Source organism: Ruegeria sp. AM2 (assembly GCF_056540685.1).
Map to the genome: position 1 here is coordinate 114,290 of NZ_JBQFXE010000005.1, position 56,368 is coordinate 170,657.

The 56,368-nt window shown below is 56.6% G+C and carries 57 protein-coding genes and 2 tRNA genes (2 of these 59 cut by a window edge); 17 read left to right on the forward strand and 42 right to left on the reverse strand.

Annotation, left to right across the window (positions count from 1 at the left end; translation table 11 throughout):
• Both ACR0CR_RS12105 and ACR0CR_RS12110 read left to right on the forward strand, forming a co-directional pair.
• On the forward strand, positions 1–46 hold the final stretch of the coding sequence (locus ACR0CR_RS12105) for an ABC transporter permease (protein ID WP_480599349.1). The gene continues 1,619 nt to the left of window position 1, outside the view; the window shows 46 of its 1,665 coding nt (coding positions 1,620–1,665); the start codon falls outside the window, past its left edge; its stop codon occupies positions 44–46.
• A gap of 78 nt (positions 47–124) precedes the next feature.
• Entirely contained in the window at positions 125–475 is a 351-nt protein-coding gene (locus ACR0CR_RS12110) for a DUF2794 domain-containing protein (RefSeq protein ID WP_170656771.1), read from the forward strand.
• Here the strand turns inward: ACR0CR_RS12110 and ACR0CR_RS12115 are convergent.
• From ACR0CR_RS12115 to ACR0CR_RS12125, 3 genes are all read right to left on the reverse strand, one after another.
• Complete coding sequence (locus tag ACR0CR_RS12115; protein ID WP_480599352.1) at positions 472–1,209, reverse strand: C40 family peptidase; 738 nt, start codon at positions 1,207–1,209, stop codon at positions 472–474. The genes ACR0CR_RS12110 and ACR0CR_RS12115 overlap by 4 nt on opposite strands.
• Positions 1,206–2,588 carry a leucyl aminopeptidase family protein gene (locus ACR0CR_RS12120; protein ID WP_480599355.1) on the reverse strand — a complete coding sequence of 461 codons (1,383 nt, stop codon included), beginning with the start codon at positions 2,586–2,588 and terminating at the stop codon, positions 1,206–1,208. Before ACR0CR_RS12120 ends, ACR0CR_RS12115 begins: the two co-directional genes overlap by 4 nt.
• Positions 2,589–2,651: 63 nt before the next feature.
• Positions 2,652–3,041 carry a hypothetical protein gene (locus ACR0CR_RS12125; protein WP_480599357.1) on the reverse strand — a complete coding sequence of 130 codons (390 nt, stop codon included), beginning with the start codon at positions 3,039–3,041 and terminating at the stop codon, positions 2,652–2,654.
• Positions 3,042–3,184: 143 nt separating this feature from the next.
• Between ACR0CR_RS12125 and ACR0CR_RS12130 the strand changes: the two genes are divergently transcribed.
• Both ACR0CR_RS12130 and ACR0CR_RS12135 read left to right on the forward strand, forming a co-directional pair.
• On the forward strand, positions 3,185–3,835 hold the full coding sequence (locus ACR0CR_RS12130) for a carbonic anhydrase (protein WP_480599360.1): 651 nt from the start codon (positions 3,185–3,187) through the stop codon (positions 3,833–3,835).
• Between the two features lie 96 nt (positions 3,836–3,931).
• Complete coding sequence (locus tag ACR0CR_RS12135; RefSeq protein ID WP_480599362.1) at positions 3,932–4,468, forward strand: SRPBCC family protein; 537 nt, start codon at positions 3,932–3,934, stop codon at positions 4,466–4,468.
• Between the two features lie 22 nt (positions 4,469–4,490).
• On the opposite strand, the gene ACR0CR_RS12140 is transcribed toward ACR0CR_RS12135, so the two are convergent.
• The 4 genes from ACR0CR_RS12140 to ACR0CR_RS12155 form a co-directional block, all read right to left on the reverse strand.
• Positions 4,491–5,411: an endonuclease/exonuclease/phosphatase family protein gene (locus ACR0CR_RS12140; RefSeq protein ID WP_480599365.1), complete on the reverse strand. Its 921-nt coding sequence runs from the start codon at positions 5,409–5,411 to the stop codon at positions 4,491–4,493.
• Positions 5,412–5,567: 156 nt separating this feature from the next.
• Positions 5,568–6,590: an aspartate-semialdehyde dehydrogenase gene (locus ACR0CR_RS12145; RefSeq protein ID WP_480599367.1), complete on the reverse strand. Its 1,023-nt coding sequence runs from the start codon at positions 6,588–6,590 to the stop codon at positions 5,568–5,570.
• A 112-nt stretch (positions 6,591–6,702) separates the two neighbouring features.
• Positions 6,703–7,737 carry a glycosyltransferase family 4 protein gene (locus ACR0CR_RS12150; protein WP_480599369.1) on the reverse strand — a complete coding sequence of 345 codons (1,035 nt, stop codon included), beginning with the start codon at positions 7,735–7,737 and terminating at the stop codon, positions 6,703–6,705.
• 19 nt (positions 7,738–7,756) lie between these two features.
• The gene (locus ACR0CR_RS12155) at positions 7,757–8,929 is read right to left on the reverse strand and encodes an MFS transporter (RefSeq protein WP_480599371.1); all 1,173 of its coding nucleotides are present in this window, start codon (positions 8,927–8,929) and stop codon (positions 7,757–7,759) included.
• A 133-nt stretch (positions 8,930–9,062) separates the two neighbouring features.
• Here ACR0CR_RS12155 and ACR0CR_RS12160 point away from each other — a divergent pair, with 133 nt between their 5' ends.
• Both ACR0CR_RS12160 and hpaR read left to right on the forward strand, forming a co-directional pair.
• The gene (locus tag ACR0CR_RS12160) at positions 9,063–10,205 is read left to right on the forward strand and encodes a DUF3095 domain-containing protein (protein WP_480599374.1); all 1,143 of its coding nucleotides are present in this window, start codon (positions 9,063–9,065) and stop codon (positions 10,203–10,205) included.
• Positions 10,206–10,277: 72 nt separating this feature from the next.
• Positions 10,278–10,721 carry a homoprotocatechuate degradation operon regulator HpaR gene (gene hpaR / locus ACR0CR_RS12165; RefSeq protein WP_480599376.1) on the forward strand — a complete coding sequence of 148 codons (444 nt, stop codon included), beginning with the start codon at positions 10,278–10,280 and terminating at the stop codon, positions 10,719–10,721.
• A 6-nt stretch (positions 10,722–10,727) separates the two neighbouring features.
• Here the strand turns inward: hpaR and ACR0CR_RS12170 are convergent, their stop codons facing one another.
• Positions 10,728–11,942, reverse strand: coding sequence for a winged helix-turn-helix domain-containing protein (locus tag ACR0CR_RS12170; protein ID WP_480599379.1), 1,215 nt, complete (start codon positions 11,940–11,942; stop codon positions 10,728–10,730).
• Between the two features lie 4 nt (positions 11,943–11,946).
• Entirely contained in the window at positions 11,947–12,972 is a 1,026-nt protein-coding gene (locus tag ACR0CR_RS12175) for a LacI family DNA-binding transcriptional regulator (RefSeq protein WP_480599382.1), read from the reverse strand.
• Between the two features lie 115 nt (positions 12,973–13,087).
• Here ACR0CR_RS12175 and ACR0CR_RS12180 point away from each other — a divergent pair.
• From ACR0CR_RS12180 to ACR0CR_RS12190, 3 genes are all read left to right on the forward strand, one after another.
• Positions 13,088–13,164: transfer RNA gene (locus ACR0CR_RS12180), tRNA-Arg, on the forward strand.
• Positions 13,165–14,403: 1,239 nt separating this feature from the next.
• The gene (locus tag ACR0CR_RS12185) at positions 14,404–15,018 is read left to right on the forward strand and encodes a GNAT family N-acetyltransferase (protein WP_480599580.1); all 615 of its coding nucleotides are present in this window, start codon (positions 14,404–14,406) and stop codon (positions 15,016–15,018) included.
• Positions 15,019–15,097: 79 nt separating this feature from the next.
• The gene (locus tag ACR0CR_RS12190; RefSeq protein ID WP_480599385.1) at positions 15,098–16,867 is read left to right on the forward strand and encodes an adenylate/guanylate cyclase domain-containing protein; all 1,770 of its coding nucleotides are present in this window, start codon (positions 15,098–15,100) and stop codon (positions 16,865–16,867) included.
• A 52-nt stretch (positions 16,868–16,919) separates the two neighbouring features.
• Here the strand turns inward: ACR0CR_RS12190 and ACR0CR_RS12195 are convergent, their stop codons facing one another.
• The 4 genes from ACR0CR_RS12195 to ACR0CR_RS12210 all read right to left on the reverse strand — a co-directional run bounded on the left by ACR0CR_RS12195 (position 16,920) and on the right by ACR0CR_RS12210 (position 21,808).
• The gene (locus ACR0CR_RS12195; protein ID WP_480599388.1) at positions 16,920–17,813 is read right to left on the reverse strand and encodes a hypothetical protein; all 894 of its coding nucleotides are present in this window, start codon (positions 17,811–17,813) and stop codon (positions 16,920–16,922) included.
• A 154-nt stretch (positions 17,814–17,967) separates the two neighbouring features.
• Entirely contained in the window at positions 17,968–19,266 is a 1,299-nt protein-coding gene (locus ACR0CR_RS12200) for a gluzincin family metallopeptidase (RefSeq protein WP_480599391.1), read from the reverse strand.
• A gap of 35 nt (positions 19,267–19,301) precedes the next feature.
• Entirely contained in the window at positions 19,302–20,642 is a 1,341-nt protein-coding gene (locus ACR0CR_RS12205) for a TfuA-like protein (RefSeq protein WP_480599394.1), read from the reverse strand.
• Positions 20,639–21,808: a YcaO-like family protein gene (locus ACR0CR_RS12210; protein WP_480599397.1), complete on the reverse strand. Its 1,170-nt coding sequence runs from the start codon at positions 21,806–21,808 to the stop codon at positions 20,639–20,641. The genes ACR0CR_RS12205 and ACR0CR_RS12210 overlap by 4 nt, the downstream gene beginning before the upstream one ends.
• 346 nt (positions 21,809–22,154) lie before the next feature.
• Between ACR0CR_RS12210 and ACR0CR_RS12215 the strand changes: the two genes are divergently transcribed.
• Positions 22,155–22,230: transfer RNA gene (locus ACR0CR_RS12215), tRNA-Thr, on the forward strand.
• A gap of 353 nt (positions 22,231–22,583) precedes the next feature.
• Here the strand turns inward: ACR0CR_RS12215 and ACR0CR_RS12220 are convergent.
• From ACR0CR_RS12220 to ACR0CR_RS12235, 4 genes are all read right to left on the reverse strand, one after another.
• Complete coding sequence (locus ACR0CR_RS12220) at positions 22,584–23,135, reverse strand: hypothetical protein (protein ID WP_480599400.1); 552 nt, start codon at positions 23,133–23,135, stop codon at positions 22,584–22,586.
• On the reverse strand, positions 23,132–23,581 hold the full coding sequence (locus ACR0CR_RS12225; RefSeq protein ID WP_480599403.1) for a hypothetical protein: 450 nt from the start codon (positions 23,579–23,581) through the stop codon (positions 23,132–23,134). Before ACR0CR_RS12225 ends, ACR0CR_RS12220 begins: the two co-directional genes overlap by 4 nt.
• Positions 23,582–24,166: 585 nt before the next feature.
• Positions 24,167–25,075 carry a glycosyltransferase family 2 protein gene (locus tag ACR0CR_RS12230; RefSeq protein ID WP_480599406.1) on the reverse strand — a complete coding sequence of 303 codons (909 nt, stop codon included), beginning with the start codon at positions 25,073–25,075 and terminating at the stop codon, positions 24,167–24,169.
• The gene (locus ACR0CR_RS12235; RefSeq protein ID WP_480599409.1) at positions 25,072–26,205 is read right to left on the reverse strand and encodes a glycosyltransferase domain-containing protein; all 1,134 of its coding nucleotides are present in this window, start codon (positions 26,203–26,205) and stop codon (positions 25,072–25,074) included. Before ACR0CR_RS12235 ends, ACR0CR_RS12230 begins: the two co-directional genes overlap by 4 nt.
• 181 nt (positions 26,206–26,386) lie before the next feature.
• Between ACR0CR_RS12235 and ACR0CR_RS12240 the strand changes: the two genes are divergently transcribed.
• Entirely contained in the window at positions 26,387–27,106 is a 720-nt protein-coding gene (locus tag ACR0CR_RS12240) for a methyltransferase domain-containing protein (protein ID WP_480599412.1), read from the forward strand.
• Positions 27,107–27,153: 47 nt separating this feature from the next.
• Here the strand turns inward: ACR0CR_RS12240 and ACR0CR_RS12245 are convergent, their stop codons facing one another.
• Positions 27,154–28,383: a glycosyltransferase domain-containing protein gene (locus tag ACR0CR_RS12245; protein ID WP_480599415.1), complete on the reverse strand. Its 1,230-nt coding sequence runs from the start codon at positions 28,381–28,383 to the stop codon at positions 27,154–27,156.
• A 309-nt stretch (positions 28,384–28,692) separates the two neighbouring features.
• On the opposite strand from ACR0CR_RS12245, the gene ACR0CR_RS12250 reads away from it, so the two are divergent.
• From ACR0CR_RS12250 to ACR0CR_RS12260, 3 genes are all read left to right on the forward strand, one after another.
• Positions 28,693–29,334, forward strand: coding sequence for a class I SAM-dependent methyltransferase (locus ACR0CR_RS12250; RefSeq protein ID WP_480599418.1), 642 nt, complete (start codon positions 28,693–28,695; stop codon positions 29,332–29,334).
• Positions 29,335–29,465: 131 nt separating this feature from the next.
• Positions 29,466–31,334 carry an asparagine synthase (glutamine-hydrolyzing) gene (asnB, locus tag ACR0CR_RS12255; protein ID WP_480599420.1) on the forward strand — a complete coding sequence of 623 codons (1,869 nt, stop codon included), beginning with the start codon at positions 29,466–29,468 and terminating at the stop codon, positions 31,332–31,334.
• A 188-nt stretch (positions 31,335–31,522) separates the two neighbouring features.
• Positions 31,523–32,137 carry an FkbM family methyltransferase gene (locus tag ACR0CR_RS12260; protein WP_480599422.1) on the forward strand — a complete coding sequence of 205 codons (615 nt, stop codon included), beginning with the start codon at positions 31,523–31,525 and terminating at the stop codon, positions 32,135–32,137.
• A gap of 26 nt (positions 32,138–32,163) precedes the next feature.
• On the opposite strand, the gene ACR0CR_RS12265 is transcribed toward ACR0CR_RS12260, so the two are convergent.
• The 21 genes from ACR0CR_RS12265 to ACR0CR_RS12365 form a co-directional block, all read right to left on the reverse strand.
• Positions 32,164–32,535 carry a DCC1-like thiol-disulfide oxidoreductase family protein gene (locus tag ACR0CR_RS12265; protein ID WP_480599425.1) on the reverse strand — a complete coding sequence of 124 codons (372 nt, stop codon included), beginning with the start codon at positions 32,533–32,535 and terminating at the stop codon, positions 32,164–32,166.
• 17 nt (positions 32,536–32,552) lie between these two features.
• The gene (locus tag ACR0CR_RS12270; protein WP_480599428.1) at positions 32,553–34,175 is read right to left on the reverse strand and encodes a hypothetical protein; all 1,623 of its coding nucleotides are present in this window, start codon (positions 34,173–34,175) and stop codon (positions 32,553–32,555) included.
• Between the two features lie 179 nt (positions 34,176–34,354).
• Positions 34,355–35,044, reverse strand: a complete 690-nt coding sequence (locus ACR0CR_RS12275; protein ID WP_480599431.1) for a class I SAM-dependent methyltransferase — start codon at positions 35,042–35,044, stop codon at positions 34,355–34,357.
• A gap of 10 nt (positions 35,045–35,054) precedes the next feature.
• The gene (locus ACR0CR_RS12280; protein WP_480599433.1) at positions 35,055–36,179 is read right to left on the reverse strand and encodes a glycosyltransferase family 2 protein; all 1,125 of its coding nucleotides are present in this window, start codon (positions 36,177–36,179) and stop codon (positions 35,055–35,057) included.
• A 216-nt stretch (positions 36,180–36,395) separates the two neighbouring features.
• Complete coding sequence (locus ACR0CR_RS12285) at positions 36,396–37,196, reverse strand: c-type cytochrome (protein ID WP_480599435.1); 801 nt, start codon at positions 37,194–37,196, stop codon at positions 36,396–36,398.
• The gene (locus ACR0CR_RS12290; protein WP_480599438.1) at positions 37,193–38,140 is read right to left on the reverse strand and encodes a hypothetical protein; all 948 of its coding nucleotides are present in this window, start codon (positions 38,138–38,140) and stop codon (positions 37,193–37,195) included. Before ACR0CR_RS12290 ends, ACR0CR_RS12285 begins: the two co-directional genes overlap by 4 nt.
• Positions 38,141–38,361: 221 nt before the next feature.
• Complete coding sequence (locus tag ACR0CR_RS12295) at positions 38,362–39,381, reverse strand: hypothetical protein (protein ID WP_480599441.1); 1,020 nt, start codon at positions 39,379–39,381, stop codon at positions 38,362–38,364.
• Between the two features lie 161 nt (positions 39,382–39,542).
• Positions 39,543–39,800 (reverse strand): hypothetical protein, encoded by a 258-nt coding sequence (locus ACR0CR_RS12300; protein ID WP_480599445.1) that lies wholly within the window; start codon positions 39,798–39,800, stop codon positions 39,543–39,545.
• 12 nt (positions 39,801–39,812) lie between these two features.
• Positions 39,813–40,514, reverse strand: a complete 702-nt coding sequence (locus ACR0CR_RS12305; protein WP_480599448.1) for a NapC/NirT family cytochrome c — start codon at positions 40,512–40,514, stop codon at positions 39,813–39,815.
• A gap of 26 nt (positions 40,515–40,540) precedes the next feature.
• The gene (locus ACR0CR_RS12310) at positions 40,541–40,975 is read right to left on the reverse strand and encodes a nitrate reductase cytochrome c-type subunit (RefSeq protein ID WP_480599451.1); all 435 of its coding nucleotides are present in this window, start codon (positions 40,973–40,975) and stop codon (positions 40,541–40,543) included.
• A gap of 22 nt (positions 40,976–40,997) precedes the next feature.
• Positions 40,998–41,906, reverse strand: coding sequence for a quinol dehydrogenase ferredoxin subunit NapH (gene napH / locus ACR0CR_RS12315; protein ID WP_480599454.1), 909 nt, complete (start codon positions 41,904–41,906; stop codon positions 40,998–41,000).
• Positions 41,903–42,721, reverse strand: coding sequence for a ferredoxin-type protein NapG (napG, locus tag ACR0CR_RS12320; protein WP_480599457.1), 819 nt, complete (start codon positions 42,719–42,721; stop codon positions 41,903–41,905). Before napG ends, napH begins: the two co-directional genes overlap by 4 nt.
• A 28-nt stretch (positions 42,722–42,749) precedes the next feature.
• The gene (gene napA, locus ACR0CR_RS12325; RefSeq protein WP_480599459.1) at positions 42,750–45,242 is read right to left on the reverse strand and encodes a nitrate reductase catalytic subunit NapA; all 2,493 of its coding nucleotides are present in this window, start codon (positions 45,240–45,242) and stop codon (positions 42,750–42,752) included.
• Entirely contained in the window at positions 45,239–45,532 is a 294-nt protein-coding gene (locus ACR0CR_RS12330) for a chaperone NapD (RefSeq protein WP_480599462.1), read from the reverse strand. Before ACR0CR_RS12330 ends, napA begins: the two co-directional genes overlap by 4 nt.
• A complete protein-coding gene (gene napF / locus ACR0CR_RS12335) occupies positions 45,529–46,041 on the reverse strand; it encodes a ferredoxin-type protein NapF (RefSeq protein ID WP_480599464.1) in 513 nt (170 codons plus the stop codon). Before napF ends, ACR0CR_RS12330 begins: the two co-directional genes overlap by 4 nt.
• 232 nt (positions 46,042–46,273) lie before the next feature.
• Positions 46,274–48,202: a 1-deoxy-D-xylulose-5-phosphate synthase gene (gene dxs / locus ACR0CR_RS12340; protein WP_480599467.1), complete on the reverse strand. Its 1,929-nt coding sequence runs from the start codon at positions 48,200–48,202 to the stop codon at positions 46,274–46,276.
• Positions 48,203–48,218: 16 nt separating this feature from the next.
• On the reverse strand, positions 48,219–49,085 hold the full coding sequence (locus ACR0CR_RS12345) for a polyprenyl synthetase family protein (protein WP_480599470.1): 867 nt from the start codon (positions 49,083–49,085) through the stop codon (positions 48,219–48,221).
• A complete protein-coding gene (locus tag ACR0CR_RS12350; RefSeq protein ID WP_170656678.1) occupies positions 49,086–49,328 on the reverse strand; it encodes an exodeoxyribonuclease VII small subunit in 243 nt (80 codons plus the stop codon).
• Positions 49,325–50,251 carry a histone deacetylase family protein gene (locus ACR0CR_RS12355; protein ID WP_480599473.1) on the reverse strand — a complete coding sequence of 309 codons (927 nt, stop codon included), beginning with the start codon at positions 50,249–50,251 and terminating at the stop codon, positions 49,325–49,327. Before ACR0CR_RS12355 ends, ACR0CR_RS12350 begins: the two co-directional genes overlap by 4 nt.
• A 68-nt stretch (positions 50,252–50,319) precedes the next feature.
• A complete protein-coding gene (locus ACR0CR_RS12360) occupies positions 50,320–51,021 on the reverse strand; it encodes a response regulator (protein ID WP_480599476.1) in 702 nt (233 codons plus the stop codon).
• On the reverse strand, positions 51,018–51,530 hold the full coding sequence (locus tag ACR0CR_RS12365; protein ID WP_480599479.1) for a MarR family winged helix-turn-helix transcriptional regulator: 513 nt from the start codon (positions 51,528–51,530) through the stop codon (positions 51,018–51,020). The genes ACR0CR_RS12360 and ACR0CR_RS12365 overlap by 4 nt, the downstream gene beginning before the upstream one ends.
• Before the next feature lie 161 nt (positions 51,531–51,691).
• Between ACR0CR_RS12365 and ACR0CR_RS12370 the strand changes: the two genes are divergently transcribed.
• From ACR0CR_RS12370 to ACR0CR_RS12380, 3 genes are all read left to right on the forward strand, one after another.
• Positions 51,692–52,558, forward strand: a complete 867-nt coding sequence (locus tag ACR0CR_RS12370; RefSeq protein ID WP_480599481.1) for a branched-chain amino acid aminotransferase — start codon at positions 51,692–51,694, stop codon at positions 52,556–52,558.
• A gap of 126 nt (positions 52,559–52,684) precedes the next feature.
• A complete protein-coding gene (locus ACR0CR_RS12375; protein ID WP_480599582.1) occupies positions 52,685–53,635 on the forward strand; it encodes an AraC family transcriptional regulator in 951 nt (316 codons plus the stop codon).
• Between the two features lie 109 nt (positions 53,636–53,744).
• Positions 53,745–54,110, forward strand: a complete 366-nt coding sequence (locus ACR0CR_RS12380) for an SPW repeat domain-containing protein (protein WP_480599484.1) — start codon at positions 53,745–53,747, stop codon at positions 54,108–54,110.
• An 83-nt stretch (positions 54,111–54,193) separates the two neighbouring features.
• Here the strand turns inward: ACR0CR_RS12380 and cobO are convergent, their stop codons facing one another.
• The 3 genes in view from cobO to ACR0CR_RS12395 are tightly spaced (at most 59 nt apart) and all read right to left on the reverse strand, a layout consistent with a single transcriptional unit that may run on beyond the window.
• Positions 54,194–54,793 carry a cob(I)yrinic acid a,c-diamide adenosyltransferase gene (cobO, locus tag ACR0CR_RS12385; RefSeq protein ID WP_480599487.1) on the reverse strand — a complete coding sequence of 200 codons (600 nt, stop codon included), beginning with the start codon at positions 54,791–54,793 and terminating at the stop codon, positions 54,194–54,196.
• Between the two features lie 59 nt (positions 54,794–54,852).
• The gene (locus ACR0CR_RS12390) at positions 54,853–55,788 is read right to left on the reverse strand and encodes a DMT family transporter (RefSeq protein WP_480599490.1); all 936 of its coding nucleotides are present in this window, start codon (positions 55,786–55,788) and stop codon (positions 54,853–54,855) included.
• 32 nt (positions 55,789–55,820) lie between these two features.
• Positions 55,821–56,368: the 3' portion of an HD domain-containing protein gene (locus ACR0CR_RS12395; protein ID WP_480599493.1), read on the reverse strand. 127 nt of this gene lie beyond the right edge of the window; only the last 548 of its 675 coding nucleotides appear in the window; the start codon falls outside the window, past its right edge; its stop codon occupies positions 55,821–55,823.

Genomic DNA, 56,368 nt, shown 5'->3' on the forward strand with positions numbered 1-56,368 from the left:
GTTGTTGCCGGTGATCCTGATCTGTCGTCAGGTTCGCAGCCGTTAAAGCCACGGACAATCCAAAAATGTCACATCTTGCGGCAGCGGGCTTGATTCAAATGCGATTTCCGGCAAGGCTTGAGGTATGAACATGCAGCCTCCCAGCCGGTTTTCTGCAAACTCGGCCCAGATGCCCGTCGCGTTTAACCGGCACGAGATGTCCCATATCCTGTCCGTTTATGGCCGAATGGTCGCCGCTGGAGAGTGGCGGGACTACGGAATTTCCAACCTGCGGGACGTGGCGATTTTCTCAATCTTTCGCAGGACGGCTGAGCACCCGATCTATCGCGTTGAGAAACACCCGCGGCTGCGACAGCGGCAGGGGATGTATTCGGTTGTCGGTATGGACGGGCGCATCCTGAAGCGTGGTCAGGATTTGCGGACGGTTCTGCGCGTGCTGGAACGCAAGCTGATCCGGTCAGTCGACCTTGATTAGAGCCTTTTGTGCGCTATCACCGGGCCATCGCCCTGCGCTTTGATGCGTGCAATAGCATGATCCATCGGCTCATAAGCGACGGCCATGTGATGCGCATTGGCATGCAATAGCAGGTTCTCATCCGCTACCCAGGCCACATGGCCTTTCCAGAAAAGCAGGTCTCCGCGCTGGGCGACCTTACCCTGCGGAAGGGTGTGGCCCAACTGTTGCTCTTGATCGCCGCTGTCGCCGGGACAGGGCATTCCGCACGCCAGCATTGCCGCCTGCACAAGTCCGGAACAATCCAAACCCCATCGGCTGTTTCCACCCCAAAGGTAAGGCGTTCCGAGGAATCCGTCGGCCACTGACACGGGGTCACTCAGAAATTCGCAGGCAGGCCGCGTGTGGGCCTTGGGGATGAACCCCAACTCCGTTTCCACAAATCGATCTGCTTCGGACAGAACGGCAATCCGGCTGCCGAAACTGACGGAGACGCGTTCGGCGCTTTTGAAATCAGGCCGGGTATAGGCATGTGTTGCCGGGGCGGCTATCCAATGCGTCGGCGATATCGCGGGCCCAAGCTGGTCCCGCGTGACCCAACCGACATAGCCATCCTTGTCCGACGTGACCTTCTGCCACCCGTCCGTCGTATCCGAAACGGTGACCTCATCCCCATACAGCAATTGCCGGTCCCGCGTCCCATCGGGGCTGCGCAGCAGATCGACGACCGGGTGTATGATGCGCGCCTGTTTCAAAGGTCCAAGATCCTTGGCAGGGCATCCAGCACCGCACGAGGCCCCTGACCCAGCCCGCCCTTGCTGCGGCCCGGCCGCTTTGTAGGCTGCCAGGAATAGATGTCGAAATGCATGTAGCGACTGTCTTTCACAAACCGACGAAGGAACAGGGCGGCGGTGATCGAGCCCGCGAACCCTCCGGATGGGGCGTTATCCAGATCGGCAATTCCGGGCTCGATCATGGTTTCGTAAGGCTCGTGAAACGGCATACGCCAGACGGGGTCCGCCCAATTGCGCGAGGATGCGCTCAGTGCCGCCGCTGCCTCATCATCATCCGTGTAAAACGGAGCCAGATCGGGGCCAAGTGCCACACGGGCCGCCCCGGTGAGCGTGGCCATCGAGATCAAGAAATCCGGTTTGTTCTCGACCGCCAGCGCCAGCGCATCTGCCAGCACCAACCGCCCCTCGGCATCCGTATTGTTGATCTCAACCGTCAGCCCATTGCGCGCGGTTAGGATGTCGCCCGGTCGGAAGGCGTTGCCCGACACCGCATTTTCGACCGCGGGGATCAGGACCCGCAGTTGCAACGGCAAGTCCAGCGCCATGATCATCCGGGCCAGACCCAGGACATTGGCGGCGCCACCCATGTCCTTCTTCATCAGGCTCATGGCGGACGCTGGCTTCAGATCCAACCCGCCGGTGTCAAAACACACGCCTTTGCCCACAAGTGTCAGCTTCGGCCCGTTTGCACCCCAATTCATCTCGACCAGCCTGGGCGCCTGTTCTGCAGCGCGACCCACGGCGTGAATCATTGGAAAACCTTGATCAAGAAGCGCGTCACCTTGAACGACCGTGCAGGTCGCACCAAATCCGGCCGCCAATTCTTCGGTCACCGCTTGAAGCTGGTCGGGTCCCATATCCGAAGCGGGTGTATTGACCAGATCGCGGGTGAGCGCTTCGGCAGTGGCCAGACACTCGATCCGGGCTGCGTCGACGCCATCCGGCGCGACCAACCTTGCTTGCGTGGGCTTTTGCGTGGCGTATCGGTCAAACGCATAACCGGCCATCAGCCACCCCAGCGACTCGGTCTCCAGCGCCTCGGTGGGAATACCGGACACGATACGGTATGCGCCTTTCGGTAAGGTTTCGGCGGCGGCAGCAAGGGGAAAGCGCTGACGAGCACGTTTGGCCGCGGTCCCATACCCGGCCAAAGCAAACTCAGGCGTGCCAGACCTACCGGGCACCAACAAAGCTTGCCCCAGCGCGCCCGTGAAACCGTTGCTGTCGATCCAGGAAGTCACGTGATCCGGCTGATCCTGCAGCCAGGTTTCCAGATCAGGCTGCGCCACGACATGCAGGGGCAATGATGGGCCGTCGGGCAAGGCAAAGGTCAGTGTCATGTGTGTCTCGGCTGGTTTGGGTCGCGCCCAGACTAGCCACCCTTGGCCTGCCTGCAACCCCGGTCAGACCGAAAGATCCTGTTGGTCCCACACGGCGGTCAGAGACCGCTCACCCACTCGGATCAGACGATTGAGCGTGGCGCCGGTAGCAACGGCATCGCCCGCGTCCACCGTCTGCGCGACGTCGCCCGCAACACGGGCCAATGCCGTCATTCCGATCTGCTCGGCAATTGCGACCAGAGATCGCGCGCATTTGCGCAGGCCAATCCAATCCTGTTGTCGCCAGAACCGTTCGCAATTTGAAAGGCGCAAGGCCAGTTCTTCAACCGTGCGGCACAAAACATCCATTGCGTTGGTATCGCCCAGCTGATGATACAGGCTGCTGAGTTGTTCTGAATCCAGCCGGACGGATTCCTTCTGTTCCAGTGTGATTATCTTTTCCACCACATTCACCCTTATTTTCATGCCCCCACGGCACGGCACAATCCTGACCCGGAATACCTTTGCAAATCCTTGCTCTGCATCCGGATAATGTCTCGAATTTTGTGCGAATTCAGGGTACAGAGCGTGTCAGTCAAGAAAACAGGGACCCGAGAATGGACTTTGCCAAACCTCTGCCGAACTATCTGGTCAAACGGTATCACGGCTGGAAAGCCACCACATATTCGGAAAATCAGGTCTGGTATCGCCGACTGGCGACCGAAGGGCAGCGCCCGCGGGCCATGGTGATTTCCTGCTGTGACAGCCGCGTTCACGTCACCTCGATCTTCGGGGCTGATCAGGGTGAGTTCTTCATTCACCGCAATATCGCCAATCTTGTGCCGCCTTACGCGCCGGATGGCGATCACCACGGCACCAGCGCCGCGATCGAATACGCGGTGACCGCGCTGAAGGTGGCGCATCTGATCGTGCTGGGCCATTCCCAGTGCGGCGGCGTGCAAGGGTGCATCGACATGTGCAAGGGACAGGCACCGCAGCTGGAGGCCAAGGACAGTTTCGTGGGTCGCTGGATGGACATTCTCAAGCCGAAATACGATCTGGTTGCCGATGTCGAGGACAGCACCGAACAGGCGCGGCAATTCGAACGGCAGGCCGTGGTCGCGTCGCTGGAAAACCTGATGACCTTTCCATTTGTATCGTCAGCGGTGGAAGATGGCGCGCTCAGCCTGCATGGTCTTTGGACCGATATCGGCGAGGGTGGTTTGCAATGCTATGACCCGGCTGAGAAGAAATTCGTGGTCGTCTGACACTAGTCAGAGTTTTGAGACGGCGCAGATCAGGTCTCTGATTTTGCGCCGTTTTTTGTTATGGTGCGCCTATGATCCACAGATTTGGAGCGTGCCATGAGATTGATCAAACGCATTTTAGTCACCTTGATTGTCCTTGTTCTGGTGCTGGTGGGCGTGTCCTACTTGTTGCCCGGTCAGGCCGAAGTATCCCGCAGCGTCACCATTGATGCGCCTGCCGCCGATATCTTTCCCTATGTGAATTCCATGCAAGAGACCGAGAAATGGTCGCCCTGGCTGTCGCGTGATCCCGAAACGAAGCTGTCTTACAGCGGCCCCGAATCAGGCGTTGGGAACACGCTGAACTGGGCCTCGGACCATCCGCAGGTCGGCACAGGATCGCAGGTCATCACCGAAAGCGTGACAGACGAAGTGGTGCGCACCGCGCTGGATTTTGGTCCTATGGGCACCGCTTTGGCCACGTTCGAATTGCAGCCTGAAGGATCGGCGACACAGGTTACCTGGGGGTTCAAAACCGAACTGGGCATGAACCCGATGTCCCGCTGGATGGGTCTGATGATGGATGGCTTTATTGGCGAGGACTATGAGCGTGGGCTGGAGAACCTAAAAACACTGGTTGAAAATGGCCAGTAGGGTGTCAGGTTTACGGGACAGCCTACCCAGGAAGGCCGATGCGTGCCTTGATGCCTTTATGGTCTGAGCCCATATAGGGCCGCAGTTCCGCCGTACCTGTTGTGCCCTTTGGAACCAGCAGGTTGTCGATCGGCATCGGCATCATCCAACTGCCGTACCAATGCGTATTCAGAATCGATCCGAAATTCTGGTTGTTTGCCGCCGTTCCAATCCGCCTGACGCTGCTGGCCCAGGGCACCATGTTGAAATCACCGGCAATCAGGACTTGGCCATCCAGTTGCTCGATGCGGCTGGCAATGCGCTTGCTTTGTTCGAACTGGTCGTAAGGGTAAGGCCATCTCAGATGGATCGAGACGACCCAGACCGGTTGCCCGTTTGGCGAGATGACTTGAACACCCGCCAACCCATCGCCGGTCACACAAAATTCGGACCCCTCCACAACGGGCAGCGATGCAAGGATCGCAACGCTTTGTTCGGGCCTGAATTCGCAGAAAACCGATGACGGGTAGTGGTCGAACAAGGGCGCCATGAATTTCTTGTTGTGGCTCGAAACCTCCTGAAGGGTTACGATATCTGCGCCCGACGCAATAATGTCATCCGTCAATTGGTAGCGTGGCCAGGCCTGCGACATCAGGTTTTTTTGATAGAGTGTCAGGCAGGACTCGTCGCAATCTCCGGCCTTTGAGATCAATCCTGATGCCACTGAACCAATTGCTACCAGACCAAAGACCAGCGAAAGCAAAGCAAAGTTCCTGGCGCGTGCAGCCAACAAAACGATCGTGGAACAGACCAACAACACGCCGACCAGTGGTCTGAGCAAAGCTATGGAGTCCGCGGCGGCAAAGTAATGTCCGGTGAATCCAAACACCGCCAGCGCCAGCAAAACAGCCGAGCACGCAAAAATCAGAAACCGGAACGGTTTGTTTGTGTTTAGAAAGCGCACGGTTTGCCCTCGTGCATCTGCCTCAGTTTATTTGCGCTTTTATGCCAACAATCCCACCGCTTGAAAACCTTGAGCAATGGATCGAGTGCTGACAAGCCGCAGATCGGGATCGTTAAAGTCGAAACGATCCCGAATTAGCGCGGCATTTAAGCAGGCTCAGCCCTTTTTCAAGACTTCCCGACCCAACAGTTCGGCAATCTGTACCGCATTCAGCGCAGCACCCTTGCGCAGGTTGTCGGATACGCACCACAGATTCAGACCGTTCTCGATCGTCGAATCCTGACGGATGCGGCTGATGAATGTCGCGAAATCGCCCGCACATTCGATGGGCGAGACGTAGCCACCGTCTTCGCGCTTGTCGATCACCATGATGCCCGGTGCCTCGCGCAGGATGTCACGGGCTTCGTCTTCGTCCAGGAATTCCTCGAACTCGATATTCACGGCCTCGGAATGGCCGACAAACACCGGAACGCGGACGCAGGTTGCTGTGACCTTGATCGACGGGTCGACGATCTTCTTGGTCTCGACAACCATTTTCCACTCTTCCTTGGTCGAGCCGTCTTCCATGAAGACGTCGATCTGCGGAATGACGTTAAAGGCGATCTGCTTCTGGAACTTCTTCGGCTCAACCTCTGTCGTGGGGTTGTAGATGGCCTTGGTCTGATCCCAAAGCTCATCCATACCCTCTTTGCCCGCACCCGAAACCGACTGATAGGTCGACACAACAACGCGCTTGATCCGCGCGCGGTCGTGCAGCGGCTTCAGCGCCACAACCATCTGCGCGGTCGAGCAGTTGGGATTGGCGATGATGTTCTTGTTTTTATAGTCGTGAATTGCCTCGGGGTTACATTCCGGCACGATCAGCGGAATCTCCGGGTCATAGCGGTAAAGCGACGAGTTATCGATCACCACACACCCAGCCGCCGCCGCCTTGGGACCATAAGTCTTTGTTGCGTCCGAGCCGATGGCGAACAGCGCCATGTCCCAGCCGGTGAAATCGAATGTGTCGATGTCCTGGGTTGTCAGTGTCTTGTCGCCAAAGCTTACTTCGGTACCCAGCGAACGACGGCTTGCCAGCACGGCAAGTTCATCGACCGGGAACTGGCGTTCCGCCAGGATGTTCAGCATTTCGCGGCCCACGTTACCCGTGGCGCCGGCGACAACGACGCGATAGCCCATTTCATGTCTCCAAAGTTAAGGACGCGCGTTCATAGCTGCGCGGCACGAAATAAAAAAGAGGTTTTGAGGTATATTTCGCGCCGTCACATCGATTTGACGCGGGTATCCGGCCCTAGCCCTCGTCCAGAAGGTGTCGATAAACCTTCACGATCGCCTCAGCCTCGCCCTCGATTCGAAAATTCTGGTCCACATGCGCTCGGGCCGCCTGACCCGCAGCGGCCAGATTGGTGCGGTCTTTCAGCATATCCTCCAGCGCTGCGGCCAAGGCCTGGGCGTTGTCTTTTTCGACCAACCGCCCGGTCTCACCATCCTTGATCTGCGCGCTGAACGCACCGACGCCGTGGCAGGCGATGGCGGGAACGCCCGAGGCCATCGCCTCGAGCGGGGTGAGGCCGAACCCTTCGTGGCGGGCCGGGGCCACAAACAGGTCGAGCGCGCGGTAGGTCTCGACGATCTCGTCCCACGGGCGTTCGCCAAGAAAGTGAACGCGGTCCGACAGACCCGCATCTGCCAGCTTTTGTTCCTGCGCGCTCTGAAACGCTTCGAACTCTTTGGTGGCGCGGCCGGTAAAAATGATCTGGGCGTCGGGATGATTGGGCAGAACTTCAATCGCCGCATCGACAAGAAGATCGACGCCTTTTTGCGGTCGGATACGTCCAAAACACCCGATCAAAACACCATCAGGAAGCCCGAGTTTCTGGCGTAGTGCGGGTTTATCCGGTTCGGGGTGAAACAGATCGGTGTTCACCCCATGCATGATCACCGTCGATGGGTGCTGCAAAAACGAAGCGGCCTGCGGCGTCGTTGCAATCAACGCGTCCATCTTTGAGATCAGCCATTTGGTGAACCCGGAGTGATCGCGTTGAGCCGCCGAGGTGAATAACAGCTTGTAGCGGCGGCGGAACAAGCCGCGCAGGGCCAAGCCCATCAGCATCTCGGTATTGCGACGCGCATGCCAGACCCGCGTTCGATTGGGCAGAAACAGAACTTTCCAAAGCCGGATATGCGGAAGATCAGGCGGCAAACCGGGGCCAGTGGCGCGGATACCGATCATCTTTTTTTGAATCGGTAGCAATCGGATCACCGTGGTGGTCACGCCCGACAGGGAATGCTTCAGGTTGGGCGCAATCACCTCAATGTCCTGCACGGGGCGGTCTCCGGTTGGTTCAGTCGATGCTGTCCCGACTGAATAGATAGATCACACAACCAATGGCAAGGGTGATAGCAAAGAACCCGAAAATAGCCGTATAGGGTGCTGTTGGTCCCAGATCAGCGCTTGCCGCGTGGATGCGACCGGTCGCGAATTGCGCCAGGCCTACGCCTCCAATACCAAAGAGGTTCAACAGGGTCACACCCCGGCCGACCAGATGCGCCGGGACAAAGGCCCGTCCGTGGGCCATGATGACCGGAAAACTGGCCCCGGCGAATCCGATGACCGCCAACAGGACTACCGATTGCCAAACGGTGCTGTCGATCCAGAAACACAGCAGACCCAAGGCAAACGCTCCAAGGGCATTTCCACCAAAAATCACCCATTTTCGGGTCTTGAGTAGCCGATCCAACGGACCATAGGCGAATGTGCCCGCGATCATCGCGGTCCCCATGATCAGCGTGGCTTGTCCGATCTGCGTCGTACTCAGATCAAACACATCTCGTAGGTAGGGACCTGCCCAAAGCCCACGCAGCGCCGCCGACGGGGCATAGGCCACCAGCATCAGCGGCAGGATCGCCCACAGGGCCGGTTCTTTGAGCAGATCCAGCACGGAACCCTTGTGTTCGGTTTCGACGCGTTCCGGGTCCTTGACAGTTGTCCAGATGCCCAAGGCCACGATGGCTGATATGATGGCCAACCCGGCCAAAGTTGCGCGCCACCCCACCCATTCCACGGCCAACGCCGTAGGGTATGAGGCCACAAGGTTTCCGACCGATCCGACGCCCAGCATTACAGCCGCCAGTGTGGCGAACTTCGCTGGGGGGAACTGGCGGGCGAAGATGAAATAGGACGCCATTAGCACCGGTGAGCAACCTACACCGATCAAAGCCATCGCAAGGCTGACATGAATGGGTGCCGTCGCAAACGCAAAGAGCGCCGCGCCGCCCGCGCCACCGACCAACAGCAAGATGGCCGAACTGCGCCGCGGCCCGATCCGGTCCAGCGCCCAGCCGACCGGAATTTGCATGCCGGCAAATACCAAAAACCAAAGCCCAGATGCGAAAGCCAGATCTTCAGCCGTGGCGCCGATATCGCGGCCCAGATCGACAGTCAGAACGGCCAAAAACGCGCGGAAAAACTGGCTGAGCACATAGGCCAGACACAAAACCACCAATCCTGCCTGCATTTCCGTCCTCCTCGCGGGTCTGCTTGACACGTCCAAAGACCATGCACAAGCTTGTGTAGTCTGTTGCAAGGGGCTGAAATGCTTCACGATTGAGCTATCTGCGGATCAGACAAAAGTGATTTCAGGGAAGATTATGACCGCCTCGGACAGCAATTTTTATGAAACGATTCCTATTTCGGAAGATTTCGTTGGTCTCAGCGACCCTTCGCAATTTACGCCATTGCCAGCAGATTGGGTGCTTGGTGTCGCAGATATTGTGGACTCGACAGGTGAGATTGCGCGCGGTCGATATAAGACAGTCAACATGGTCGGTGCTGCCGTTATCTCGGGCATGATCAACGCGCTGGGAGGGAAGGTTTTTCCTTATGTTTTCGGAGGCGACGGCGCAGCCTTTGCCGTTCCCGCCTCTGATACAGAAGCGGCGCGGCAGACATTGGCGGCGTTGCGCAGTTGGGCCAAGGCAGAGTTCCAGATCGCACTGCGGGCGGCGCTTGTGCCGGTATCCGATATCCGGGCCGCAGGGCGCGATCTGCGCGTGGCCCGGTATGCACCTTCTTCGGGTGTAGACTATGCGATGTTTTCCGGCGGCGGGTTGGCCTGGGCCGAGGCGCGTATGAAAGCGGGCGAGGGTCTGGTTCCCACGGCCGGACCAGACGAGCAGCCAGACCTGACCGGGCTGTCTTGCAGGTGGTCGAATAGCCGCGCTCGACATGGCCAGATCGTCTCATTGGTGATTCAGCCTGAAACAGACTCTAATGAAAAGGATTTTGCCGATCTGGCCCAATCCGTTCTGTCTATTGCCGAGGCGCTGGAACGCGCCGGTCATCCGGTTCCGGCGAATGGCCCGCCAATCAACTGGCCACCGCCGGGGGTTGGAATTGACGCCCACGTATCGCGCGCTGGGCGCAATCTGACCGCTCAGAAGCTGCGGCTGCTGATCGGGAATTTGCTGATCGCCTTATTGTTCAAATCGGGCCTGCGTTTGGGTCAATTTGAGCCTGCGCATTACAAGAAAATGGTCAGCCGCAACGCCGACTTTCGCAAATTCGATGATGGGTTGAAAATGACGCTGGATTGCGATTCCGAGACTCTGTCGCAGATCACTCTGCTGCTGGAGGACGCGCAAGCCAAGGGCAAAATTCGCTTTGGTTTGCACGCCCAACAAGAAGCCATGATGACCTGCTTTGTTCCATCGGCAACGCAGGACGATCACGTCCATTTCGTGGATGGTGCGTCTGGGGGGTATGCGCAGGCCGCTTTGACTATGCGGGGCTAGCCTGGAGCAGGAAAATCCAATTCAGCCCAGTTCAAAACTTGCTATACTCTTGGAATTCGGCGAAAATCACGTATGACCGGCGATCTTCCACTGACGTCACGCTCTTTGCCGATTGCTTTGCTGCGGGCAAGGGAAAAGGTCATGGGGCCTATTCGCGCGGTGTTGGCCGATGTCGGCGTCACCGAACAGCAATGGCGCGTGCTGCGGGTTTTGAATGAAGAGGGCCCGCAGGAGCCGACACAAATCGCCGATCGTGCCTGTCTGCTTTTGCCAAGCTTGACGCGGATACTGAAAAACCTGGAAGAAAAAAACCTGATCGCGCGGCGTCCCGACCCCAATGACGGGCGGCGGCAGATCGTTGAGATCAGCGAAGAAGGCAAAAAGATTATCTACGCCAATCTCGAAGCGATCAAACAACAGGCCGAGGAAACGCGAAGATTGCTGGGGCGTGAGCGCCACGAATTGCTGCTGGACCTGTTGGGCGAGCTGCACGCGCTTGATCAGAAAGAAGCATAGAAGACCCTATTTTGGGTCTTTTAGCCAGTTTTTCGCAAATTCCACACGTCCTACGTTGGCGAACCGACACACGCGATCCAGCTCGGCCTCCAACCTACGCGTTCGGGCATCCGTCCATTTGACCGATCGTTCCGGCCAAACTGCGTTGACCAGAAGCACGTCCTTGTCCCGCCAAGCTTTCATGTCGATCCGACCGACCAACTTGTCTTTCTCAAGCAAGGGAAAGACGTAATAGCCGTAGACGCGTTTGGGGGCCGGGACAAATACTTCAATCCTGTAGTAGAACCCAAACAGGCGCTCGGCGCGGTTGCGATCGCGCAGCATCGGGTCAAAGGGGCTGAGAACCCTCATCCGCCCGGGCGCGGGAGATAACGACGTGTTTTTGTCGATCAGGTCCGGACGCGCAAATACTTTGCGTGACCGCCCATCTGCGCATTCGACAGAGATTTCTTCGATTTTGCCCTTTATCAGAGCCTCTTCTGCCCATATTTTTGCCTCTGCCGGGCGCACTGTATCCCAAAATGCGGCCAGCTCTCCGGACGTGGCAAATCCCAACCGGTCCAGCGCTGCATTGCACAACCAGTCTATGGTTTCGGCCTCATCGCATGGGACGGTTTCCGGTCTCAGATGTTCGTCAATCACGCGCTCGGTCAGGTCATAGCGTTTCTGGAACCCGTCTCGACCAATGACGGTGAGCGCACCTGACCTCCAAAGGTATTCCAGCGCGGTTTTGGACGGATGCCAGTCCCACCAGCCGCCCGAGCTCTTCTTTTCGTCCTGACCAACATCCGCAGAACAAACAGGTCCATGATCACGAATGTGGCTCAGGACGTCGCTGAATTTCTGCTCATACCCGTCCCGGCGCCAGTTTTTCCAGCGTGCTTTCAGCAGTTCTGCATCCCGCTGAAACCGCAGATGCCAATGTTGGTAAAACTCCATCGGGATGACAGCTGCGTCATGTGTCCAGTGTTCGAACAACGCCCGGTCCCGTTCGTAGAGACGTTTGAGGTGGGGCGGTCGATATGCAGGTCTGCGCGCATACAGGATCATGTCATGGGCGCGAGCAACGGTGTTGATGCTGTCAAGCTGCACGAACCCAAGCCGATGGATCAGATTCAGAAGATCGGCACCCTTGGCCCCTCCGGCGGGTTGTTCAAGCAAGGCATGGCGATCCATAAAGATCGCGCGCGCGCTTCGATTGTCGAGCTGTCGAAGTGTCACCCGTTTAGCGCCGCTTGAGCGTGTCACCAAAGCTGATTTTGGGGGTCAGTGTGATGCGGGTTTCAATCTCGGCCTCAGGGTTTTGAAGCTGGTTCGCGATAATCTCGGCCGCCTGACGACCGATCTCCAGTCGGCAGGCATCCATCGTCGCCAGCTTTCGCGGCAACCCCTGCAACAGTTCAACATTGTTGAATCCCGCCAGACCAATCTGTCCGGGAACGTCGATGCCCTGATCCAGCAGATACAACAGGCCACCCGCCCCGATCATGTCGTTTGAATAATAAAGAAAATCCAACTCGGGTGATCGGTCCAGCATCGCCTTTGTCATCTCTCGCCCCTTGGCCAGAGCAGATCCACCCGAGTAGAACTCGCGATCTTCAATCTCGATGCCGTGCTTGCCCAGAACTTCGGTAAATCCTTCGAACCGCTTCCGCGCGCGGTGATCCAACGGCATCTTAGTGCCCATAAACCCGATATGTTCGTACCCGGCCTTCAAAATCGCCTGCGCCATTTCGCGCCCAGCGCGGCGGTGCGAAATGCCCACCATCGCATCCACGGGTTTGCCGTCGGTGTCCATGATCTCGACAACCGGAATACCCGCCGAATCCAGCATGGCACGAGCCGCTTCGGTATGCTCAAGCCCCGCAATAATCACACCCGAAGGCCGCCACGAGAGCATCTCGTACAGAACCTTTTCTTCTTTCTCGGGCAGATAATCGGTGACACCGACCACCGGCTGCAACTCCGTGTCCTCGAGCACCTGGTTGACCCCGGTCAGAACTTCGGGAAACACCATGTTGGACAGAGAGGGTATGATCACGGCGACCAGATTGACCCGGCTGGAAGCCAGAGCGCCCGCGATCTTGTTGGGCACATATCCCAGCTCTTTCGCGGCGGCCAGAACGCGCGTGCGCGTGGCGTCCGATACGTCTCCCCGATTTCGCAGCACCCGGCTGACTGTCATTTCAGAAACTCCGGACGCCTCCGAGACATCGCGGAGGGTAAGCGGGCGTTTAGTTTCAGTTGTCACCGGGGGCACCTGCATTGTTTGTTTGGTCAATGGTAGCGTGAACAGGGCGATCTGTTCAACTGTTGCGCAAAACACAAGACACGGTAAAAAGAGCCGGATACAGACAGCTTTACACGGCCCCGTGGCTCAACTGGATAGAGCAGCCCCCTCCTAAGGGGCAGGTTGCAGGTTCGAATCCTGCCGGGGTCGCCAGAGCGTTTTTCGGGAACGTCTATTTTGAATCAGAGTGAATAAGCGTTGATTCAGGCCGCCGGCTTGGAAGATGCGAAGTGTTCCCGTTTCCCCGGAACCCGGGTGCGACGCGCCAAACTCGTACCCCCTCAAAAATCGTAGACCCTCTTGGACGCGTCGCAAGTCTGGAGTAATTCGCGCAGATGACTAGAATATGTCGGCCAGATTAAGTTTCCGTGCCGATCCGATGGCGTGCGTCGGACATTCCCGAGGTCGAATTGTGGGGAAACTCGTGGGGCGGCACGCTGCACTCATAACCCCCTCTATGTCCAGTAAAAAACTGGTACGTGCTAAAATCAAAACATGCCGCCCACGGTGACAGTTTGTCATTGTGGCGGAATTGTGTCCACGAAATCAAAGGAAACGGACTGTTACTGAATCCGAAACCATGGCGAATAGTGGCGAAACCTAAGGGATTTCCCCAATTTTCGTGATTCTGTTCCACTGGTACGGTGATCACAACGGACCGCTTCAATCGATCCGTGTACCCCCTCAGGAGGGGCTGGCCTTAACCCACTCACCCACGCCAGCCCCTCAGATTTCCGAGCAGATGCAAGATATCCTTCCGGGCGGGATGCCAGCGCTTTTGGTCAGCACAGGCCGCATGTGCGCTGAAGCACCTGGATGTATCCGTTTTCGGATTTTGTCGGTTGCCCGACGGGCACCCATCCCTGGCCGGCGCTTTTGTCCACAGTAGCGATCAATTGTTGCAGTGTGTGCGCTTCAATTCTCTTTTGGATGTGGGTCATGCAACGATCTCCTCATAAAATAATGAAAGAGATATGGAGAGCGGGCCCGGGTGCCGCTTTCAGATTTCAGCCATTTTTTTGTCAGAAAAGGTCAAAGGCTCTATAACGAAAACGGGCGCGCCTAAGAAAGCGCGCCCAGTCACAGGGAGGACAATGAAATTCTGCGCTCTGAACTCAACATGAGCGCCAACTCGTTAACACCATCAGATTAGTCGGCAATGCATGTGCGGTCTGTGACCCCGCTCACACATGATGCAGTTTTTTTAGTCTTCATCAGGTATCTGCCGAAACAAGCGTACGAATAGGCGATCTGCCGCATCCCACACACGTAGCACGAAAAACTGATTTCTTGTTTTACACTCTATTGTGGTAGTATCGTCCGCATAGTTTATTGTTTTTCATTTCAGGGGGCGGTTTTCCTTTGTCCAATTCTTCGACCAGATTGTTTAAGTTGCGCCCATTGGAGAAGGTGGATCTTGAGAGTGTCGCGCGCTGGTTTCAGGACGTCGAGGATCTAGCGTTTTTTGATCGCACGTCGCGTGTGCCGCTAAACCTTTTGCAGACCGAAGAGATCTGGGGCGACGCCGTTTGTGCGACGCGCGATTGCGGTAAGTGCTGGTTCATCATTGAATCCGAGTCCGGTCAGCGCCAAGGCATGGTCGGTCTGGAAGCGATTTCACAGGTTAACCGCGACGCGGTCATTCCGGTCTTCATCGACAAGTCGGTTCGGCGCCAGGGCGTTGCGGTCCGCGCAATAGCGCTGCTTCTGGATTTCGGTTTCAAGCAATTGGGTCTCAATCGCATAACGTCCTACTACCGGGCGGATAATCACATCAGTCGCGACCTTATCAGTCAGGTTGGATGCAAAATCGAAGGCACCATGCGTCAGGCCTGGTATGCCAATGGTCAATTCCATGACATGGTGGTTGTCGGTTTGCTGCACCAAGAATGGATGGAGCATCGAAAGGAACTTATCCGCCAGCTGGGGCATGAAACGGTGGTGACGTTTGGGCCCAATACACCGTCCGGCTGGTGCTGGCCGCCTCTGTCTGCGGGCGATAATTGAAAATTCACGCGCAGTCGACCAAAAATTTGATACATATTATTCGTCGGATTCGACGATATAGAAAAGTCGAGTATTATCAGTGAACAATGGCAGGTCAGAAAGACCGATCAAACAAAAGCTTGGGGCGGTACTGTTTGCCGATGTCGTCGGCTACTCGCGACTGATGAGCGAGAACGAGTTTGATACATATAACGCATTGAAATCGCTTTTGTCCCAACTTGAAGCCGCCAGCGCTCGGTACGATGGGGATGTCGTCGAGGTGCGCGGCGACGGTATTTTCATGCTGTTTGAGACGGCCACAAGCGCCGTTGAATTCGGTGTCGAATTGCATCGCATCGCCGCACAGCACAATGCCGACCAGACGCCTCAGCAACAAATCAAGTTTCGGGCAGGCGTCCATTTGGGTGAAGTGCTGTTGGATGAACGCGGCGTGCATGGCGACAATGTGAACATCGCTGCCAGGCTCCAGGAAATAGCTGAGCCAGAGCGCGTCTATGTCAGTTCCGCGGTTTATGACCAGATACGCAACCGGCTGCGTTATGGGTATGAGTTTCTGGGGCCCAAACAGCTCAAAAATATCCTGTCACCGGTGCCGACCTATTGCGTCCGCAGCGAGGTTGAAGGCGTAACCATGGCCGCGACCCTGCGGCCCGAGATGAGCCCTCAGGTGTTGGAACGCCCGGACATGCCTTCTGTTGCCGTGCTGCCCTTTGTCAGTCAGGGCGGGGAGGAAGATGACAACTGGATCGCCGAAGGCCTGACAGACGACATCATTATGAACTTGTCCAAGTTCCGAAACCTGTTCGTCATCGCCCGGAATTCTTCGTTCTTTTTCAAGGCTCAATCCATGGCCCCGCAAGAGGCCGCGCGCCGGCTGAATGTCCGCTATATCGCGCGTGGGAATGTGCGCCGGTCGTCCAGTCGGATACGGATTACCGCCGAGCTGATTGATGCCAAAAGCGAACGCACTATCTGGGCCGAGCGGTTTGACCGAAAGCTTGATGACATCTTTGATATTCTCGATGAGGTCACGGATTGTATTGTCGCAGCCACGGCCGTGATGATCGAGTCACACGAAAAACAGCGCATGGTGCAGTCGGTCCCATCCGATCTTCAGGCCTATGGCTCGGTGCTGCGCGGTCAGCACCACATCTTCAAATACACGCGCCAGGACAACCGCGAAGCGCAACATTGCTACGAGTCTGCTCTGGAGCGCGACGAAGGCTATGCGCGGGCGGCGGCGGCCTTGTCGCGGACGCTGAACATCGACTGGCGCTATTCCTGGACCGAAGACCCCAACGCGGCGCTGGACAAGGCATTGTCGTTGGCGCAGCGCGCGGTGGATCTGGACCCGACCGATGCCCGAGGATTTGGCGAGCTTGGGTTTGTGCAGCTTTATCGCAAGGAACATGACTCGGCGATCGAGTCCTATAAACGTGCGCTGTCGCTGAACCCCAACGATGCGGACATGCACTCGGACTATGCGGATGCGTTGGCCCATTCCGGCGACAATGAAACCGCGATCAAACATCTGCAGCAGGCGATGCGATTGAACCCCTATTTCCCGGATCAGTACCTCTGGCATCTAGGCGGGGCCTATTACAATCTCAAACGCTATGATGATGTGATCACTTCGGTCAACAAGATGAACAACCCGACCGAGGGGCAGCGGATGCTGGCCGCCAGCCACGCGCAGCTTGGAAATATGGATATCGCGCGCCAGATTGCCGACAAGCACCGGACGGCACATCCCAATTTCTCATTGTCGCGCTGGGCCAAAGTGCTACCAGACCGGCTGGAAGACGACACCCAGCACTTTGTCGACGGGCTGAAGAAGGCCGGGTTCTAAACGCAAAAGGGGCGCGCATTCGGCACGCCCCCATTCAGGTATCTCGTTCTAATCAGTCGCCGCGCGCTTTTGCACCGCTGACTTTCGCGCCGCTGACCTTGGCCCCACTGACTTTGGCACCACTGACCTTTGCGCCACTCACTTTCGCGCCGCTGACTTTTGCTCCGCTGATCGCGGGGCTGTCGAAGCCGAAGAAAATATCAAGCAGCACTTGTTCGAACTGGCCTGTCATGACGTCCATCCGAATGGTGTAGTCCGCCTTGTCGTAATTCCAGACACGGATGTCGTCAGCGATCTGGAAATCGGCCGCTGCAACGCCACTCAACGAAGGATCGTTCGGAGCGCGGGACGCAAGATCGCCTGGCTTGTTGCCGTCGGTTGCGCTGACACCTTTGCCATGAACCAGAAAAACGGTCGGTTCGGGCAGGTCGAAATAGGTTCCTTCATAGGAAAAGCCGTAAATCCGGGCCAGACGGGCGTTGTCTCCGTACTGGTCCTTGAGCTGCTTGTTGGCCCCCAGCTTTTCTGAAAGCTGCTTCCTGAACCTGAATTCCTGTCGAAAAGGTGCACCGCTGGTATCGGAAATCTGCTCCCAATAGGTGTCCGCGTAGTCGTCGCCATCGGTGATTTTGACCAGGTCATCCTCGTCGACCTTTGTGCGGTTCTTCAGCTGATATTTGGCTGGATCACCTGAATCCACGACCACTTTGTATAGACCGGCGCGCTTTTTCCCATAGGCTACGACCAGCACCGGGTCATCATCGGCCACCGTGGCGCCATCGATAGTGTCATTAGCCACTGAAAGGTCTGTCTTGAGCGGGATTTTGTCGATGGCCAGCAGCCGGGCGTCAACGTCCGCGGTCGCTTTAGCCGTCTTGATTTTCAGATCATGAAGCAAGCGCCCAAACAATAACACTTCGGAAAAACTGAGTAAGGATTCGGACATATCAAATTCTCCCTATGACGGGATTGACGACGTCCAAGACCTCATCTCCCCCCTCTCGCATGGCGCGTGAAAAGCGCGCCTCGTTTCTAAAACAATCACCCCGTGGGCGTAAAATGCCACAAAACAGCCAAAAATTAAAGCCGCTTGCGGATCCTCAGTCCGGCACACGGGTGCGTACGGATGAGGCATGGCTTGTCGCGTCCGGTTCCGCCAACCGCGGGCCAGCGGTTGTCAGGCCGATATCGCGCATGCGAAAATTGCCTTCGATGATCTGGCGGAATGCGCCGCCGGTGATCTCCTGATCCACGACCAGCAATGCGCGTTCAACACCGAAATAGCTGAGCATGTCGGCATCCAGCATGCTCCAAGCATCCGCAAGGTAAGAGCCCAGAAAATCCCGTGCCTCCAACAAGGCAGTACGGAAGCCATCCGGGTTTTCGGCATAGCGGGCGTCAAACATCTGCTGCATTACGTCGCTGTATTCCGGAGATCCTTCCAACTCATCCGACAGGTGCTCCATCTCGGGCGTGATCAGATCGTGGACCAACAGGCGTTCGTGATAGATATCGACCAGAATGTCGAACATGGCCCCTGTCAGAGGTTCCGACAACGCGTGTTCGCTGGACCAGCCTTGGGTGAATTCCGACAAAACCCGGTCGTTGGTGGCAATTCTGATCTGCGCATTGTGCGAGAGTTCGGCAAACCGACTGAGGCGGTTGAACGTGTAAAGGTTGCCGCGCGTATTTTGCAGCAGTTCCTCGACAACCGACCCGAAATGCAACGATGCCAGCAGTGCGACCATATCGGCGGCAGATTCATGGAACCCGTAATACTCGCCTGAGGCGTCACCATTAGATGGCATCCCGATCACGCTGTAGATGATCGCGTGACCGATCTCATGGGCGACCACATCGAAGTTCAGGCTATAGGCGCGGTATTCATCGCCGTGATCCCATGTCCCTCCGGTTTCCAGAAACCCCCAGCCGATATGCGCGTTGTCGAGGCTGGGCAGCAGCGACAGTTCCAACCGGTCAAAGTCGCGGCGGAAATGCCAGGGAATGGGGCGGTCAAAATACCCTTCCCACACATCCATCGTGAAATGCGCAGACCCGAACAGGTGGGCGGCCTCGAAACTGGGGTCTGAGGGGTCAATGTGGATGAAATTGCCAAACTCATCCGGTTCGGGCGGTGGTTGGATGTAGCCGTCCCAGGGTGGCAGATACATCTGCTCGCCGCCGGGGCCGGGCACCATGGCTCCGTAGGGCGTCGTCTTGCCCACCGGGTTCACGGTATACATGCGTGGGCCCGAGGGACCTGCCCCAATCGTGCCGGGAGGGGCCGAGATTTCCACAAGTTCTAACTGGGCATCCGGTTCCAAAAATGGCGATTGCGGATACAGCAGGAACCGGGTGCCCGGTGCCTCGTCTTCGGCTTGTTCGGGCCAGATCGTCATATTCACCTCCCCCGCTATGCCCCTTTTTCAGCCCCCTAGTCGGAAGGGCCACTATTTGCGGGGCCGCCGTTCAATTGGCAAAACAAAAACTCGGATTCAATCAGTTCAATAAGCGCGTCACGCCCGTCTAACCCAAGCGCGGCTGCATAGGATTCAAGATCATCCGGGACCGTCTGGTCAAGTCGTGTTTCGAAATACCAGATCAGCAGGCGCATTCGGCTGAGGGATTCAGCCGACTCCAACCCGGTTTTCCGGTCGGCCAGAACCCACGCTTTCTGCGCCGCCCGATCCCGCAGTTCGACGTAGTGTCCTTCGTGCCTTAGTTCGGCCAGAATGGCCGTATCCAACTGATCTTTCAGAGCTGCAAGTGTACTATCCGTTCGCGACCTGTCGGCCAGTAAACCCTCGTATTGCTGCGGGGTCAGATCGTTTGATTGCAGCCATTGCATCACATCCGCTTGCCGCGTCAGTCCAGCCGCGACCCGATGCTCTGACATCTTTTGCACCAAAGCGTCCCGGTCCGGCGCATCGCCGCGGCGATCCGTGTCTTCCCGCGCCAACAGGGTCAGCGCGGCCTTGTCCCGCAATCGGGTATAGCGTTTGGGTGTCAGGCGAAGCTCGTTCACCAACATCTGCGCATCCGAAGTTTGGGGGCTCGCCTCGGCGTCAATGCGTGCGCGCAACTCGCGCCAGGCCAGGGTGCGCTCTACCCGAAATTGGCTCTGAGTTCCGCTGCCACCGGCCAGATGGGCGGCCATTGCAGCCAGCATTTCTCGTGCATCGTCCGCTTTGGCGTCGACCTTTCCGGCGGGCAGCCAGTCGCGGAAAGCCGAAAGGTCGAGGACCCCGTTTGTCGTATCGAACAGCGCGTCCCACGTCCGGTCGCGATAGTTCAGGCCCTTGGCGATGTCCAAAACCTGCTCCGCAGCGCCCTGGTTCAAGACGCCCGCATCTACAGCATGCGATACGGTTGCGCGAATGGACACCATCGGCTCGCTGAGGGGTTGAAACCCAAGCTCGGCGGGGCTGTGCAACACGGCGACCTCGTCATCATCCTCAAGCGTGCCGCTCTGGTAGTCTTGGAAGATCTGGCCGATTCCGATCATTCCGAACTCGGACAGTTCAGCCGCACGTAGTGCCCCCATGCTGGCGCTGCCAAAAACGGTGATCCCCTGTTCCATCGCCCACAAGAATTCCTTGTGCCAAACGGACGGAACCCCATCGAAGAACCCATCGATGATGCCGATGGCGCACGGGTTGTCTTTGGCCGCGCGATATATGTCGCCTTGCTGGACCGGTGGCAGGATCGTGGCGTCAAGATGCTCTGAGACCTCGCCTGCGCTTAGTGTTGGTCCAACAAAAACGACAGCTGTCATGCACCAGCCCCTTTGGCCCTCGGCCCGGCGACGTAATCGGGGTCATCATGCGGAGCTTCAAGTCCGGGAATAACCGCGCGGACAACTGCGATGTCGATATCCGGTCTCGACAAGTCGACCAAACCAACCTGATCCATTCCTGCGGCAGACAGGCGAGACATGAGCAAGGCCAAGTCTTCGTCAAAAGATCCAGTGTCATAAGTCGGGCAATCCGCGAAGTCTCTGCGCGCCGCCGCTGCGTCGATCAGGTTTCTGACGTAGCCGCTGCGCCAGTTCCGCGCGGCGTTGGTAAAGTCCGCCGGGTCCAGATCGTCCCGTGCGCCGGAAACATAAGTTAACCGGGTCTGCGCCGCCTCGGTCAGGGCGCGCAGCAAGGCGATGGCGCGATCAGGATGGCAGCCATCCCCAATGCCGATATGTCCGGCATTTTCCGAAGCCTCGCATATCGCGCAGCGAAAACTGGCAATCCCGATATCCGATGTTGTGTCCCAAATGCCAAGGTCCAAACCAGCCCCGGTGATCTGGTCCATCGCCTGCCGACAACGCAGGTCGTCAATCGTCTCCGGGTCGACACGCGGATCATCCACCCGTAAATGCCAGAGCGTGGTGGCGTCCCGCTCGATCAATTCGCAGATTGCGTGGCAACTGGCCTCTGGCAGGGTGTTGCCCGAAGCCAGCCCGTTGGTCGTACGCGGAAAAGCCCGTGCCCCACCAACGGGCGACGTTGTATAATCCGTATCGACCATCTCATACGGGACCCAACAGGGCTGGTCCGCGCCCAAATCCCTGCCTTCAACCCACAAAAGGCTGGTGTGCGGATCAAACTGCCCGCCCGTCACCTGAGGCAGTCGCGCTGCATCGATCACATTGGCGGACCCCGCCAGATCGGCGAAGCTGCAATAGCGCAGGGGCAATTCAATCCGTTCTGCGTACCAGGACTCGATCGCCTCCATCACGCCCGAAGCCCGCGCGGCGTTTAGTGACAATCCCTTGCCCAGCGATACCGCAACCGAGCGTGAATTGGGTCGGCATACCATGACTGTGGGAAGTCCAATCCGATCCAAACCCGTCAGATTGGCGATGCGCGTAATGCCCATTTCTTTGAGATATGGTTTGACGATGGCCAAAGTTTCTTCCGGATCGCGACCCCGGTGCGTATCGAGCAAATATGTCTTCCGAGAAGATCTGAGCATAAATCGACCTGATCAAACACTTGAAATAACGCGCGAAACCGCCAAAACTGAACGTCAGTTTCGTCCACTCTTGGCAAGGATGCGAAATCGGACCCAACGGGTCAACAGCGCTGATTGCGTTGACCCGTCGCGACAATCGCCACTTGCACCGCCGGTTTCGCCGGTTTAAACGATCCCCGCGTTGCCGCATTAGCTCAGCTGGTAGAGCAATCGCTTCGTAAGTAGCGGGTCCATCCGCAATTGACGTTCGAGGCCAGTAGGTTAGAGAAGGCGCGCAGTAACTAGTAGGGCCATAGTAGGGCCGCGGAAAAAGAAGGATGCCGCTGTAGCTCAGCTGGTAGAGCACGTCATTCGTAATGATGGGGTCGTAGGTTCGAGTCCTATCAGCGGCACCACCCTTCTTGGATAGCACTCCGATTTTAGAAATGGAATCAACACCTTCGGCAAGCCAGAAAGGTGACGTTTGCGCGTTCGATTTTCAGACATCCGGGCTAGGCTGCGCTCGGGATTGGCAAACAGAGCCAATTCCGGGGTGTCGTAACCCCTCCGCCAGCGGTCGGTGCAGACCGTAATACACCTCCTCGAACCCTATGGTCGGGGAGGCACCTTGAACCTGCAAATAGCCAGAACGGTGGGAACTGAACTTCTAAGCTATGTGGCCCGTGCTTGTCTGTTGCTCGTTGGGCTTTTGTGCGTATGACTTCAGTGGATCTGAGTAGGGCAGGAAATTTATGCGTTGAAGTCGATGTTATGGAATTTGAGTACTTTCGACGAGTTCGAGCGCAAAGCCCTTTGGGCTAGATTTGCACCTTACCTGATAGGGCTGTGGGGCAATGTAGTGCCAGCCAATATCGAAGCCGATTTCCTGAAGTGCGATTGCTTCAAATGCGACCGGTGCTGAATGCAGATGGAGAAGTGTAGCGGCGTGAAATGCGTGTGTTTCAAAACGAAACTGCCTGATATCCGCAAACCGTGGCGGCGAGTATCGAACAGTTAAAAAGATCACATCTTCATCGCAGTAGCTCACTCGATTGAATGCTGTCAGTTCTAACTGTCCAGGCTCCTGCAGGAATGTATGTACAGTGAGAATTCCAGTTACTGGTTCAGACAACTCTATGCGATAAGTTGGTTGGCCGTCTTGCCCTTCAAAAGACAAAACAGCTTCAAAGTCGGCGGTTCTAACCCGTTGATCTTCCCATCCGTAAGTGAACAGCTTTTGACCATATTCTAGCGCGATGTCTTGGCCAAGGAGCGCCGAAGCAGACAAGAACAAAACCGATATCGTCAGAATAATCTTCATTGGTCTTCAAACCTAGACGCAGCGACAGAGAATTTGCAAACATTGGAGAAGGTGCCCTCGCGGTGTATGCGCCGAGTGTTGTTCCAAGGTTGGTCATAGCTATCAGTGTGACGATTGATAGCTCGGGTTATCGCATCGGTCGCGCTTCGTGTAATGCCGCGATCCGCAACGGGGTGAAGATTGTTGTCGACCCAGAAAAATATTGCTGAGCGGACAGCATATTTAGGCTCTGAAAGAAGGTCCGGGTTCCGCTCGAAATCAAATGCCTCTCCGAATAACGCCTCATGATCCCTTGTTAAGGCGCGATAATTTGCTCTGCCGGTAAGTTGCTTCAGGCCACGTCCGCGAAACTTGTGATCGAGAACTGCGGGGGTTTTGAGGCGCATGGTAAACTCACGCTGTCTACCTTTGCGTTTCCAATTTGCGAGTATAGTTTCATGCTTCATGGGTTGTGCCGCCCTTCAAGGTTAAGGCCGTATTAAAATGGAAGGTTTAATGAAGGGTTTCGGCAGCCAACGGCTGACTCCCATCGGTGTTTCCCAACTCCGTCGAAGCGGGGTAGCCTGAGAACAAGCTACGCGGGAAGCCGTTGATAGGGTGGGGTCAATTACTAGGGCATTAGTCGGGCGTGTTCGTCAAAAGTTCTGAAACGCTGTGCGACCGTGCCCAAAGATGAAGTGCGAATTAGTCAAGCAATTGTAGGGTCTTATGAGACAACCTATGGCGCTGTCCGGCTCAGTGCAAAAACTCGACGCCAAAATTCGTAAGCGATGGGTCGGGGGTTCAAGTCCCTCATGCGGCACCATGTCGCCACGCTGATCACCGCTAGACAAGATTGAGGCGGGCACTCAGTTTTTTGCACAAAAGACAACGGCCAAACTTGCGAAACTACCTGAGCGCCTGCTCATTGCATATTCCGAGAGAGTCCGCATGGGTAGATCCCGACGGAAACAGGCGTATTTGTCGCGCAGGCAAAAAACCAAGACCAGGGAAGTTCTGGCCTTTCCCCAAATCCAGCCTATCCCGTAAATCTAGTCCGCGCTCGCGGCTTCCGGTTCAACCGTCCAGCCATTCTTGTCGAACGCGTCCTTGGCGACTGAGCGTATCTCAAGCAATATCGGGTTGCGTTGCGTGCCGCGAACAGCGTTCCTGATCCGTTGCTCGCCGTATAGCGTGCGAAGCTGTGCCTGACCATTTGCCGTCAACTGCAGCCGCTGTTCAGACGAATAACTTTTTGTCTTTGCATGGTAAACAAAGCAGTCAATCGCAACCGCGCAAAAATATCCGGCTTCTTGCGCCCGTAAATTGAGGTCATTTTCCTCGCCATAGCCCTTGGGAAACCGTGCCTCATCGAACAAGCCCACCGTGTCCAGAACAGACCTTTTCAGCGCCAGGCAAAACCCGTTGATTTGCTCAACCACCGGACAGGTGAAACGTGTCGCCGCCTCGGCGCAAAACGCGTTTATTGCCATCAGCGTTTCGGTGTCGGATTTGACGAGGTTCGGAGATGCGTTCGGCCCCGGCATATTGGGAATCGATTGCCATCCTCCCGCATTTGAGAGCGGCCCCGCGATGCCGATGCGGGCGTGTGCATGCAGACACCTGTGCAACTTGCCGATCCAGTCTCCGACAACAATCGTGTCGCTGTTCAACAAAATAACCGTTTCGCGGTCACTTTGCCTCATGCCTTGATTGGCTGCCTTGCAGAAACCGCTTCCTTTGTCTCGCCTTATCAAAAGGACACGGCCCCTATCACGGGAGGCGACTGCTTCACAAAACTCTTTGGTCTCGGTCTCTGACCCGTCGTCAACAATGATCAGACGATCTTCGTCTGCAAGTGTCGCTAGAACGGATTCCAGACAGAGTTTTACATCCTCAAGGCTGTTGTGAACACATACGATAACGTCGGCTGGCGCTCTGCCATTGTGATTGGACGTCATATTTTATCCGCTTTCGCAAGATGCGTCGTTCGGTAGAACTCGGCCGATTTATCTATCGTTTCAGGCAGGTACGCAAATCTGATTTCCGGAACTTCGGCCATCGCCAGTGGCAGGGACAGTTGATCCCGTTTCGAGCCCTTCAGCAGATACCCCCACCATTTGACAAACAGCTTTTGAACCGTCGCAGAGGATGGCCGCAAAACCATTGCCATGGTCTCATAAAGGCGAGGCTCCACCTGTTTGGACGAAATGTCGACGCGTGCTAGATGCGCCGCCAGTTCCTGGGCATTCTCCTTGCCGAAAATGGCATTTGCAGCAGCTTCAGCAAGAACGCTGGTTCTGCCAGAATGCTTGAAAACGGCAAAATCAAATTCGGTTCTGCCCACGCGTTCGATCACGTTCCGAGGGTCGCAACACATCAGAATATTTCCATCCACCCAAAGTACCCATTCGTAACTTTGAAAAAAAGCCGGCAAATTCAACTTGATAAATCGCGCTTTCCGGCGTGGGTCGACGTGATGGTACGGCGAGTGAACTTGTTGCCAGTGGGCGGACGACTCAAATTCCTGTTCCGAGAATACAAAAAAATCCGCCGAGTCCGTCCAGGCTGTGTCAACGGGCAACAACCTGTCGTAGTTTCCAAAAATGGCAGTCACAACGGCAATTTTCTTGCCGTCAGGATTCGCGATCCCGAAAGGGTCAAGGGCACGCTTGTCCCCCGGGCGCAGCGCTTGTTTCGCCGTGTCGCCGACGCTTATGCCACATCGAACAATAAATTCGAGACCCCAACAGGAGAGCGTTTTCCCATCTTCACCGGCAAGGGCACCATTGGGAGCAAAAGCACGCTGTCGGCCCGCATTCAAGTAATGATCTAGGCTGATGCCTGGATCTTGCAGACCGTGGGCCTGCGCATACCAATCCGGATCAAGGTTCGCGATAATCGCGTCTGTTTCGCTTCTGAACATTGACGCGCCAGCATGTTGGTCGTCGTCGATCAGATAGCGCCCAAACTTTTGGTATTCGTAAGCCCGCCGAGTTTTCCGGTCGGAAAAAAAAATCTTTAAAGACGTCGAGAATGACTCACCTTCAACTACCAGTAGTCGTCGACGGATTGATTCCGACAGTCCCATAAAGCCTCCAACAATGCTGTGGTGGTCTTATCTCGCTGACGACACAACAATCAATCCATAAAAGTTTGCAACGTTGTCTCGCCGTTCTTACTGCGTTAACTGGCGACAAATATAGGCAAAACAACTTGCAGATGTACAGGTTTCGGATGTACCGAAGTCGCATGAACGGAGGCATGAACGTATGTCACAATCAGAGTTTGAAGCAGCGTTTTCCAGTGGAGAATATGACTATATCGACTTTGGCTGCAGCAAGGGGAGTTCGCTGAAACTTGGGCAAAAAACCCTTGGTGGGACAAACGGCATAGGCATTGATATCGACGCGCGGAAAGTCGCTCAAACGCGCGAGGCCGGGTTTGATGCGGTTGTTGGAGACGTGACGAAACTGGCTACCCAACCAAATTGCGCCCGCTTCGTGACCATGGTCGATTTTCTGGAGCATCTGCCAGGATATGACATGGCCAAGAAATGCGTTGCTGCCGCCTGCGAGGCGGCGACCGATTTCGTTTTCATCCGTCAGCCTTGGTTTGACAGCGATGGATACCTTTATGCAAAAAACCTTAAACTCTACTGGTCGGATTGGACGGGTCATCCTAACGCCATGTCAACGTTGGAAATTTATCGTGTATTGAGGGACCTACCGCAAGCTCAGAGTTGGCGTATTTATGCGAAGACACCCATAACCAACAGCAAGGACCCAGCCGTGCTTCCGGCCACATCGCCCTGCGATCAGCACGATTATGATCCGTCAAAACACGGCCCCAAGCCTAAACGAAGGTTCTGGCAACCAGTATATCGTCAAACCGGCGCGATTATTCTTCTCAAAGACGATCCCGATCTACTGGTCGAGATTGAGAAGAAAACCAAATGGACCAAAATTCTGCACGACAGCACGCGTCTTTAAGGTGCTTTTTTAGCCAGCCTTTAAAGCAGGTCGGGCGTCCTCTTTGCTCAGTTCGGCCACCTTTTTCGTAAACCCGACCGGAACAACACCGGCCATGTGGGTCTGCCTTGGGCGCGGAGCCAGTGCAGGAGCGAGTCGAGCTTTCCGTTTTCAAGGTCCTTAGCGTTAATAATTGCGGTGGGACCTTCGTGCAAAGACAGGAATGCTCTGATCTGGTTTTCGAAGGACCGCCGGCGTGCGACGCCGTAAATTTCGGATGTTGGAATATCTGACTGGCGCTCAAATTCAGCACCGGATTTTGTGGCCCAACTGATCGCGTGGCGTGCATGCAAATCCGGGTCGTCACACAAAAGCGCAACCGGCTTGTCGGCCAGTTCTTCGGCCAATGTCACGCCCATTTCCGGTGCACCATGAGGCGAAATGCCGAGGCTGTTGGTATCGAAGAGAACAGGTCGCCGTCGCAACCGCCCCAACAATCGATGCCAGGGTCTCTTGGAGGTGCGTGCAGCGTCAGCAAGCAGGCGTCTGGCGGTTTCCTCGGCACCGGGCGCATGCAGAATGATCGCACTGGCTTGGCTGTATGCTTTCGACAGGTCTTTCAGCGCCCGTGTTCTTTGATGAGGTTGCCAGACAAACCAATCGTTTTTGCGCACATTCTCGTTGATCAGATCAAATTCCACAGCCGAATTGCGCAATGCGTAGGGTAGGCACATCTGGTCGCGATTGGACCCGGCCAGGTATTCGGACCACCAGGTTTCCATCGCTGAAACGACCGCGGGGTCATTGTGTCGACGCAGTATTGCCATTCCTGCCGGGATCGTCTGGTGGCCTGTCGATGCACGGCCGTCAAATCCAAGGCTTCGATACCGCGCGGTTTGTTTCTTCAACCGATCCGGATTGTCCTTGCCCATACTAATACAAACATCAGCTTCGGCAAAGATGTCACGGCGACCTTCCGGATGCTCAAAAAACGCTATGGGCGCGTCATCAAGCTTAGCAAACAACGCGCCAAGCGATGCCGTCACTTCCAAGTTCGCATCAATGTACAGGCTGCGTTCGTAGCGATCCAAATACCTGTGCGGAAGTATTTTTGGGAGGCGCGACCGGCGGGTCTCGTTTACAAGCGTATCCGAACTGTGCTGCAGAAGTACGATTTCCCACCCGTTCGACGGCAAATTGGGATTGTCCGTGAAACAGATATAGTCGACACCGGCGTCTTTTGATTTGGGCGGGATGGGGACATCATATCCGCCCACGACGCAGGTATATACGACCAATGAGATTGTGTGTTCCTACTCAGTTGCATTATTTCTGTGCCGGAAATATAGACTGCTGTAAGTTGCAGCAAGCCCAATATTCCCGTTATCCGAGCGCAGAATCGAACCGGGATTGATGATCCCGAAAGGCAAATCATGAAGTTCATAAAAAAGGCGATATCTTCTTCCGGACGAGACAAGAAGAAAGCGAGTGCAACTATAGCGAACAACAAGCAAAGCCAAAAGCCTCCACGGGATATTGCGCAGTCGAGCAGACTCATCAACCGGATTGCAGGTCACATCAGAGCAGCGGACTATTTGGAGGTGGGCGTGCAGCGTGGCATCACATTCAACGCCGTTGAAGTTGCCAATCGCGATGCGGTAGATCCGAATTTCCTTTTCGATACATCTAGTTTTGAGAAGGAAACCGTGCGGTTTTTTCAGATGCCTTCTGACAGATTCTTTACGCATAGCTGCGACAAGACCTATGATCTGATCTTTCTTGATGGGCTGCATACGTTCGAGCAATGCCTGCGCGATTTTTGCGCTGCGTTGCAGGTTTTGAATACGGGAGGTGTTATTATTGTCGACGACACAGTTCCCGGCGATTTCTTCAGTTCTTTGACCACGCAAGAACTTGCAATATCGGCGCGCCAAGAGCATGGCCTGGAGGGTCGCGCCTGGACCGGGGACGTGTTCAAAGTCATTCCCGTAATCCACAACTTCTTCCCGAACCTGCAATATACCACTGTGCTGGATCCCTCCAACCCTGCCCACAAGCCGAACACGATTGTCTGGCGCGCCCAGCGCAAGGACTTTGAACCGGTGGATCTGAGTATGTCCGACATTGAGGCCATTGGGTATTTTGACCTGCCTCGGTTTGAGAAACTCTTCCGATTCGCAAACTATGAAGACGGCTTGGCGTTTCTGTTCGAAAGCTTGAAGGAATTAAACGAACCGAGGCTGGGTTGAGCCAGGATTCGGACACGCGGCATCGCGAAGAACGGTAAAGGCACCGTCACTTCCGGGCACGATCTTTTACATCAGACGGGTCGAAATTCGGGAGAACACAAGAAGGCAATGGTTGGCAGGGCGAGCTGAACATGTGTGGATTTGTATTTAGCAGTGGTGAATTGCCGGATGTCGGGTCTGCTCAGGACGAGACATTCAAATCCGCTTGTGACTTGATGACGTCCCGGGGGCCGGATGCGTCGGGAGTTGACACGCTGTCTGACCCTGTCGCAGGGCCGATCCGCCTTGGGCACAGGCGGCTTGCGATTGTTGACACGTCCGACGCGGGAACGCAGCCAATGTGGTCGGATTGCGGTCGCTTTGTTCTTGTGTATAACGGCGAAGTGTATAACGCCGGCCAACTGAGGTCGGAATTGCAGGCCAAAGGGCGGCGGTTCTCGTCCGGCTCTGACACAGAGGTCATCGTGAACGGCTATGCCGAATGGGGCGAAACGATCGTGCCCCGACTTAACGGCATGTTTGCTTTCGCCATCTGGGATACCCGGGATCACTGCTTGTTCGCAGCCAGAGACAGGGTTGGCATCAAACCACTTTATGTTGCCGAAAAAGGCGGGCAAATTGCGCTGGCCTCAGACTTGCGCGTCATCGAGCGTTTGGGCTTTGTAGGGGGAATAGACACAGACGCACTGGGCGCGTATTTGATGCTGGGCTATGTACCCACACCGATGGCTATATTCTCCAACGCGCAGAAACTTGAGGCCGGTCAAACGCTAAAATGGTCGCCAGGTGGTGGGACCACATTGCGCAAATACTGGACCCCGCCAGACGTGGTGTCCGGGACGGAACATCCGGACATTGATGAACTTACGAATCTAGTCGACGAAGTCACCCGTGACCACCTGATGGCAGATGTTCCAATTGGTGTGTTTCTCTCAGGCGGGCTGGATTCCTCGTTGATCGCATCATCGCTGTCGGCGATCAGCAACGATGTGCAGGCATTAACCATTGGGTACTCTGACGCGCCCGAGGATGACGAAGCGCCGATTGCCGAACGTACCTCAGATCATCTGGGTATGAGGATTCAGCGCCTCAACATCGACAAACATTCGGTTACAGACTTCATAGATCCGGCTTTCGCCGCGCTCGACGAACCGCTGGGCTTTAGTGCAATCGTAAGTCAAATGGCCGTTTCGCGCGCCGCACGTAAAGCAGGGTTAAAAGTGGTTCTGTCCGGTGACGGAGGCGACGAGGTGTTCGGCGGTTACCGTTGGTACGATCCGGAAATGCGCAGCGGCTTGGGGCAAGGTGACAACATGTTGGGCCGGCTGTTTGCGCGTTTCAATGGCCCGTTACGGCCCCCATTCCTCAGACGAGCAACCAGTCTGAGCCGCGATGCAGCCTTCGTCCGCCGTTCCGAATTGCATCGTCATCTTTGTGCGGTTTTTCCAACGCTTCAGCCTGATGAAGTCGCCGATGTTGTTACAAACCTCTCCGCCGAACGCGCGGAGGAACTGGCGATAGAATCGCTGCGCCGCCATGACGCCCCGGAATTGCCGCTGAAACGCAGGCTCCAACGGATCGACTTGATGACGTTTTGCGAAGGATCTGTGCTTCCGAAAGTTGACCGAACCTCGATGGCGATGGGTCTTGAGGTCAGGCCCCCGCTGCTCGACCACCGCGTGATCGAGTGGGGGTTGGCGCAACCGATCTCTGATGCAATGGACGCTGAACCCAAAAACGCTGTGCGTTCGATATTGCGCAAGCGCGGCCTTGACTTCCTTCTTTCCGAGAAAAAGCGCGGTTTCAGCCTCAAGGGCATCAAACAGCTTTCGGGAACGAATATGCTCGACGATCTTTGGAGCGCCGGGGGTGATCGCGAACTCTTCAACCCGAAAAGCGGAATGCGATTGGAACCGAGTTCTTACGGCTATAAGATGAAAGTCCAGTCGCTTTATTTCTTGGACCGCTGGATGCGGAATAGAGCAAAGGAAATCTCTTGACCTCGCAGCACGACGATCAATTGCAGGAAACCTGGTCGCAACGGCGCAAACGGCGCCTGAAAAACAGCATAAGAAAGCGTATTTCCTGGGTGATCACAGGTGCCAAAAGGCTGCGCAACCAGGCCAGGGTACCCTTTACCGGGCACATTCGCTGCCATGGGAACCTATTCGATTTGCGCCATCCGAGAATGATCCAGGGTATTCGGGACGCACTTAAGAAAGAGACCTACGAGTGGCGTGAAATTGGCATGATTGAACGCCATGTGCGCAAAGATGACCGTGTGGTTGAATTGGGCGCATGCATAGGGGCCACCTGTATGTTCCTTTATGATCTTGTTGGCGAAGATGCGCTGGTCGTGTATGAAGCCGATCCGCGCAATCTTGAAATGGCGCAGCACAATTTTCGCATCAACCGTAAAAACATACGCTGCGAAAACGCCATTCTCTGGTCCGGGCCGGACAGGCCGGAAACTGTTTCCTTTTCGTCCAACGAAAACCCTTCGTCCTCTTCGTTGATGGATCGCGCCGGCAGTGAAGTGACTTTCGAAATTCGGACCAAAGATCTTGAGGCCGCGTTGCACGAGCATCGGGCCACCGCAATTGTGCTGGATATCGAAGGTGGCGAGGTTGACCTGTTCAATAATGCCGGTGACATGCCGGGCGTTCGCGTCATCGTATTGGAAACCCATGAGCGCGTCGTCGGGAAAGAGGCTAACCAAGGGATGCTCGACAATTTGCTCGCGCGTGGATTTGAAATCGCAGAAAATCAATCAAACAGTTTTGTAGTGCTGACCCGCCCTTGACGATTGGCTTGCCCTGACGGGTCGGTTTACGCAATCGGGGCACGGCCAAGCACGCGAAGCGTCGCGTTGCGGCCTGCGCGCAAAATGGGATAGCTCAACCGCGCAATACGGCGGTTGGAAAAGAGCAGACTGCTGAATTTATTCAACAGGCCGGATTTGCTCGACAACAGTGACAAAAGATGCACGCAATCCGAACCATGATAAATGCGCCCGTTATATCGTGCGACCATCCCCTCGTTGAGGTCTAAACCCATACCCCTGATTTCGCCGACGATCGGATCGTCCGAACGCGCATCCACAAGCTTGACGCCGCCGACAGCATCGCGCAGGCGCGCAACCGTTACATAGCGCGAGCAAAACGGACAGTCGCCGTCATAGACTATTTCGATCCCTGCCATCACCTCGATACCATCGACTATTGAAACCCGCCCTTCGGGATAGGCACTATGAATTCGTCGGTCTTTCGTTCCTCGAAAACGGGACCATCTTCATCCATAGATACACACCCCGACCTGACGCGGTAGATATAGTGATCGATGTCGCTGATGGCAATGTTGCCGAAGTCTCGCGACATAAGCGGGTTGGACCATATGTGATGCGGATATAGGTCGTAGGAATACCACCCATCCCGCGCTTCGCGCTGCATGGCATACAAATGTGTAAGCTGAATGGTAGCAGTTGTCTTTTCCGGCGAACGATTGAAGCGAATTGTCTCATCCGTTTCGAATGAACAGTTGCTGTTCGCTTGAGTGAGGTCGTCGCTGGTTTGTGTCGTACCCCATGTGACCGTAGGAAAGTGCCCTGGCACGGAACGTCCGAGCCTGTGCTGAGCAGCGGTCACCGAAATCGTGCCGAAATAATTGGAAGGCACCCGCACAACTTCACCAGACTTGGTGACGGCGTAAGTCTCAGATACAACGAGGGCTCGTGTATCATACCATCCCAGCCAAACCACGCCAAAAACGAAGGGTGCAAAAAGCACGGCTGCAATGCTCAGGACAGCGACCGAGCGCGTTTCCACCCACGTCGGCAAACGGCGCATTGCGGCAACCAGCGCCAGGTTGAGAATGATCCACTTCCAGAAAAAGATACCGGTGAGAAAGAAGATGACGACATGCGTCAGATCGTAAAACAGGGTCACGCCAATCATTGCGATGCGTTTGACAATGAACACGACCGCAGCAAGCTGGGCGACAAGAATTAGAATATTGAGAAGAACGTGCGAGCGCGTCGATAATTCAAGAACGGTCGCGGCTGCCTTCGGCCATGAGCTGAGGGGATAAAAACCACCAATCCAGGCGTTGATCGACAAAGCGTATGTGGGGTTGTGCAGCGCCCAGAACATCAAGCCGCCGTCCAGCGCCATCTTCTGAATACCGGAGTAAAAGTAATTGGAAAAATGCGCGCCGATGCCAATCATCACAACAAGGATCGACGCCGCCTTTACATTACAATTGAAAAGGGACCGTTCCGGTTTGAAATATGCCCAACGCCCACCCCGTGCCAGAAGGATAGATGCGATACCAAGCAGCAGCCCAATTTCCACGACGGCCAAATAATCCGTATGGCTGATCCGGATCTTGAAAAGATCCTCACTCACCTCTTTTTGGGCAAGAATTACTGTGGCGGCAACAAGGACGAAAGAAGGATACCAAAACGTAAGAATGGCCGAGATCAATGCCACAAGCGGCAAAAAGCGTACGATCCCGAGTGCAAGATCGGCCTCGTGCGACAGCCCCGTCGGATAAGTGACTACCGCGGTAAGAGCGTAAAAGCCGAGCATCACGGCCACGACTCGGCAAAGGATTCGGGAGGCCGGTGCAACAGACGCGCTTGGAGTGCCCGGGTAGAAAAGGCAGATTGCCAAGACGAGAAAAGGTGTGGCCGCCGCCTGAATGGACCCTTCCTCAAGCAATTCTGTGGTGAGGAATTTGAACACCGCAAAGCATGCCACGCAGCTTAGTGCCGCAGCAAATTCTGTGAAGCCCGGTCTTTTTATCTTTGTCGTAGCCACAGGTATAAGTTTTTGAAAAATCACGATTCCTTCACCATCTCAAGCGAACCTTGCAACCTGTGTGTTTCAGTCTTGACGTTCAACAATCTTTTAGATTCCAGAGCTTTCAAATTTCCCGAGACTGCACGCGGAGCGTCGAGGCGCGCAGACGATTCAATCCACGTTTCTGTCTGTTCCAAAAACCGTCAGAGGGCCAACGACCGCTAGGCAACCCTGCAAATCGCGACCTGGCAGGACGACAGCAGTTTGGTTCGGACACGAAACAGTTGTGACGCTACGAATTTTGAGCGAGATATAGGGGCCTGTGGGTAGAGCTTCTGCTGAATGACTTTCAGACCGGATGATTCCAGATAAGATTTGAACTCGGCCTTGTTCCACTCGCGGACATGTTCTGCTTTTGGAGATTTCATATTCTTGACGCCACGCAGGTAATCGCGTTCTGGTGTCGAGATCACGGCAAATTTTCCGGTCGACTCCCGAATGCGGTTCAGCAATGGATCGGGATCCAAAAGATGTTCAATTACATCGGAACAAATGACGAGGTCGTATTTCTTGCCGGTATCTTGCAAAGGTTGAGCCAAATCAGCGGCGACCCAAGAATAACCGGGAAACTTTTCTGAAAGTGCAGAGACAGTGGTCTTCTGATCCACGGCCGTGATTTCATACCCCTGAAACATCGAAAGTTTTGCCGGATATCCGCAACCGATATCGATAATGCTCTTTAATCCGTTCGCTTTGGCAAGCTTTAATGCATGCTCATACACGTAACACTGGTATTTGCTTGAGGCGTCTATCCGAACTTGGTTCCAGTAGTCGCCGAATTCTTCTTCGACCGTGTCAGCTGTGTCTCTGGAAGCATACCCTTTTTTAATACAGTAGTTTTTTTCATTCATTTTCACGCCTCTATTTGGAATTCGACAGGTGTTTTCGGGTGGCCGACGAAATCCGCATCAAGCCAGCCGAAACAAGATCTTCAATCGAAGAAAATCTCTTTGATCCGGAAAAAACCAGACTCTGGTCCCCGACCTCTTTCAGCCCGTCAACATACAGTTTGTAATGAGCGGCCCCTGCCGCATGTTGGCCCCGGTCTACGGCCTCCTTGGAACGCGGGGCGAAGTCATCGAAATACTTGAAGTGCAGAAGGGCACCCCATTCATCTGACATTGCGTATTCCTTGTCCACCCGGTGCGGACCGCCGGGAAATCTGGTGCCCTCGCGCCATCGTAACAGCGGCACCTTTGACATATTGGCCGGTGACAGCTTGTGTTTTCCTTCCCCGATGAACGCGCGCGCCTTGGCGTCAATTTTCCGACGGCGCGCGCCGGGGCGAAGGTTTCGCCGTCCCAGACCAAATACGGTTCTGGTTACCAGTTTTTTAATCAGCCCCGGCGGACCTTCTGATCCGGTGTCAAAAAGCCGCTCGCGCGCGCCTCCGAAGATACGATAGTGAGGCGTCGCCCATGTTTTCAGCGCCTTTGGTTCAAGTGGGATAAGCCTGTAATTCCCCGTGTCAAACATTGGAGCTATGTCAACAAACGGGGTACCCGGTTCGTATTTGACCTCAGACAAGGGCGCATCAGGATACATGTCCACCATGGTTGTGAACAGTGCATCCTGCTTTCTGGATTCGAGAAGCGCGCAATACCCTAACAGGTCAACTTCTGGCCAACCGGGGTACACAAGAAGCTCATCCACATCCACGAACAGCGCCCATTTGCTTTTGCAGTACAGGTCGGCAATGGCTTCACGCCACGCGCCCTTGTGCTCGGCATACGACTCGGTCGTAAAAATCCTAGTCACGCGTGGATCCGGGTCGAGAATCCCCGGTGTATCGTCCGTCGAGCCGTTGTCCACCACGATAAAATGTCCGACTCCAAGAGATGCGTGGTGCTGGATGAAATAGGGCAGCCTATTCGCTTCGTTATAGCTCAGGACAATCGCGACAATATCGACATCTGGAATCTTGGGAATGTGGTTAAGACCTAAAACGCGTTTGAAGCGATTTTCGATATCTGTCTGTTCGGTCACTCAGATTTTAGCCTTGTCGGAAGAGTTGGGGAGGCCTTGCACATCCGCGCGTATCGCTATCGAAAAATCCCGGATCAGTCCAGTGCGCGTTTGAGCGCCGTTAAGCAATTTTGTGATGGCAAATTTGAGTTCGAAATCAATGTGACGGACCCCAAACAAGGGCGGACAAGCGATTGGTTCTCGGCCAAATTCGAAAGCCCCAAATTGCGCGGTCCTTTAGTCCAGCGGGCTGTGAAGCCTCTTTAACACTTGTTCAACCCAATTGAGCAGAGTGCGGTATGGGCTTTCCTTACATACGGCGTATGCCATTGGGATTAATAGGTAATCTGGGTCTTCGAAAGGATCAAAGGACAGGCCGGAAAAATCGGCTGCAAGAACTGTGCAATCACCATAGGTGAGGTCCGTAGATTTTCTGCTTTTCAGCGCATCAGTATCCAGTTTCACAAGCACAGGAGATTCGCAGTCGCTGCCGCATGACCACGCGAAATAGTGCAAAAGATCGCGAAGGTCTTCTTCTGCGCCCTCCTTGCCTTTGATACCTGGGAAGGGCATCCGGGTCTTGTACGCAAAGAAAGCCGGATCATGCACAAAGGCCCAAAGCTGTTGCACCGTCCAGGGTTGGCCGACGGATGCCATGGCCCTCAAGCTGGCAGAATAGGCGTAGTCTTGATCGCCAGCGATGGTGTCTAAAGGTCGCTCAATCAAAGGACCATAACGCGGTGCTTCGTCACTGTCGGCTGCGATGTCGTGACAAATAATGCACTTTCCCAACAGTTTTGCACCTTCCAGATAGGAGGCCTTTAGTTTGCCGCTGAGGCCATCTGGCAACGTCGAAGAGACCTCGGCGGAAAGCTGAAGTTCATGGACCAATGGGGATGAAGTTTCCTGATGCCAGGCGGTCACCGTTTCATGCGCCAGAATATAGACAAAAAACCACAATGCGGCTGTTCCGAGGGCTAGGAACGGCTGATTTGGAAGACATTTCTGGGTTCCGGGGGGATGCGGTTGACCGGTCATTGCAGGCTCAGTCCGATTGTGGCCAGCGCCCCCAGAACAGTCAACAAGACGGCGGCTATCAAAATCGGGCGACGTTTCGGTTGATCGTCGTTTGACGTGGCTTCGGGCAATGCTGCCGAAACCTGCCCGTCGGACATTCGGTCAATAACTTCAAGCAACGCGCCGACGCCGACCGTGATTATCAGCAGTGCGGCCGGGAGCAGCGGTGTGAAGCAAAAATAAAGCAGGTTGGCGTCGCCGATCTGGATTGCGGCACCGCGCCCTATAGGGTCTATGAACCGGGCAACTGTTTCACTAACGAGAATGCGGTTCTGCACGATTTTGAAGAGTATCGGGTCGTTCAGCAGGGGGTAACCGGCCATTGCCCCTCGGATTGTTATGATGGCGCTGAAGGCCAAATTCATTGTCGTGACGAACAACACATATACGGCCAGCCCATACAGGGGAAGGCAGGCCAATCGCTTGGCCATAGCCCGCTTTGCGCCCTCATTCAGAGGCACTGTTTGGCAGGGTTCGATCAGATGCCGGACCACGGAAATTGAAAGCGTGTCAGTGACCGTGTTGACGACCACCAGTACCAAAAGACATGCCGCGATTCCGATGATCTTTTTTGAAAGCGGCCAGTCCGCCAATGCAGAGTCGTCGCTTGGCAATCGCCACGCCGTTTCGCTGACGGCGTGCGACGTTACAAATACACCCAGCACAATGAAAGCTGTCACAGCAGCCACGCGCCAGAATTTAGCCCGCGAAAAGTACTTTTCTCCGAAATGGGTGACGATGAATCGACGCAGGATACTGGCGGAAAGAGCAATGAAGTTGACGCGAGGTTGCGAAACTTTTGCCAATCCGATCAATTCGATGCCCGTGTCTTTGCGGTTGGTTCCGATAATCTTGGGGTCCAGTGCAAAAGCGGCAAATCGGCCAATACCGGCAACCAGGGTCAATATCAGAAAAATGTGGAGTAGCCTTCCATATTGACGCTCCGACAAGCTATGAATCCGAATAACACTGCATGTCCGCAGTCTTGCGTCCGTTTTTCAATACGGCGATTTTTCTTCCGACATTATGCATTACACCCGGCTTTTTTCAAAGAAACGCAATACCGCCTCTCGCCGTTGGCCACATGCTAGGCCCGCGCCGGTGGCAAAGGGGCATTCCTTGGTTGTCACCCGGAAATCGGTGAGATCCCACCTGCAAAGGCGGCCAAAATTGGAGCGGCGAGGGCAAAGCCTGCGCGGATAATGTCGCCTGTTCCATCGGCCAGTTTGTGCGACGACCGCCATTCTCCGATGTCGAATGAGTCCTCGGACCCGTCCTGTTTTGCGGCGGCAACGGCCAGGGTGTTGATCCTGCCATCCAGAATGACTGCGACCGGAAGAAAATAGCTTAGCATTAGCAGGCAAAAATAAGTACCGGTGAAAAGTGCGGATGCGGTGACCAAAGAACTGTAAGCCGCTTTGTTGGCCTCGGATATCATTTCCAGGGGCCAGTACATCCAGCTTGCGGCGAAGAACATGCCAAACGTGAGGATGAGACTGGACAGGTACAATTGCTGCCGCATGTGACGCAGGTTCTTGGCCAGTTCTGCCGCGGTCTCTTCGATCTCATGGCTTTCTCGGGTGCCCAGGCACAGGATCATTCCGACGATCAGCGACCCGATTGCCAAACCGGCGAAGGCGTTCACGATGTCCAGAACCCGTCTGAACAATGAGTAAACCGGCACATCGCCGCATGCGCCCAACAGCCAACGGTCATCCGCTTCAATACATCCGGGCAGTGTGCCTTTCGACAGGGCGGATTCGAACACGGCCTTGCCGACCTGATGATAGATCTGTGGGCTTTGGGATGTCATTTGCTGCTGGATGGTTGGCACGATGGCCAGAATGAGAATGACCGCAACAATCGCAATGGCCGTCATCCGGGTCTGGCGCTCCACCGGGCGGGCAAGGTCGCGGGCAAGCACGGCGACCGGCAAAAGTGCGAGCGCCACGAAAAACCACGAGGCCGACAGGAACCGGAAACGACCGATCGTCTCCATCCAGTCATGTTCATCAATCAAAATCTCTGTGGGGATGTCCAGTTCGCTGGCCATCATATGCGACTGGATAAGCCCATGCGTCGCAAAAACAAGGACCGGCAGCAATGCAATCAAGAAATAGATGGGTCTAACCCGACGTTTTGACACGCCAATCACTTCCTTTCGCCGTTATCCGCGAAAAGGAGGTTAACACAGAATTCAAGTGTTTTGGGCAATCCCTATCGTCTGGATTGTCAATCGGGTTTTCGCGCCTGGCGAAAACGACCTGCCGGGCAATACTGAGACGTCCGCGCGGCAGGTCAGCGTTATCAGACCGTCGTGCCCTTGCGGCGAATGGCCGTCCCCACGCTGCCTGCGCAGACACCGACGACGATGGCGATCATCAGCTCCATCATCTCGACATGAGCGAAATTCCAACCGGCAAATATCAGCGTTTCCAGCACACCGATCACGCCACCCATCACCGCCCCAAGCCACAGCTTGCGGGTCATCATGCCCAGGGCAAGACCCAGGATGCCGGGTAGGCTCAGGACATTGCCACCGATGGTTCCAAGTATCTCTAGCATCGTGTGTCCACCCTAGTTCTTGCTGTCGTTCAGGAAGGTCCGGATATCATCCCCGGACGCGGCGGCGTGTTTCTGCAAGACATTGTCCGACGCATCATTCAGCGCCTGAGTCACGTCTTCATACGCTTCGAGGTAATCCGACGGCAGGCTGTGGGCGATGCCCTGATGGCAGTCGATGCAGGTCATGTTGTTGTCGATGGCACGCTGGTGCTCGGATGCGGCGCGCGCCTCTTGTATGGTAAAGTCCATATAGTCGAAATTGTGGCAATTTCGGCATTCCCGACTGTCGGACGCTTTCATCTTCTTCCACACGGCCTTGGCCATGCTCAGACGATGCGCCTCGTATTTTTCGGGCGTACTGATGGTGCCCGCCAACTCGTGATAGACGTCTTTGACGGCCATGATCTTGGCTTTGATCTTGTGGTTCCATTCATGCGGCACATGACAATCGGAACAGATCGCGCGCACGCCCGAGTGGTTGTTGTAGTGAATCGTCTCGCGGTATTCGCCCAGATTGGTTTCCATCGTGTGACACGAGGTGCAGAACTCCTCGGTATTGGTCAGCTCCAGTGTCCAGTGGAATCCGCCCCAGAACAGGATGCCTGCCAGAAATCCGGCCAGCAATGTGAACCCGACGCTCAGCGCGGCGAGTGGGCTCCAGAACCAGGTCCAGATGCGGCGGATGAACCCTTGCTTGTCTTGGGAATCGGCCATGTCGCGTGCTCCTTTTCGACCTGAGTTCAGTTCCCGCTCGAGGGTTCAAACGTGTTATCCACCAGCGGCAACGAGTCCGCCTGCGGGACATGGCACTGGTTGCAGAAATACCGCGTGCCGGCGATGTGATCCAACTCATTGCCTTCGCGATCCAGGTAATGCGTCATCGACAGGGTCGGCGCATTGCGCTCACCGGCTTTGGTCCAGTCGTGGCAGGACAGGCACTGGTTTGTGCGCACATCGATCTGATACTGATCGATCGAATGCGGGATCAGCGGGGGTTGCTGGCGATAGTTGCGCTGCATGCGGCCTTCGACGTTGCGGTGGATCTGGTCGAGGATGACGGGCTCGTCCACCTCAGCTCCGCGCAGGGTGGTGTGAGAGGTGGATTGCGCAACGGCCAGGCCACCGAGGAGCAGCGGCGGGATCAGGGCAAGGCCCAAAAGGATCGACTTGTTCATCATATCACTCCTTTGAAACAGGTCATGTGGCGCGCGGGTCCGGCGCGCCGGATGGATCGGTGGGTGCGACGGTCAAATCGTCGAACCGATGGGTATAGTTGAATACGTCGACCGCGCAGACATCGATGCAGCGGCCGCAATTGGTGCAATCGGGCGACAGGATCAGCGGGGTGCTGCCGGGTTTGCCCCTGAGTGCAGGCGAGATGACATGGTTTTCGGGGCAGACCGCGAAACAATCCATACAGTCGTCGCATGCGGTCCGGTTGGCGGCGCTGACGCGCAGCAGGCTTTTGGTTCCGACCAGCCCATAGAAAGCACCCACTGGGCAGACATGGCCGCACCAACCATGGCGCGAAACAAAAAGGTCAAACAGGAAGATCGCTGCCACCATCGCCCAGACGAACCCCATGCCAAAGACCAGCCCGCGATGCAGCATGGTGATGGGGTTCACCAGCTCCCACGCGATTACGCCGGAGAGGCCCGAGACGATCAGGACCGTGACCATGATCCACAGGCGCGTGCTGCGTTTGGGTTGCCACCCTTTCTGCAGGCCCAGTTTGCGGTGCAACCAATGCGCGGTGTCGGTCACCGGATTGATCGGGCAGACCCAGGAACAATAGACACGCCCCCCGATCAGGGCATAGGTCACCAAAACAATTGCCGCGCCGATAGCGGCCGTTAGCTCGGGCCAATGACCGGCAATCAGGCTTTGAAGAAACACGAACGGATCGGTCAGGGGCAGAACGCCCAATGTCAGAGACCCGGCCAAAGTGCCTTGGACAACCCAGATGCCGAACCACGGTCCAAGCAGGAACAAGGCCAAAAAGAACGCCTGGCTGGTGCGGCGCAGCAGCAGAAACTTGTGAGCGCCCAACCAGCCCTTGACCTCAACAGCCTCTTGCCCGACCGGAAGATGCGTCCTGGCCGTCATTGCGAGGCCTCCGGCAAAGTGAAGACAGGTTCGAACCCGCCGGGTGTGGCCAGGTTGTCAATGCCCGGTCCTGGCAGACGATCGGGCAGATCGATGATACCCTCGACGACCGGTGCGCCCTTGGCTTCTTTTTCTTCCCAGCCTTTCAGGTAGTGATCAGCGCTGCTGCCGCGCGCCAGACGGGCGGGCAGAACCTTGATGGCCGCCTCGGGCAGAACACAACTTTTCTCGCACATGCCGCACCCGGTGCAGTGGTCGGCGTGAACAGTCGGGATGAAAATCGCATGATGACCGGACCGGGCGTTATGCTCGATCTCCAATGTGATCGCTTCGTCTATGACCGGGCAGACCCGGTAGCAGACGTCACAACGCAGACCGTGGAAATTCAGGCAATTCTCTTGATCGACCAAAACGGCGATACCCATCTTGGCGTCGTCGATATTGTCGAGGCCAGGGTCCAGTGCGCCAGTTGGACAGGCCGCAACGCAGGGGATGTCATCACACATTTCACAAGGCACATCCCGGGCGGTGAAGTACGGCGTGCCCGTGGCGACTGCGTCGACGCCCAATTCGGCCAGTTTCAGCGTGTCGTAGGGGCAGTCGCGCGCGCATAGACCGCATCGGATGCAGGCCGACAGAAAGTCCTTTTCCGCCAATGCCCCAGGAGGACGCAGCGCCTCGGCAGGTAACGCCCGTGCATCCCGCGCCAGCCAGGCCAACAAGGACCCGGCCGCCACGCAACCGCCAGCCGCACGCGCCGAGTCCTGCAGGAACCGGCGTCGCTGCGGCGAGAGGGGTGTGCCAACACGAGACATGAGCGCTACCTTTGCCTTGTCAGCCCCGTTACGCGCGCTCGACCTTACAGGCGCATTTTTTGAAGTCGGTCTCTTTTGACAGCGGGCAGGTCGCGTCCAGCGTCAGCTTGTTGGTCAGCTGGCCTTCGTCGAACCAAGGCATGAAGACCAGGCCGCGCGGCACCTTGTTGCGCCCTCGTGTTTCGATCCGGCTGTTGACCTCGCCGCGGCGGGTCGACAGAACAATTTCTTGCCCGCGGCGCAGTCCGCGATCCCGCGCATCCTCGGGGTGCATATAGACCACCGCCGAGGTGTAGGCCCGGTGCAGCTCTGGCACCCGACGTGTCATCGAGCCCGAGTGCCAGTGTTCCAGCACACGACCGGTGCACAGCCACAGATCGTATTCCGCATCCGGCTCTTCTGCGGCGGGCTCGTAGGGGGCGAAGATGATATTCGCCTTGCCGTCTTTCTTGCCATAGAAACGGACACCTTCCCCCTCGGGGACATAAGGGTCATAGCCTTCGCGGAACCGATACAGCGTTTCCTTCCCGTCCACGACTGGCCACCGCATTCCGCGCGCCTGATGGTACATTTCGAACGGAGCCAGATCGTGCGCGTGGCCGCGACCAAAATCGGCATATTCTTCGAACAGACCTTTTTGGACGTAGAACCCGAAATGTTCGGCTTCGTCGTTGTCGAACCCTTCGGCGGTTTCGGTGAGAGGGAATTTGTCGACGGTGCCGTTCGCGTAAAGCACATCGTACATGGTCTTGCCGCGATGTTCGGGCATCTTGGCCAAAAGCTCCTCGCCCCAAACCTCTTCGACGGTGAAGCGTTTCGAAAACTCCATCAGCTGCCAGAGGTCCGATTTGGCCTCACCCGGCGCTTTCACCTGCTGGTGCCAGAACTGGGTGCGGCGTTCGGCGTTGCCATAGGCACCTTCCTTCTCGACCCACATGGCGGTGGGTAGGATCAGGTCGGCCGACAGTGTCGTGACCGTCGGATAGGGGTCCGAGACGGTGATGAAGTTCTCCGGGTTGCGATAGCCGGGATAGCCTTCTTCGTTGATATTGGGCGCAGCCTGCATGTTGTTGTTGCACTGTACCCAATAGGCGTTCAGTTCACCGTCCTTCAGCTTCCGGTTCTGCAGAACGGCGTGGAACCCGGGTTTCGGCGGGATGGTTCCGGCCGGGATTTTCCACGCGGTCTCACAGATCTCGCGGTGCTTGTCATTTGCGACAACCATGTCGGCGGGCAGGCGGTGGGCAAAGGTGCCGACTTCACGCGCCGTGCCACAGGCCGAAGGCTGACCGGTCAGCGAAAACGGAGAGTTGCCGGGTTCCGAAATCTTGCCCACCAGCAGGTGCACGTTGTACATAAGCGAATTCACCCAGGACCCGCGCGTGTGCTGGTTGAAGCCCATGGTCCACAGGCTCATGACCTTGCGGTTGGGGTCGGCATATTGCTGCGCCAGTTTCTCGAGCTTGTCAGCGGGGACGCCGGACAGTTCCGACGTGTATTCCAGCGTATAGGGCGCGACGGCTTCGGCATATTCCTCAAAGCTGATCGGTTCCATCTTGCCGACATTGGGGTTCTCGGCCTCTTGCTGCAGCGGGTGATTGTCGCGCAGGCCATAGCCGATATCGGTCGCGGTCTTGGTGATATTGACGTGTTTCTTGACGAACTCTTCGTTCACCGCGCCGGTCTGGATGATGTAATTGGCGATATAATTCAGGATCGCCAGATCGGTTTGCGGGTTGAAGACCATGCCGTTGTCTGCCAACTCGAACGACCGGTGTTCGTAGGTCGATAGAACATGCACTTCACAACCCGGCTTGGTCAGACGCGTGTCGGTCAGGCGTGACCACAGGATCGGGTGCATCTCGGCCATGTTTGAGCCCCACAGCACAAAGGTATCCGCGTGCTCAAGGTCGTCATAGCAGCCCATCGGTTCGTCAATGCCGAAGGTCCGGATGAAACCGACCACAGCCGAGGCCATACAGTGCCGCGCGTTGGGATCGATGTTGTTCGACCGGAATCCAGCTTTCATCAGCTTGGACGCGGCATAACCTTCCCAAACCGTCCACTGACCCGAGCCGAACATGCCGACGCTGGTTGGGCCCTTCTTGGCCAGCGCCTCTTTCCACTTGGCGGCCATAACATCAAAGGCTTCGTCCCAACTGACGGGTTCGAATTCACCGTTTTTGTCGTATTCGCCATTGGTCTTGCGCAGCAAAGGCGTGGTCAGACGGTCCTTGCCATACATAATCTTGGACAGGAAATAGCCTTTGATGCAGTTGAGGCCGCGGTTCACCGGTGCGTCCGGGTCGCCTTGCGTGGCGACAACCCGGCCATCTTTGGTGCCAACCAGAACCGAGCAACCGGTTCCGCAGAACCGGCAGGCGGCCTTGTCCCAGCGAATGCCGGGTGCTGCGGTCTGAGCCTGCACCGCGCCGGTGGCAAGCGGTACACCGGCAGCCGAGGCCGTTGCGGCAGCGGCGGTGGCTTTCAAAAAGGTCCGGCGGGATTCAGAGATGGTCATGACATGGGTCTCCGGCTTTGTGTCTGATGAGCGGCCTCAAGATGCGGGCGAGGCTCTGCGAGGTCTTCGAAATGGTGATAGGTAAGCGTCAGCGAGACGACGCCCGGGATCTGATGCAGGTCCATGATCGTCTCCGAGGCAAAACGGTCAGGCGTATCTTCGACAACAACGACAAGGCGGCCATCCTCGGCCGCTGCGTGAATTTCGACACCATCGACGCGCTTTATCAGGTCTTGCGCATGCTGGCTTTGGTCGGGCGTGACGTGGACAAGGCAGCCACAGATGTTCATTGAGTTGCCTCCGGGGTGGACAGGGTATGGCGCGAGAATGTGACGGCACCGGCTGGGCAGGCACCGGCGCAAGCCCCGCAGCCGGTGCAGGTCTCGGGATCGATGATGGGCTCGGACCGACCGCCAAGCTGTAATTTGAAACGAATGGCGTCCAGATCGCAGTTGTCCTGACAGACGCGGCAACTGATACCGTTCAGTGACAGGCAATGCGTGGCGACATCTGCACGCCACGGCCAGTTTTGTGTGTGTTCGGGCAGCAATGCGCCCGTCTTGCACGCAGCAGCGCAGTCGCCACAAAAGGTGCAGGGGCCTGCGTCCAGCTGAACCACGGGCCAGCCCTGCGCATCGAACGAGATGATGTTTTCGGGACAAGCCTGAACACAGTCATCGCATTGGACGCACAATTCGTGAAATGCACTTTCCACCGTTCCCGGTGGGCGGATGGCCGCGCTATCCGCGCGCAGCACCTTGCCACGCAGGAATGCACGTCGACTGGCTAGCTGATTCATTCGCTTGCGACCCTACAAAAAGGGCGGCGACTCGGCGCGACCCTGATCCGACCGTATCGAAATCAGGGCGGGGAAAAATTGACTTATGTCATTTTCAGGAAAGCTTAATATTTATGACCGGGTCAAAACCCCTAAAATATGGGTCAAATATGTATGTTATTGGCCTGCGACCTTGAATTCACCGAGCGTTGCGGGTGGATTTCCCGTTGCAGCGAATCGCCTGATCGCGGGATCAGGCGCGCTTTTCACCGATTGAAGTGATCCCCAGAACGGACAGCACGCGGGCTTCGATATGCTCGGCATTCATGCCCGCAATTTCATACATATCTGCCGGGCTGGCCTGATCGATAAAGATGTCCGGCAACACCATCGACCGGTATTTCAAACCGGAATCAAACACGCCCTCATCGGCCAGCAATTGCGCAACATGGCTGCCAAACCCACCGATCGCGCCTTCTTCGATGGTGATCAAAGCCTCATGCCCGTGGGCAAGGTCCAGGATCAAATCGCGGTCCAGCGGCTTGGCAAAGCGCGCATCGGCAATGGTGGGGGTTATCCCTTTGGCGGCCAGCGCCTCAGCGGCTTTCTGAACCTCGGCCAGCCGCGTACCAAAGGACAGCAGCGCGACGCGCGCGCCATTTTGGATGATGCGGCCCTTGCCGATCTCAAGAACTTCGCCGCGCTCGGGCAGGTCGACACCGACGCCCTCACCGCGCGGATAGCGGAAGGCGATGGGACCATCATCATGCGCTGCGGCAGTGGCGACCATATGCATCAGCTCGGCCTCGTCCGCCGCAGCCATGACCACCATGCCGGGCAAGTTGGACAGATAGGTGATGTCGAATGACCCCGCATGGGTGGCACCATCGGCACCGACCAGCCCCGCACGGTCTATGGCAAACCGCACTGGCAGGCGTTGAATGGCCACATCATGCACCACCTGATCGTATCCGCGCTGCAGGAAGGTCGAGTACATCGCGCAAAAAGGTTTCATCCCGCCTGCAGCCAAAGCGGCGGAAAAGGTCACGCCATGCTGTTCGGCAATCGCGACATCGAAACAGCGCGAGGGGTAGCGTTCGGCAAACAGGTTAAGCCCGGTGCCATCCGGCATTGCAGCGGTCACGGCGACTATCTTGTCGTCGCGTGCCGCCTCATCCACCAACGCGCGGCCAAAGACCGAGGTATAGGACGGCGCGTTTGACGGTGCCTTTTTCTGCTCGCCAGTGACCACATCAAATTTGGCCGTCGCGTGACCCTTGTCGCGGGCCTGTTCCGCCGGAGCGTAACCTTTACCCTTTTTGGTCAGAACATGAATAAGGATCGGCCCGGTCGCCCGCGCCTTGACCGTTCGCAACACCGGCAACAACTGGTCCATGTCATGCCCGTCAATCGGGCCGATATAAGAAAAGCCCAGCTCTTCAAAGAACGTGCCGCCCATCGCCATGCCCTTGAGCATCTCCTTGGCGCGTTTGGCGCCTTCGCGGAAGGGTTCCGGCAGCAAAGAGACCGCGCCCTTTGCGGCGGCCTTCAGATCGTGAAAAGGAGCTTCGGTATAGATCCGCGACAGATAGCTGGACAGCGCACCAACCGGTGGTGCGATGCTCATCTCATTGTCATTTAGGATAACGATCAGGCGCTTTTTCAGATGGCCCGCGTTGTTCATCGCCTCGAACGCCATGCCCGCCGACATTGATCCATCGCCGATCACCGCAATCGCATCGCCCAACCCCTCGGGCGTGACACCGCCCAGATCGCGGGCCACCGCAAAACCCAGCGCCGCGCTGATCGAGGTGCTGGAATGCGCCGCGCCAAAGGGGTCATAGGGGCTTTCGCTGCGTTTGGTGAACCCGCTCAGGCCATCTTTCATGCGCAAGGTACGAATACGGTCGCGCCGCTCGGTCAGGATTTTATGCGGATAGCACTGATGCCCCACGTCCCAGACAATCTTGTCGCGCGGCGTGTCGAACACCGCATGCAGCGCCGTTGTCAGCTCAACCACACCCAGACCCGCGCCCAGATGCCCGCCTGTTACGGATACAGCGGAAATCGTCTCGGCCCGCAACTCCTGAGCAACCTGATTTAGCTGCGCGTCTGAGAACTGCTTGAGGTCCGCAGGGCGGCTCACAAGATCCAGCAAGGGCGTATTCGGGCGGTCAGACATTTGGCGCGTTCCTGGCTTAGCTGTCCCGGGCAATAACGAAGCGGGCGGCGTCCTTCAAGGTTTCAGAGGCAGGTCCATATCCATCCAGTGCCGCACAAGCCTGATCTACAAGTTCAGCGGCTTGTGCCTTGGCGGCATCCAAACCCAGCAGTGAAACGAAGGTGGCCTTGCCCGCACTGGCATCTTTCTGCAGCCGCTTCCCGGCCTTTTCGACATCGCCTTCGACATCCAAAATGTCGTCAGCGATCTGAAAGGCAAGGCCCAGAGCCTGCGCATATCCGCGCAAAGGCGCGGTGTCCGCTTGCGCCAATCGCGCGCCGGCACAGGCCGACCATTCGATCAGCGCGCCGGTTTTACCCGCCTGCAAATGCGTAATTTGATCCAGCGTTAACGGACCCGATGCCGTTTCCGCCGCCATATCCAAAGCCTGTCCAAGAACCATGCCCTGCGCGCCACTCGCTTTTGCCAGTGTTAGGGTCAAATCGGCGCGGATTTCGGCGTTCCCAACTTCGGGCCGTGCACAAAGCTCAAAGGCCAGCGTCTGCAACGCATCTCCGGCCAGAACAGCCGTGCCTTGATCCCATTTCACATGAACGGTGGGGCGACCGCGTCGCAAATCATCGTCATCCATGCACGGCAAGTCGTCGTGCACCAGAGAATAGGCGTGCAGCGCCTCAATCGCTGTCGCGGACCAGATCGCGCGATCTTCGCTTACCTGATGCAGGCGCGCGCTTTCCAAAACCAGAAACCCGCGCAGCCGTTTGCCACCCTCAGTGGCATAAGCCATCGCACGGGTCATATCCAGATCGTCCAGCGCCCCCAGAACCTGATCGAAATGGCTCTGAATCCGCGCTGCGTCCTGCGCCAGAATATCGCGAAACATTTACAGACCTTCGACAGGTGCCGTCCCCGTCGGCTGACCATCCGCGTCCAGAGTGATCGCGGCCACCTTTTCCTCGGCCCGCTTCAACTCATCCTCGCAACGCTTTTTCAAAGCCGCGCCACGCTCATACAAGGCGATGGATTGATCCAGCGCCACGTCGCCGCGTTCCAATTGGCCAACCACAGCCTCCAGCTCTTTCATGGCCTGTTCGAATGTCATCTGATCGACGGGAGTGTCAGTCATCGGGCTGCCTTCATCAATTCTTCCACATGGGCGCGCGTAGCTTCTGCCAGGGCTTTCAGATCATACCCGCCCTCCAGAGTCGAGACGATACGACCCCCGCACATCTCATCGGCGATCTTGCACAGTTCGGACGTGATCCAGGCGAAATCGTTGGTGGACCAGTTCAACTCGGCCAAAGGATCGTCCTGATGTGCGTCGAACCCGGCCGAGATGATGATCAGTTCCGGCCTGAACTCGCGCAACCGCGGAAAGACCAGAGCGCGATACGCGGCCTGCATAACGACGCCAGTGGATCCGGGCGGTAGTGGGATGTTCAGAATGGTGTCATACGCACCGGTCTCATCCCGGCGACCGGTTCCGGGCCACAGCGGCATCTGCTGGCTGGTGATCACCAGCGCGCGGGGCTCCTCCCACAACAGGTCTTGCGTCCCGTTGCCGTGATGTACATCGAAATCCACCACCGCAACCCGGCTCAACCCGTGATAATCCAGCGCATGTTTCGCCGCCAGCGCTGCATTGCCGAACAGGCAAAACCCCATCGAGGTTTCTTTTTCCGCATGATGACCGGGCGGGCGCACGGCACAAAAAGCGTTTTGCGCTTCACCCCCAACAACCAGATCAACCGCGCGTATGACCGCCCCTGCGGCGCGGTAGGCCGCATCAATCGATCCCGGCGACATAAAGGTATCGCCGTCCACCTGCGTGAACCCCTGCTCGGGTCGCGCAGATTTCATGTCCCGCACATATCCTTCCGGATGAATACGCAGCAGGTCGTCATCTGCCGCCAATGGTGCGGTTTTCCTGTTCAGGTCCAAAGGCTCTAACGCATGCAGAATATGCTCCAACCGCGCCACCCGTTCCGGATGCCCCTCGGGCGTCACATGACCAAGGCAATCGGAATGGGTCAAAAGGGCGGTCTTCATAAGGATCCCATCTTCATCTGGCTAAAAACATCTGCGCCGAAGGCAAAAAACGCCGCGCAGCGGCACATTTAGTCCGGAGCCAACATGTAACCCGCTCCGCGCACAGTTTGCAAATACCGCGGCTGTTTGGGATCCTGTTCGATCTTGCGACGCAGTCGCGTGATCTGCACATCCACGGCCCGTTCCTGTGCCTGCCCCTTGTCGCGGCCCAGATCCTCGACAAGTTTTGCGCGACTGATCGGCTCACCCGGCTGGGCCGAGAAGATCTTCATCAATTGGCTTTCCGTGGCCGTCAGGCGCACCGGATCTTCGCCCTGCCACATCTCGCCCCGCTCCACGTCATAGCGGATCGGGCCAAGGGTCAGGACTTTGGCAGCCGCGTCCTGCGCGGGGGTTTCGGGCATCCGCCGCAGGATGGCGTTGATCCGCAGCAACAACTCTTTCGGCTCAAAGGGTTTGGCCAGATAGTCGTCCGCGCCAGCTTCAAGCCCCGCGATCCGATGTTCGGTTTCGCCGCGGGCGGTCAGCAGCAGGATCGGCGTGGCATGAGTTTCGCGCAGCGCCTTTGTCAAGCTCACACCATCTTCGCCAGGCATCATTACGTCCAGGACGATCAGATCGAAATCCAGCCCCGACAGCACCCGTCTTGCATGGGCCGAGTCCCGCGCGGCCGTGACTAGAAACCCGTTGCGCATCAAAAACTTCTTGAGCAAATCGCGAATGCGCTCGTCATCGTCAACGATCAGCAGATGGGCGTCCATATCGCTCATGAGGTGGTTTCCCGCAATTTCGTGTAAGCATGACGCATATCAGCATCCATCATCGCTTCAAGCACTTTACGAAAGCCCGATACCGCCTCGGGGCCCGCATCCTTGTAGGCGGCCCGCATCCGCACCCGTTGGGCTTCGGACAATCTGGCCTCCAGCGCCTTGCCTTCATCTGTCAGAAATAGGTGCCTCTCGCGTTTGTCCACCTTGCCCACTCTGCTTTCGACCAGACCATCATCGATCAAGGTCCTCAGAACTCGATTCAGGGACTGTTTCGTTACACCGAGAATGGCCAGCAGGTTGTTGACCGTGGTCCCCGGCGCGCGGTTGATGAAATGAATGGCCCGATGATGCGCCCGCCCATATGCCATTTCGGACAGGATGCGGTCCGGGTCTGCCGTGAACCCGCGATAGGCGAAAAACATCGCCTCGATCCCTTGCCGTAGCTGCTCATCCGTCAGAAACAAAAGGCTTTCGCCGCCAAAGACCTGGGCGGGGCGGGTGTCGGACATATCATGCCTCATTCGTTACAACGGCTCCGAGTTTATGTCAGCGTTATTGACATTCCAAGAGTGCGCAGGTATCGAATCGCAGTTTTTGCGCAACTTTATGTCCGGTTCGGACTTAACTAGCGCAATAATCGAAAATTTCAGCCCGGTTCAGGAGGTTTCGCATGTCGGGGTATGACGATCGTGATGGTGTCATCTGGTTGGATGGCAAGCTGGTGCCGTGGCGCGAGGCGAATGTGCACATCCTGTCCCACGCGATGCATTATGCTTCATCGGTGTTCGAAGGTGAGCGTGCCTACAATGGCAAAATCTTCAAAAGTCGCGAGCATTCCGAACGTCTGATCGCCTCGGCCGAAGCGCTGGACATGCCGATGCGGTATTCGGTCGACGATATCGAAGCCGCCAAGGAAGAAGCGCTGAAGGTCAGCGGCCTGCAGGACGCTTATGTCCGCGCGCTGGTCTGGCGCGGCTCGGGCGAGGATATGGGCGTGGCATCCGCTAGGAACCCTGTGCGGATGGCTGTCGCCGTCTGGCCCTGGGGAGCCTATTACGGAGACGCCAAGATGCAGGGCGCCAAGCTGGATATCGCTGAATGGAAACGCCCCAGCCCAGAAACCATCCCGGTTCATGCCAAGGCTGCGGGTCTTTACATGATCTGCACCATCTCCAAGCACAAGGCCGAGGCCAAAGGGTGTTCGGATGCTCTGTTTATGGATTGGCGCGGCTACGTGGCCGAAGCAACCGGGGCCAACGTGTTCTTTGTGAAGGATGGTGAAGTCCACACCCCTCTGGCCGATTGCTTTTTGAACGGGATCACCCGTCAGACGGTAATTCAGATGCTGAAAGACAAGGGCATCACCGTCCACGAACGCCGGATCAAGCCCGAAGAAATGGCCGATTTCGAACAGTGCTGGCTGACAGGCACCGCCGCCGAAGTCACGCCCGTCGGCCAGATCGGCGACTATACATTCGAGGTTGGCGATCTGACGCGCGAGATCGCCGCCGAGTATGAGGCTCTGGTACGCGCCTGACGCTGTCCAGTTCTCAAGAAATCATCCCCCCGCTTTTGGCGGGGGTTATCTTTGCGCTGCGTTCAAGCTTTTGTGCAGATCGTCCACCTTGCTGGACGTTTTGGCAAACCACTGTACGTTACGCATATGTTGGACCTGCTCAGCGATATCCTCACCCGCCTGTCCCTGCGGGGCACGTTCTATTTCCGCACCTCGTTCACGCCGCCCTTTGGCATACAGGTTCCTGCCTTCGAAAACGTGGCGCGGTTTCACTTTGTTCAACGGGGTGAACTGAAAGTACACGTCTCTAACACAGGCGAAACACTGCGTTTGAAACAAGGTGACCTGATCCTGATCCCTCACGGTTCGGCCCACGCGCTGCTGTGCAATGAGGTCAAGCCGCTGGACGCTTTGCCGCTGGAACAGGTATTGGAAAAGTCCGGCTATAAAGGTGACGGGGTCCTGATTTATGGCGGCGAGGACAAAAGCCGCGACACGCAACTGATCTGCGGTCATTTTTCATTCACCGGCCCTCCGGGTCGGCACGGCACGGGCCACATGCTGATCGATCGCTTGCCGCCCTATATCCTGATCGAAAACTATGGCGAAGAAGCGGGGGCGTGGATCGAATCCACCCTGCGCATGATCGGGTCCGAGGTCAGTGGTGCGCGCATTGGCGGTGACCTGATCGCCCTGAAACTGTCCGAGGTTCTGTTCGCCCAGGCCATTCGCGCCCATCTGGAACATCAAAGTCCCAGTGAATCCGCGCTGGCCGGGTTTGCCGACCCCCGCGTGTCGCGTGCGCTGACCGCGTTTCACCAATCCCCTGCACAGGATTGGAGCGTTGAGTTGCTAGCCCGTGAGGCCGGAATGTCCCGCACTGCCTTCGCGCAGCTGTTCGCCGAGAAGATGGGCACCACGCCGATGCAGTATCTGACCGATTGGCGGATGCAGATCGCGTGCCACGGCCTGACAGAAAGCCGCTGGAATGTCGCGGACGCTGCGGCCGAGGTTGGCTATGCCTCTGAGGCCGCGTTTTCCCGCGTGTTCAAGAAACAGGTCGGGCTGTCTCCGGCTGCATATCGGGCGATGCACTGATGCGCCCTAGAATTGAACGATCTGCAATGTCTTATGAACGGTTCGGGCTAATCCGTTCGGCGTTCTTCACCTAGCTTGAATCTATGCCAAGCAAGGAAAGGAACCTCTGATGTCCGCCCGTTTCGTTACCCGCAACATCCACGCCTATCTTGATTACCCCGTCGCTATCGCGCTGATGACGCTGCCCTTTGTACTGGGTCTGGGTCAGTCCAATCCGTTGGCCCTTTGGTTGTCGGTCGTCACCGGCGTTGCCGCTTTTGTGCTGACGGTTCTGACCGATCACCATCTGGGGATTTGGCGTGTCTTGCCCTATAAACTGCACCTGACCGTTGACCTTTTGGTCGGCCTGACATTTTTGGCCGCGCCCAGCCTGCTGGGGTTCACAGGGCTGGATGCGATTTTCTATTGGGTGAATGGCGCGGCAGTAGTCGTCGTCATTGCGCTTAGTGCGCCGGAACAGTCCGCAACGGCGTAATGCCCGTCATACCATTGTCATGGGCCCGAGCCGCCTGTTTCCCGAACAGGCGGTTCTTTGCGCCACGCGTTGATTGCGGGTCTTCAGAAATCCACACCGCGCTGGGCTTTGATCCCGGCTTGAAACGGGTGTTTTTCCTCGGTCATTTCAGTGACCAGATCGGCATACTCGCGCAACGCCTGCGGCGCGTCCCGGCCCGTCAGGAACACGCTTGTCTTGTCGGACCGAGCATTTAGCCCGTCAATCACCTGGTCCACCGACAGGTATTCATATCGCAAGGCGATGTTGATTTCGTCCAGCACCACCAGATCGTATTCGCCGCTTTCCATCAAAGCGCGCGCCTTGTCGAAGGCGGCGTTGGCGGCGGCGATGTCACGTGCGCGGTCCTGGGTGTCCCAGGTGAAGCCTTCGCCCATCGTGTGCCAGGTCACCAGGTCGCGTTCCTCGAAAAACCGCCGCTCGCCCGTCTTCCATTTGCCCTTGATGAACTGGACGACGCCGACTTTCTGACCCCATCCGAGCGCCCGGATGACAACACCGAACGCGGCCGATGATTTGCCTTTGCCCTTTCCGGTATTAATCAGCACCAAGCCTCGGCCGGGGTCGACGGCCTCGGACACTTTCTTGCGGTGCTGGGCCTGCACCTTTTGCATCTTTTCCTTGTGATCCTGCGCGTCGCTCATGTGAGGGAACCTTTCGATATGTTGCGCTCAACCTAAGCGAAGTTGGGCAAAGGTAAAGATCAGGCTTTTGGGTCCGTTACAGATCGCGCTTTGCCGCGTTCCAAGCCCAATTGGTGTTCGCGCAGGATCACCAGCACATTGCCCGCAATCACCAAAGCCGCCCCGCCAAGCATGACAAGCGTCGGCAATTCGTCGAACCAAACATAGCCGATCACAATCGCAAACAGCATAGTCGTATAGTCATAGGGGGCCAGCATCGAGGCCTGTCCGAACCGGTAGGATGAGGTGATCAGGATTTGGGCGATGCCGCCGACAAGACCCATAGCGATCAGGATTAGTGCCTGTTCCCATGTGGGCATTGTCCACCCCCAAAAGGCTGTCAGCGCCGACAGTACGGTTGCAGTAATCGAGAAATAAAACACCACCGCCGCCGGGTGATCGACCTGCACAAGTTGGCGGATGTGGATCTGCACAAAGCCGCGCGCCATGGTTGCGGCCAGAACGCAGAGTGCCCCTACCGTGGCTGCCGTGTCCATATTGTTGCCGCCAAGACGCGGCCAGATCATGATCAGAACGCCCAGCAGCCCAATGGCCACTGCACCGATGCGGATCAGGCGAATACGCTCGCCCAGCATGAAGGCAGCCAGAATCAGCGTAAAGATCGGTGTCGCGTATCCAATCGCTGTCACTTCGGGCAGGGGCAGCAAGCTGAGGCCGGTGAAGGTAAGGCCCATGGCCGAGGTGCCCAAAACCCCGCGCCAAAAATGACCCATGGGTTTCTTGACGACAAAACCTTGCGCCAGCTCTCGGCGCCAGATCAACCAGGCAATGATGACCGGGATTGCAAAGAGCGAACGGAAAAAAACCATCTCGCCCGGCGGGAAATCATCGGACAGCGCCTTGACCAGAGCGGCCATCGAAGTGAACAAGAACAGAGCGCCCAGTTTCAGACCCACGGCCAGTATGGGTCGATGCGATGTTAACGATTTCGCCATAGGCGCGACCCTGCGCCTTTAAGGGGCAAAGATCAACGGGTGTGGTTGCTGTTCACCCAGGTTTGAGGCAGATCATTGCCGATCTCCTCGGCGAACTCTTCCAAAAATCGGATCATGCGGGCAGTGCGTCGGATCGCGATTTGACGCCCGGTTTCGGTCAGCATGTCGTCGGACAAGCTCAGCAGTTTCACTTTCCAATGGTCGAGCGAATAGTGCAGATCGTCCAGCGCCCGATGCGCTGCAAACGGGTCCGCAGCATCATAGAGCGTCCGGCCCAAAGCGCCTGACACCGAGAAATTCCGTGCGATCCCGATTGCGCCCAGCGCATCCAATCGGTCTGCATCACGCAAGATGCAGGCTTCCTGCGTTTCTGGTGCGATGTTGGCCGAGAAACTGTGCGCCAATATCGCGTGTTGAATGGCGCGGATTTGGGTTGGTTCAAAGCCCAAACCCTGAAGAATAGGCTCTGATTCTTCAGCCGATCGTCGCGAGGCCAGGTGGCGATCCGGGTCGTCTTTCGACAAATTCACCAGATCATGCAGATAGGATGCCGCCAGTAGAACCCGCATATCCGTTTGCG

Excerpts from the sequence above, each read along its gene's own strand:
- ACR0CR_RS12110 (WP_170656771.1), top strand. The coding sequence starts at position 125 with ATGAACATGCAGCCTCCCAGCCGGTTTTCTGCAAACTCGGCCCAGATG.
- ACR0CR_RS12120 (WP_480599355.1), bottom strand. The coding sequence starts at position 2,588 with ATGACACTGACCTTTGCCTTGCCCGACGGCCCATCATTGCCCCTGCAT.
- ACR0CR_RS12130 (WP_480599360.1), top strand. The coding sequence starts at position 3,185 with ATGGACTTTGCCAAACCTCTGCCGAACTATCTGGTCAAACGGTATCAC.
- ACR0CR_RS12135 (WP_480599362.1), top strand. The coding sequence starts at position 3,932 with ATGAGATTGATCAAACGCATTTTAGTCACCTTGATTGTCCTTGTTCTG.
- ACR0CR_RS12145 (WP_480599367.1), bottom strand. The coding sequence starts at position 6,590 with ATGGGCTATCGCGTCGTTGTCGCCGGCGCCACGGGTAACGTGGGCCGC.
- ACR0CR_RS12155 (WP_480599371.1), bottom strand. The coding sequence starts at position 8,929 with ATGCAGGCAGGATTGGTGGTTTTGTGTCTGGCCTATGTGCTCAGCCAG.
- ACR0CR_RS12160 (WP_480599374.1), top strand. The coding sequence starts at position 9,063 with ATGACCGCCTCGGACAGCAATTTTTATGAAACGATTCCTATTTCGGAA.
- hpaR (WP_480599376.1), top strand. The coding sequence starts at position 10,278 with ATGACCGGCGATCTTCCACTGACGTCACGCTCTTTGCCGATTGCTTTG.
- ACR0CR_RS12195 (WP_480599388.1), bottom strand. The coding sequence starts at position 17,813 with ATGTCCGAATCCTTACTCAGTTTTTCCGAAGTGTTATTGTTTGGGCGC.
- ACR0CR_RS12200 (WP_480599391.1), bottom strand. The coding sequence starts at position 19,266 with ATGACGATCTGGCCCGAACAAGCCGAAGACGAGGCACCGGGCACCCGG.
- ACR0CR_RS12205 (WP_480599394.1), bottom strand. The coding sequence starts at position 20,642 with ATGACAGCTGTCGTTTTTGTTGGACCAACACTAAGCGCAGGCGAGGTC.
- ACR0CR_RS12220 (WP_480599400.1), bottom strand. The coding sequence starts at position 23,135 with ATGAAGATTATTCTGACGATATCGGTTTTGTTCTTGTCTGCTTCGGCG.
- ACR0CR_RS12225 (WP_480599403.1), bottom strand. The coding sequence starts at position 23,581 with ATGAAGCATGAAACTATACTCGCAAATTGGAAACGCAAAGGTAGACAG.
- ACR0CR_RS12230 (WP_480599406.1), bottom strand. The coding sequence starts at position 25,075 with ATGACGTCCAATCACAATGGCAGAGCGCCAGCCGACGTTATCGTATGT.
- ACR0CR_RS12235 (WP_480599409.1), bottom strand. The coding sequence starts at position 26,205 with ATGGGACTGTCGGAATCAATCCGTCGACGACTACTGGTAGTTGAAGGT.
- ACR0CR_RS12240 (WP_480599412.1), top strand. The coding sequence starts at position 26,387 with ATGTCACAATCAGAGTTTGAAGCAGCGTTTTCCAGTGGAGAATATGAC.
- asnB (WP_480599420.1), top strand. The coding sequence starts at position 29,466 with ATGTGTGGATTTGTATTTAGCAGTGGTGAATTGCCGGATGTCGGGTCT.
- ACR0CR_RS12260 (WP_480599422.1), top strand. The coding sequence starts at position 31,523 with ATGATCCAGGGTATTCGGGACGCACTTAAGAAAGAGACCTACGAGTGG.
- ACR0CR_RS12265 (WP_480599425.1), bottom strand. The coding sequence starts at position 32,535 with ATGGCAGGGATCGAAATAGTCTATGACGGCGACTGTCCGTTTTGCTCG.
- ACR0CR_RS12275 (WP_480599431.1), bottom strand. The coding sequence starts at position 35,044 with ATGAATGAAAAAAACTACTGTATTAAAAAAGGGTATGCTTCCAGAGAC.
- ACR0CR_RS12285 (WP_480599435.1), bottom strand. The coding sequence starts at position 37,196 with ATGACCGGTCAACCGCATCCCCCCGGAACCCAGAAATGTCTTCCAAAT.
- ACR0CR_RS12300 (WP_480599445.1), bottom strand. The coding sequence starts at position 39,800 with ATGCTAGAGATACTTGGAACCATCGGTGGCAATGTCCTGAGCCTACCC.
- ACR0CR_RS12305 (WP_480599448.1), bottom strand. The coding sequence starts at position 40,514 with ATGGCCGATTCCCAAGACAAGCAAGGGTTCATCCGCCGCATCTGGACC.
- ACR0CR_RS12310 (WP_480599451.1), bottom strand. The coding sequence starts at position 40,975 with ATGAACAAGTCGATCCTTTTGGGCCTTGCCCTGATCCCGCCGCTGCTC.
- napH (WP_480599454.1), bottom strand. The coding sequence starts at position 41,906 with ATGACGGCCAGGACGCATCTTCCGGTCGGGCAAGAGGCTGTTGAGGTC.
- napG (WP_480599457.1), bottom strand. The coding sequence starts at position 42,721 with ATGTCTCGTGTTGGCACACCCCTCTCGCCGCAGCGACGCCGGTTCCTG.
- napA (WP_480599459.1), bottom strand. The coding sequence starts at position 45,242 with ATGACCATCTCTGAATCCCGCCGGACCTTTTTGAAAGCCACCGCCGCT.
- ACR0CR_RS12330 (WP_480599462.1), bottom strand. The coding sequence starts at position 45,532 with ATGAACATCTGTGGCTGCCTTGTCCACGTCACGCCCGACCAAAGCCAG.
- napF (WP_480599464.1), bottom strand. The coding sequence starts at position 46,041 with ATGAATCAGCTAGCCAGTCGACGTGCATTCCTGCGTGGCAAGGTGCTG.
- dxs (WP_480599467.1), bottom strand. The coding sequence starts at position 48,202 with ATGTCTGACCGCCCGAATACGCCCTTGCTGGATCTTGTGAGCCGCCCT.
- ACR0CR_RS12345 (WP_480599470.1), bottom strand. The coding sequence starts at position 49,085 with ATGTTTCGCGATATTCTGGCGCAGGACGCAGCGCGGATTCAGAGCCAT.
- ACR0CR_RS12350 (WP_170656678.1), bottom strand. The coding sequence starts at position 49,328 with ATGACTGACACTCCCGTCGATCAGATGACATTCGAACAGGCCATGAAA.
- ACR0CR_RS12355 (WP_480599473.1), bottom strand. The coding sequence starts at position 50,251 with ATGAAGACCGCCCTTTTGACCCATTCCGATTGCCTTGGTCATGTGACG.
- ACR0CR_RS12360 (WP_480599476.1), bottom strand. The coding sequence starts at position 51,021 with ATGAGCGATATGGACGCCCATCTGCTGATCGTTGACGATGACGAGCGC.
- ACR0CR_RS12365 (WP_480599479.1), bottom strand. The coding sequence starts at position 51,530 with ATGTCCGACACCCGCCCCGCCCAGGTCTTTGGCGGCGAAAGCCTTTTG.
- ACR0CR_RS12370 (WP_480599481.1), top strand. The coding sequence starts at position 51,692 with ATGTCGGGGTATGACGATCGTGATGGTGTCATCTGGTTGGATGGCAAG.
- ACR0CR_RS12375 (WP_480599582.1), top strand. The coding sequence starts at position 52,685 with ATGTTGGACCTGCTCAGCGATATCCTCACCCGCCTGTCCCTGCGGGGC.
- ACR0CR_RS12380 (WP_480599484.1), top strand. The coding sequence starts at position 53,745 with ATGTCCGCCCGTTTCGTTACCCGCAACATCCACGCCTATCTTGATTAC.
- cobO (WP_480599487.1), bottom strand. The coding sequence starts at position 54,793 with ATGAGCGACGCGCAGGATCACAAGGAAAAGATGCAAAAGGTGCAGGCC.
- ACR0CR_RS12390 (WP_480599490.1), bottom strand. The coding sequence starts at position 55,788 with ATGGCGAAATCGTTAACATCGCATCGACCCATACTGGCCGTGGGTCTG.